Origin of the sequence: Paracidovorax valerianellae, from assembly GCF_900102625.1 — a bacterium.
GTDB classification, from domain to species: Bacteria; Pseudomonadota; Gammaproteobacteria; order Burkholderiales; family Burkholderiaceae_C; genus Paracidovorax; species Paracidovorax valerianellae.
In genome coordinates, this window is record NZ_FMZC01000003.1 from 169,807 (window position 1) to 225,433 (window position 55,627).

At 64.1% G+C, this 55,627-nt stretch carries 56 protein-coding genes and 2 tRNA genes (2 of these 58 running past the window's edge); 32 read left to right on the plus strand and 26 right to left on the minus strand.

Translation table 11 applies throughout. From position 1 onward, the window contains the following. Positions 1-549, plus strand: partial view of a 3',5'-nucleoside bisphosphate phosphatase gene (locus BLT03_RS06045; protein ID WP_092741359.1) — the 3' portion only. 315 nt of this gene lie to the left of the window's left edge; 549 of the gene's 864 nt are visible here — the last part of the coding sequence; its start codon lies off the left edge, out of view; the stop codon is at positions 547-549. 10 nt (positions 550-559) lie between these two features. Further along, positions 560-1,195, plus strand: a complete 636-nt coding sequence (locus BLT03_RS06050) for an L-threonylcarbamoyladenylate synthase (protein ID WP_092741361.1) — start codon at positions 560-562, stop codon at positions 1,193-1,195. 35 nt (positions 1,196-1,230) lie between these two features. Here the strand turns inward: BLT03_RS06050 and BLT03_RS06055 are convergent, their stop codons facing one another. Beyond that, positions 1,231-2,508 carry a methyl-accepting chemotaxis protein gene (locus tag BLT03_RS06055; RefSeq protein ID WP_092741362.1) on the minus strand — a complete coding sequence of 426 codons (1,278 nt, stop codon included), beginning with the start codon at positions 2,506-2,508 and terminating at the stop codon, positions 1,231-1,233. A gap of 185 nt (positions 2,509-2,693) precedes the next feature. Between BLT03_RS06055 and BLT03_RS06060 the strand changes: the two genes are divergently transcribed. Further along, entirely contained in the window at positions 2,694-3,362 is a 669-nt protein-coding gene (locus BLT03_RS06060) for a site-2 protease family protein (protein WP_092741364.1), read from the plus strand. An 88-nt stretch (positions 3,363-3,450) separates the two neighbouring features. Further along, positions 3,451-4,761 carry a tryptophan--tRNA ligase gene (locus BLT03_RS06065; protein ID WP_092741366.1) on the plus strand — a complete coding sequence of 437 codons (1,311 nt, stop codon included), beginning with the start codon at positions 3,451-3,453 and terminating at the stop codon, positions 4,759-4,761. 109 nt (positions 4,762-4,870) lie between these two features. Here BLT03_RS06065 and BLT03_RS06070 read toward each other — a convergent pair. Then, positions 4,871-4,960: transfer RNA gene (locus BLT03_RS06070), tRNA-Ser, on the minus strand. A gap of 50 nt (positions 4,961-5,010) precedes the next feature. Beyond that, complete coding sequence (locus tag BLT03_RS06075; protein ID WP_092741971.1) at positions 5,011-5,499, minus strand: DUF1993 domain-containing protein; 489 nt, start codon at positions 5,497-5,499, stop codon at positions 5,011-5,013. A 508-nt stretch (positions 5,500-6,007) separates the two neighbouring features. Between BLT03_RS06075 and BLT03_RS06085 the strand changes: the two genes are divergently transcribed. Together BLT03_RS06085 and BLT03_RS23800 are read left to right on the plus strand one after the other, a co-directional pair. Further along, on the plus strand, positions 6,008-6,340 hold the full coding sequence (locus BLT03_RS06085; protein WP_092741370.1) for a YegP family protein: 333 nt from the start codon (positions 6,008-6,010) through the stop codon (positions 6,338-6,340). 242 nt (positions 6,341-6,582) lie between these two features. Beyond that, positions 6,583-7,407 (plus strand): hypothetical protein, encoded by an 825-nt coding sequence (locus BLT03_RS23800; RefSeq protein ID WP_139160332.1) that lies wholly within the window; start codon positions 6,583-6,585, stop codon positions 7,405-7,407. A gap of 49 nt (positions 7,408-7,456) precedes the next feature. Here the strand turns inward: BLT03_RS23800 and BLT03_RS06095 are convergent, their stop codons facing one another. Then, on the minus strand, positions 7,457-8,308 hold the full coding sequence (locus BLT03_RS06095; RefSeq protein WP_092741374.1) for an FRG domain-containing protein: 852 nt from the start codon (positions 8,306-8,308) through the stop codon (positions 7,457-7,459). A 630-nt stretch (positions 8,309-8,938) separates the two neighbouring features. On the opposite strand from BLT03_RS06095, the gene BLT03_RS06100 reads away from it, so the two are divergent. Both BLT03_RS06100 and BLT03_RS06105 read left to right on the plus strand, forming a co-directional pair. Beyond that, positions 8,939-9,205, plus strand: a complete 267-nt coding sequence (locus BLT03_RS06100) for a hypothetical protein (RefSeq protein ID WP_139160333.1) — start codon at positions 8,939-8,941, stop codon at positions 9,203-9,205. Positions 9,206-9,384: 179 nt separating this feature from the next. Beyond that, entirely contained in the window at positions 9,385-10,764 is a 1,380-nt protein-coding gene (locus tag BLT03_RS06105; RefSeq protein ID WP_175537674.1) for an AAA family ATPase, read from the plus strand. 289 nt (positions 10,765-11,053) lie between these two features. On the opposite strand, the gene BLT03_RS06110 is transcribed toward BLT03_RS06105, so the two are convergent. Then, entirely contained in the window at positions 11,054-12,133 is a 1,080-nt protein-coding gene (locus BLT03_RS06110; RefSeq protein WP_175537675.1) for an RES family NAD+ phosphorylase, read from the minus strand. 869 nt (positions 12,134-13,002) lie between these two features. After that, complete coding sequence (locus BLT03_RS06120; protein ID WP_092741973.1) at positions 13,003-13,236, minus strand: helix-turn-helix domain-containing protein; 234 nt, start codon at positions 13,234-13,236, stop codon at positions 13,003-13,005. A gap of 119 nt (positions 13,237-13,355) precedes the next feature. Here BLT03_RS06120 and BLT03_RS06125 point away from each other — a divergent pair, with 119 nt between their 5' ends. The 6 genes from BLT03_RS06125 (at position 13,356) to BLT03_RS06145 (ending at position 18,025) form a co-directional block, all read left to right on the plus strand. Further along, a complete protein-coding gene (locus BLT03_RS06125; protein ID WP_175537676.1) occupies positions 13,356-13,853 on the plus strand; it encodes a DUF1643 domain-containing protein in 498 nt (165 codons plus the stop codon). A 39-nt stretch (positions 13,854-13,892) separates the two neighbouring features. Continuing rightward, positions 13,893-14,456 carry a hypothetical protein gene (locus tag BLT03_RS23805; protein WP_139160334.1) on the plus strand — a complete coding sequence of 188 codons (564 nt, stop codon included), beginning with the start codon at positions 13,893-13,895 and terminating at the stop codon, positions 14,454-14,456. Then, on the plus strand, positions 14,453-15,733 hold the full coding sequence (locus BLT03_RS06130; protein WP_092741386.1) for a tyrosine-type recombinase/integrase: 1,281 nt from the start codon (positions 14,453-14,455) through the stop codon (positions 15,731-15,733). Before BLT03_RS23805 ends, BLT03_RS06130 begins: the two co-directional genes overlap by 4 nt. A gap of 82 nt (positions 15,734-15,815) precedes the next feature. Continuing rightward, positions 15,816-16,433, plus strand: coding sequence for a hypothetical protein (locus tag BLT03_RS06135; RefSeq protein WP_092741388.1), 618 nt, complete (start codon positions 15,816-15,818; stop codon positions 16,431-16,433). Between the two features lie 8 nt (positions 16,434-16,441). Further along, positions 16,442-16,648 carry a hypothetical protein gene (locus tag BLT03_RS06140; protein WP_092741390.1) on the plus strand — a complete coding sequence of 69 codons (207 nt, stop codon included), beginning with the start codon at positions 16,442-16,444 and terminating at the stop codon, positions 16,646-16,648. A gap of 474 nt (positions 16,649-17,122) precedes the next feature. Further along, the gene (locus BLT03_RS06145; RefSeq protein ID WP_245711260.1) at positions 17,123-18,025 is read left to right on the plus strand and encodes a DNA-methyltransferase; all 903 of its coding nucleotides are present in this window, start codon (positions 17,123-17,125) and stop codon (positions 18,023-18,025) included. On the opposite strand, the gene BLT03_RS06150 is transcribed toward BLT03_RS06145, so the two are convergent. The 4 genes from BLT03_RS06150 to serS form a co-directional block, all read right to left on the minus strand. Next, positions 18,022-18,774: a ScaI family restriction endonuclease gene (locus BLT03_RS06150; RefSeq protein ID WP_092741394.1), complete on the minus strand. Its 753-nt coding sequence runs from the start codon at positions 18,772-18,774 to the stop codon at positions 18,022-18,024. The genes BLT03_RS06145 and BLT03_RS06150 overlap by 4 nt on opposite strands. Positions 18,775-19,040: 266 nt before the next feature. Further along, a tRNA-Ser gene (locus BLT03_RS06155) sits at positions 19,041-19,125 on the minus strand. 102 nt (positions 19,126-19,227) lie between these two features. After that, positions 19,228-19,740, minus strand: coding sequence for a DUF1993 domain-containing protein (locus tag BLT03_RS06160; RefSeq protein ID WP_092741396.1), 513 nt, complete (start codon positions 19,738-19,740; stop codon positions 19,228-19,230). 112 nt (positions 19,741-19,852) lie between these two features. After that, positions 19,853-21,163, minus strand: coding sequence for a serine--tRNA ligase (serS, locus tag BLT03_RS06165; RefSeq protein WP_092741398.1), 1,311 nt, complete (start codon positions 21,161-21,163; stop codon positions 19,853-19,855). Positions 21,164-21,253: 90 nt separating this feature from the next. On the opposite strand from serS, the gene BLT03_RS06170 reads away from it, so the two are divergent. Beyond that, positions 21,254-21,682 carry a VOC family protein gene (locus BLT03_RS06170; protein WP_245711261.1) on the plus strand — a complete coding sequence of 143 codons (429 nt, stop codon included), beginning with the start codon at positions 21,254-21,256 and terminating at the stop codon, positions 21,680-21,682. Between the two features lie 28 nt (positions 21,683-21,710). On the opposite strand, the gene BLT03_RS06175 is transcribed toward BLT03_RS06170, so the two are convergent. Next, complete coding sequence (locus tag BLT03_RS06175) at positions 21,711-22,655, minus strand: threonine/serine dehydratase (RefSeq protein ID WP_092741400.1); 945 nt, start codon at positions 22,653-22,655, stop codon at positions 21,711-21,713. A 289-nt stretch (positions 22,656-22,944) separates the two neighbouring features. Here BLT03_RS06175 and BLT03_RS06180 point away from each other — a divergent pair, with 289 nt between their 5' ends. Then, positions 22,945-23,619 (plus strand): CBS domain-containing protein, encoded by a 675-nt coding sequence (locus BLT03_RS06180; RefSeq protein ID WP_092741977.1) that lies wholly within the window; start codon positions 22,945-22,947, stop codon positions 23,617-23,619. A 118-nt stretch (positions 23,620-23,737) separates the two neighbouring features. Here BLT03_RS06180 and BLT03_RS06185 read toward each other — a convergent pair whose 3' ends face one another. The 3 genes from BLT03_RS06185 to BLT03_RS06195 form a co-directional block, all read right to left on the minus strand. Continuing rightward, positions 23,738-25,060 (minus strand): hemolysin family protein, encoded by a 1,323-nt coding sequence (locus BLT03_RS06185; protein ID WP_092741402.1) that lies wholly within the window; start codon positions 25,058-25,060, stop codon positions 23,738-23,740. A 248-nt stretch (positions 25,061-25,308) separates the two neighbouring features. Next, on the minus strand, positions 25,309-26,304 hold the full coding sequence (gene ispH / locus BLT03_RS06190; protein ID WP_092741404.1) for a 4-hydroxy-3-methylbut-2-enyl diphosphate reductase: 996 nt from the start codon (positions 26,302-26,304) through the stop codon (positions 25,309-25,311). 4 nt (positions 26,305-26,308) lie between these two features. Beyond that, positions 26,309-26,785: an FKBP-type peptidyl-prolyl cis-trans isomerase gene (locus BLT03_RS06195; RefSeq protein WP_092741406.1), complete on the minus strand. Its 477-nt coding sequence runs from the start codon at positions 26,783-26,785 to the stop codon at positions 26,309-26,311. A 93-nt stretch (positions 26,786-26,878) separates the two neighbouring features. Between BLT03_RS06195 and radC the strand changes: the two genes are divergently transcribed. The 7 genes from radC to BLT03_RS06230 all read left to right on the plus strand — a co-directional run bounded on the left by radC (position 26,879) and on the right by BLT03_RS06230 (position 31,818). Continuing rightward, the gene (gene radC / locus BLT03_RS06200; protein WP_092741979.1) at positions 26,879-27,592 is read left to right on the plus strand and encodes a RadC family protein; all 714 of its coding nucleotides are present in this window, start codon (positions 26,879-26,881) and stop codon (positions 27,590-27,592) included. 167 nt (positions 27,593-27,759) lie between these two features. Further along, a complete protein-coding gene (locus tag BLT03_RS06205; RefSeq protein ID WP_092741408.1) occupies positions 27,760-28,698 on the plus strand; it encodes a hypothetical protein in 939 nt (312 codons plus the stop codon). A gap of 18 nt (positions 28,699-28,716) precedes the next feature. Next, the gene (locus BLT03_RS06210) at positions 28,717-29,214 is read left to right on the plus strand and encodes a hypothetical protein (protein WP_092741981.1); all 498 of its coding nucleotides are present in this window, start codon (positions 28,717-28,719) and stop codon (positions 29,212-29,214) included. Between the two features lie 130 nt (positions 29,215-29,344). Next, positions 29,345-29,842 carry a DUF1240 domain-containing protein gene (locus BLT03_RS06215; RefSeq protein ID WP_092741983.1) on the plus strand — a complete coding sequence of 166 codons (498 nt, stop codon included), beginning with the start codon at positions 29,345-29,347 and terminating at the stop codon, positions 29,840-29,842. A gap of 247 nt (positions 29,843-30,089) precedes the next feature. Next, a complete protein-coding gene (locus BLT03_RS06220; RefSeq protein WP_092741410.1) occupies positions 30,090-30,578 on the plus strand; it encodes a DUF1240 domain-containing protein in 489 nt (162 codons plus the stop codon). Between the two features lie 67 nt (positions 30,579-30,645). Then, positions 30,646-31,158, plus strand: a complete 513-nt coding sequence (locus tag BLT03_RS06225; protein ID WP_092741412.1) for a hypothetical protein — start codon at positions 30,646-30,648, stop codon at positions 31,156-31,158. 84 nt (positions 31,159-31,242) lie between these two features. Then, positions 31,243-31,818, plus strand: a complete 576-nt coding sequence (locus BLT03_RS06230) for a hypothetical protein (protein ID WP_139160335.1) — start codon at positions 31,243-31,245, stop codon at positions 31,816-31,818. Between the two features lie 30 nt (positions 31,819-31,848). Here BLT03_RS06230 and BLT03_RS06235 read toward each other — a convergent pair whose 3' ends face one another. Next, the gene (locus BLT03_RS06235) at positions 31,849-32,247 is read right to left on the minus strand and encodes a YkvA family protein (protein WP_092741416.1); all 399 of its coding nucleotides are present in this window, start codon (positions 32,245-32,247) and stop codon (positions 31,849-31,851) included. A 39-nt stretch (positions 32,248-32,286) separates the two neighbouring features. On the opposite strand from BLT03_RS06235, the gene BLT03_RS06240 reads away from it, so the two are divergent. The 4 genes from BLT03_RS06240 to BLT03_RS06255 all read left to right on the plus strand — a co-directional run bounded on the left by BLT03_RS06240 (position 32,287) and on the right by BLT03_RS06255 (position 35,611). Further along, on the plus strand, positions 32,287-33,540 hold the full coding sequence (locus BLT03_RS06240) for an esterase-like activity of phytase family protein (RefSeq protein ID WP_092741418.1): 1,254 nt from the start codon (positions 32,287-32,289) through the stop codon (positions 33,538-33,540). Beyond that, on the plus strand, positions 33,537-34,397 hold the full coding sequence (locus tag BLT03_RS06245) for an AraC family transcriptional regulator (protein ID WP_217640145.1): 861 nt from the start codon (positions 33,537-33,539) through the stop codon (positions 34,395-34,397). Before BLT03_RS06240 ends, BLT03_RS06245 begins: the two co-directional genes overlap by 4 nt. 49 nt (positions 34,398-34,446) lie before the next feature. After that, positions 34,447-34,863, plus strand: coding sequence for a cupin domain-containing protein (locus BLT03_RS06250; RefSeq protein WP_092741420.1), 417 nt, complete (start codon positions 34,447-34,449; stop codon positions 34,861-34,863). Positions 34,864-34,957: 94 nt separating this feature from the next. Continuing rightward, a complete protein-coding gene (locus BLT03_RS06255; protein ID WP_092741422.1) occupies positions 34,958-35,611 on the plus strand; it encodes a Smr/MutS family protein in 654 nt (217 codons plus the stop codon). 12 nt (positions 35,612-35,623) lie between these two features. Here BLT03_RS06255 and BLT03_RS06260 read toward each other — a convergent pair whose 3' ends face one another. The 3 genes from BLT03_RS06260 to BLT03_RS06270 are packed head-to-tail and all read right to left on the minus strand — an operon-like array spanning position 35,624 to position 38,635. Further along, positions 35,624-37,204 (minus strand): sensor histidine kinase, encoded by a 1,581-nt coding sequence (locus BLT03_RS06260; RefSeq protein ID WP_245711262.1) that lies wholly within the window; start codon positions 37,202-37,204, stop codon positions 35,624-35,626. Positions 37,205-37,223: 19 nt separating this feature from the next. After that, positions 37,224-37,898 (minus strand): response regulator transcription factor, encoded by a 675-nt coding sequence (locus BLT03_RS06265; protein ID WP_092741426.1) that lies wholly within the window; start codon positions 37,896-37,898, stop codon positions 37,224-37,226. Further along, on the minus strand, positions 37,898-38,635 hold the full coding sequence (locus BLT03_RS06270) for a PepSY domain-containing protein (RefSeq protein ID WP_092741428.1): 738 nt from the start codon (positions 38,633-38,635) through the stop codon (positions 37,898-37,900). The genes BLT03_RS06265 and BLT03_RS06270 overlap by 1 nt, the downstream gene beginning before the upstream one ends. 136 nt (positions 38,636-38,771) lie before the next feature. Between BLT03_RS06270 and BLT03_RS06275 the strand changes: the two genes are divergently transcribed. Continuing rightward, complete coding sequence (locus tag BLT03_RS06275; protein WP_092741430.1) at positions 38,772-39,419, plus strand: PepSY domain-containing protein; 648 nt, start codon at positions 38,772-38,774, stop codon at positions 39,417-39,419. Positions 39,420-39,558: 139 nt separating this feature from the next. Here the strand turns inward: BLT03_RS06275 and BLT03_RS06280 are convergent, their stop codons facing one another. The 4 genes from BLT03_RS06280 to BLT03_RS06295 all read right to left on the minus strand — a co-directional run bounded on the left by BLT03_RS06280 (position 39,559) and on the right by BLT03_RS06295 (position 44,301). Further along, positions 39,559-41,625, minus strand: coding sequence for a bifunctional 2',3'-cyclic-nucleotide 2'-phosphodiesterase/3'-nucleotidase (locus BLT03_RS06280; protein ID WP_092741432.1), 2,067 nt, complete (start codon positions 41,623-41,625; stop codon positions 39,559-39,561). A 150-nt stretch (positions 41,626-41,775) separates the two neighbouring features. Next, on the minus strand, positions 41,776-42,249 hold the full coding sequence (locus tag BLT03_RS06285) for a RidA family protein (protein ID WP_092741434.1): 474 nt from the start codon (positions 42,247-42,249) through the stop codon (positions 41,776-41,778). A 151-nt stretch (positions 42,250-42,400) separates the two neighbouring features. Continuing rightward, positions 42,401-42,817: a group II truncated hemoglobin gene (locus tag BLT03_RS06290; protein ID WP_092741436.1), complete on the minus strand. Its 417-nt coding sequence runs from the start codon at positions 42,815-42,817 to the stop codon at positions 42,401-42,403. A gap of 38 nt (positions 42,818-42,855) precedes the next feature. Beyond that, complete coding sequence (locus BLT03_RS06295) at positions 42,856-44,301, minus strand: MFS transporter (protein WP_245711277.1); 1,446 nt, start codon at positions 44,299-44,301, stop codon at positions 42,856-42,858. 330 nt (positions 44,302-44,631) lie between these two features. Here BLT03_RS06295 and BLT03_RS06300 point away from each other — a divergent pair, with 330 nt between their 5' ends. Continuing rightward, positions 44,632-45,528 carry a LysR family transcriptional regulator gene (locus BLT03_RS06300; protein ID WP_092741438.1) on the plus strand — a complete coding sequence of 299 codons (897 nt, stop codon included), beginning with the start codon at positions 44,632-44,634 and terminating at the stop codon, positions 45,526-45,528. An 86-nt stretch (positions 45,529-45,614) separates the two neighbouring features. Here the strand turns inward: BLT03_RS06300 and BLT03_RS06305 are convergent, their stop codons facing one another. Beyond that, positions 45,615-48,137 carry an ABC transporter permease gene (locus BLT03_RS06305; RefSeq protein WP_092741440.1) on the minus strand — a complete coding sequence of 841 codons (2,523 nt, stop codon included), beginning with the start codon at positions 48,135-48,137 and terminating at the stop codon, positions 45,615-45,617. A gap of 140 nt (positions 48,138-48,277) precedes the next feature. Between BLT03_RS06305 and BLT03_RS06310 the strand changes: the two genes are divergently transcribed. Together BLT03_RS06310 and yjjJ are read left to right on the plus strand one after the other, a co-directional pair. Next, positions 48,278-48,796, plus strand: a complete 519-nt coding sequence (locus tag BLT03_RS06310) for a hypothetical protein (RefSeq protein ID WP_139160336.1) — start codon at positions 48,278-48,280, stop codon at positions 48,794-48,796. A gap of 71 nt (positions 48,797-48,867) precedes the next feature. After that, positions 48,868-50,226 (plus strand): type II toxin-antitoxin system HipA family toxin YjjJ, encoded by a 1,359-nt coding sequence (yjjJ, locus tag BLT03_RS06315; protein WP_092741444.1) that lies wholly within the window; start codon positions 48,868-48,870, stop codon positions 50,224-50,226. A gap of 12 nt (positions 50,227-50,238) precedes the next feature. On the opposite strand, the gene fdhD is transcribed toward yjjJ, so the two are convergent. The 3 genes from fdhD to apbC form a co-directional block, all read right to left on the minus strand. Then, the gene (gene fdhD, locus BLT03_RS06320; RefSeq protein ID WP_245711264.1) at positions 50,239-51,429 is read right to left on the minus strand and encodes a formate dehydrogenase accessory sulfurtransferase FdhD; all 1,191 of its coding nucleotides are present in this window, start codon (positions 51,427-51,429) and stop codon (positions 50,239-50,241) included. A 13-nt stretch (positions 51,430-51,442) separates the two neighbouring features. Further along, on the minus strand, positions 51,443-53,794 hold the full coding sequence (locus BLT03_RS06325; RefSeq protein ID WP_092741448.1) for an FdhF/YdeP family oxidoreductase: 2,352 nt from the start codon (positions 53,792-53,794) through the stop codon (positions 51,443-51,445). Between the two features lie 201 nt (positions 53,795-53,995). Beyond that, positions 53,996-55,087 carry an iron-sulfur cluster carrier protein ApbC gene (gene apbC, locus BLT03_RS06330; RefSeq protein ID WP_092741450.1) on the minus strand — a complete coding sequence of 364 codons (1,092 nt, stop codon included), beginning with the start codon at positions 55,085-55,087 and terminating at the stop codon, positions 53,996-53,998. Positions 55,088-55,228: 141 nt separating this feature from the next. Between apbC and BLT03_RS06335 the strand changes: the two genes are divergently transcribed. Further along, positions 55,229-55,627 carry the 5' portion of a restriction endonuclease gene (locus BLT03_RS06335; RefSeq protein ID WP_092741989.1) on the plus strand. The gene runs 177 nt beyond the window's last position, so only the first 399 of its 576 coding nucleotides appear in the window; it begins with the start codon at positions 55,229-55,231; its stop codon lies beyond the right edge, outside the window.

A 55,627-nucleotide genomic window follows, 5' to 3' on the forward strand; every position in this document is an offset into this window, starting at 1 on the left:
GCGATGGAGATGTCCCGCCAGCTGGCACAGGTCGGCATCCGCGGTGCCTACGAAGGGGCGCTGCGCTACGTAGGCAACCCTGAGTTGATCTCCCGCACGCACTTTGCGCGCTTCCTGGTCGAGACCGGCGTGTGCCGCGACACCTCGGAGGTGTTCCGCAAATACCTCACCGAAGGCAAGCCCGGCTATGTGCCGCACCGCTGGGCTGCGCTCGGCGATGCCGTGCGGTGGATCAGCGAGGCCGGCGGCATGGCCGTCATCGCCCATCCAGCCCGCTACAAGTTCAGCGCGAATGCCGAGTACGCGCTCTTCACCGAATTCATCCAGCACGGCGGGCGCGGCGTGGAGGTGGTCACGGGCAGCCATTCGGTGGCCGAATATGGCGTGTATGCCGGTATGGCCACCGAGTTCAAGCTCGCCGCGTCGCGCGGCAGCGACTTTCACAGCCCGGACGAGTCGCACACCGATCTGGGCGCCCTGCCCTCGCTGCCCGGCGCCTTGACGCCCGTTTGGGAATTGCTGGCAGACCGCATCCATACCGCCGCCTGAGGACCGCCCCGTGGCACAGTATTTCGAAGTCCATCCCGACAATCCGCAACCCCGGCTGCTCAAGCAGGGCGCCGCGCTGCTCAAGCAAGGCGCCGTTCTGGCCGTGCCCACCGATTCCAGCTATGCGCTGGTGTGCCAGCTCGACGACAAGACCGCCGTAGACCGCCTGCGCCGCATTCGGCAGGTGGACGACAAGCACCACCTCACCTTGCTATGCCGCGACCTGTCGGAGCTGGCCAACTACGCCCGCGTGGACAACCGCCAGTACCGCCTGCTCAAGCTGGCCACCCCCGGCCCGTACACGTTCATCCTGGACGCCACCAAGGAAGTGCCCCGCCGCGTGAGCCATCCGCAGCGCAAGACCATCGGCCTGCGCGTGCCGGACCGCAAGGGTCTGCAACTGCTGCTGGAGTTGCATGGCGCGCCACTCCTAGCCACCACCTTCATCGCGCCGGGTGAAACGCTGCCGCTGAACGACCCGCGCGAAATCCGCGAACGCTACGAACACCAGATCGATGCCGTCGTCGATGCTGGCGCCTGCCCGCTGGAGCCCACCACCGTGGTGGACCTGACCGACATGTACAACGGCGGCGAGCCCCGCGTGGTGCGCGAAGGCCGCGGGAGCCTGGAAGCGCTGGGGCTTTGAAGGGCCCGGATCTGTAGGGTTGGCTGCCCTGGCGTTCAGGCCTGTAGCTGCGGCACAGAAGACGAGCGCACCGGCATCGCGGTCGGGCCGGATGGCCCGGATGGCGCATCGTCATCGTCCAGCTTGAAGGCGCCCACGGCGCGCTGCAGGTCGCTGGCACGCTCCGACAGCACCGACGCCGCGCGTGCAGCGGCCTCCACCATGGCCGCGTTCTGCTGCGTGGCGCCATCCATGTGCGCGACGGATTGGTTCACATGGGCGATGCCATCGCTCTGTTCCTGCAGTGCGTGCGAAATCTCTCCGAGCAAGGCAGTGACCTGGCCCACGTCGTGCACGATCTCCTGCATCGTCTTGCCCGCCTGCCCGACCAGGCCAGTGCCGTTTTGCACCTGCTGGACCGATTCCTGGATCAGCGTCTTGATCTCGCGCGCCGCGACGGCGCTGCGCTGCGCCAGGCTCCGCACTTCGGAGGCCACCACGGCGAAGCCCCGGCCCTGCTCGCCGGCCCGTGCGGCCTCGACCGCAGCGTTCAGCGCGAGGATGTTGGTTTGAAAGGCAATGCCCTCGATCACCTGGATGATGTCCACGATCTTGTGGGAGCTGCCGCTGATCGCCTGCATGGTCTGCACGACCTCGCCCACGACGGCCCCGCCGCGCTCGGCCGTGGCGGAAGCGGCCACGGCCAGCCCACTGGCCGAGCGTGCCCGGTCGGCGTTCTGGCGCACGGTGGAAGTGAGCTGCTCCATGCTTGCAGCGGTTTCTGTCAGGGACGAGACCTGCTCCTGCGTGCGACGCGACAGATCGGAGTTGCCTGCATCGATATCGCCGGCGCACAGGGTGATGGCATCGGTGGACTGCTTGATGCGCGACACCAGCTCGGTCAGCGTGTCTTCCATGGTGCCCAGCGCCCCCAGAAGCCGCCCAAAATCGCCTTGCAGGTCGGAGCTGAACTCTTTGCTCAAATCGCCTGCGGCCACGGTTTCGGCGATCACGATGGCCTGGGCCAGCGGGCTCACGATGCCCTGGCGCAGCATCCAGAACGCGGCGATGGCCACGGCAAACACCGCCCCGCCCAGTATCAGCAGCCACATGCGCACATCGTCGAGCTGGGCCTGGGCCGCCTGAACGGCTTGCACCAGGGGCTGCCGCTGCGCATCGGCCAGTCCACCCGCCAATTGCAAGGCGGCACGGTGCGAATCCTGAGCCCGGCCGATATCGGCAAGGCCGACCAACACCAGCAAGGCCATCAACGCGGCCAGCGCACCAAACGCCAAGACCAGGCGCGTACCAATCCTCAGTCTGTCCAAGCCCATGATCGACTGTCTCCTAATGCCTGTTGTATTGGTTATTGCAGGCAGCCACTGGCGCCTGGCGGTGTGCACAGGCTTGCGTTTGCAGCATGCCGCCCCATGCTATCAACGATCTCGCCAGGCGCCCTCCGTAGTTGCGCTGATGCCCACGGAAAGACCGCGCTCCAGCGTCTGAGACAATCCAGCCCGTGGACTTCTCCAACCTCATCCAAACCGTACTCATCTACGCACTGCCGGTGCTCTTCGCCATCACGGTGCACGAGGCCGCCCACGGCTACGCGGCGCGCCACTTCGGCGACCAGACCGCATTCATGATGGGCCGCATCACGCTCAACCCGCTCAAGCACATCGACCCGGTCGGCACCATCCTGATGCCGCTGTTGCTGTACTTCGCCACATCGGGGGCCTTTCTCTTCGGTTACGCGAAGCCGGTGCCGGTGAATTTCGGCAACCTGCGCAACCCCAAGCGCGACATGATCTGGGTGGCGCTCGCGGGGCCGGCATCGAACTTCTTTCAGGCCATCCTGTGGGCGGTGTTTCTCATCGCGCTGGTCGGATTCGGCGTGCAGGAGCGCTTCTTCATGGAAATGGCGCGCGCCGGCATGCTGGTGAACCTCGTCATGTGGGCCTTCAACCTGTTTCCACTGCCGCCGCTCGATGGCGGGCGCATCCTGGTCGGACTGCTGCCCTGGAAACAGGCGCAGATGGTGTCCCGCATCGAGCCCTACGGTTTCTTCATCGTGCTGGCGCTGGTCGTTGCCGGCGTGGTGGGCGCAGTCTGGCTGCGGCCCCTCATGTCGCTTGGCTATTCGGCCATCAACCTGCTGCTCACGCCCCTGATGGCGCTGGTGCGCTGATCGGCACGCTGCAGCACTGGCAGCCGCCCAGGCAGGGTCAAACCGAACCTGCGTTCATTCCATTTCGTTTTCTGCGGACTTTGCTTCCATGACCACCACGCGCTTTCTCACCGGCATCACCACCACGGGCACGCCGCACCTGGGCAACTTCGTCGGGTCCATCCGCCCTTCCGTGGCTGCCAGCCTGCAGCCCGGCGTGCAGAGCTTTTACTTTTTGGCGGACTACCACGCACTCATCAAATGCGAAGACCCGGCGCGCATCCAGCGGTCCACGCTCGAGATCGCGGCCAGCTGGCTCGCCGCAGGCTTGAACCCCGAGCACGTGACGTTCTACCGGCAGTCCGACATTCCGGAGATCCCCGAACTCAACTGGCTGCTGAGCTGCGTGACCGGCAAGGGTGTGCTCAACCGCGCCCATGCCTACAAGGCCTCGCAAGACAAGAACACCGCTGCCGGCCGCGATGCCGATGACGGCGTGACTGCCGGCCTGTTCATGTACCCCGTGCTCATGGGCGCCGACATCCTGATGTTCAAGGCCCACAAGGTGCCGGTGGGCCGTGACCAGGTGCAGCACATCGAAATGGCGCGCGACATGGCGGCCAGCTTCAATCACCTGTACGGCGAGCACTTCGTGCTGCCCGAAGCCGCCATCGACGAGCACGTGGCCACCCTGCCCGGCCTCGACGGCCGCAAGATGAGCAAGAGCTACGACAACACGATCCCGCTCTTTTCGTCGCGCGAGCAACTGCGCAAGCTGATCGGCGGCATCCTGACCGACTCCCGCGCGCCCGGTGAGCCCAAAGACACCGAAGGCTCGGCCCTGTTCCAGATCTACCAGGCCTTCGCCACCGAAGCCGAAACGGCCGCGCTGCGCCAGCAATATGCCGAAGGCATCGCCTGGGGCGACGCCAAACAAGTGCTGTTCGAACGCGTGGACCAGGTCATCGCCCCCATGCGTGCACGCTACGAAGCGCTGATGGCCGACCCATCGCAGATCGAAGACACCCTGCTGGCCGGCGCTGAACGCGCACGGGCCATCGCCACGCCTTTCACCCGTGAACTGCGCGCCGCCGTAGGCCTGCGCAGCCTGCGCACGGCAGGTGCCGCGACGACGCCGGCGCAAGCCAAGCCCGCCAAGGCGGCGCTGCCTTCGTTCAAGCAATACCGCGAGGCAGACGGCAAGTTCTATTTCAAGCTGGTGGCTGCGGATGGCCGCGTGCTGCTGCAGAGTACTGGCTTCGACGCGCCAAGAGATGCGGGCCAGGCGATTGCTCGGCTGCAGAAGGAAACTGGGGCGCTGCAGGCGTTGAAGGCTTGTCTGGTGCCTGTGGCAGGTGTTGAAGAGGGTGAAGTGGGCGAGGCCTTGCAGGCGCTGGCTATGGCAGCAGCGGCAGACTGACGCTGAAAGGAAACGGGCCGAACTGGGCGAAAGCCTGAGGAAGCGGCCTTGATCCAATAAAAAGAGCCCACAAAAAAGCGCCCCGAAAGGCGCTTGTTTGTTTACTTACTGGCGGAGAGGGTGGGATTCGAACCCACGGTAGTGTTGCCACTACGCCTGATTTCGAGTCAGGTACATTCGACCACTCTGCCACCTCTCCTGTGTGTCGAAGCCGGAATTCTAGCAGGAAGTTGGGGCTCTCCAGGCGGCTCAGTACTTGCCCATGTAGTCGCGCTTGCCCAATTCCACGCCGTTGTGTCGCGCAATGGCATACGTGGCATTCACGTGAAAGAAGAACTGCGGCAGGCCGTAGTGCAGCAGGTAGTGCTCGCCGGCGAACTGCTTTTCGCGGGGCGTGCCGGGCTGCAGCGTGATCTGGCGCGTGGCGGCTTCGTTGAAAGACTCGGCGGGCAGGCCTTCGATGAATGCCAGCACGGCGTCGATGCGGGCTTGCAGATCGGCAAAGCCGACTCGCTCGGGATCGGGCATCGAGGGAACATCAGCGCCGGCCAGCCGTGCGGCGATGCCTTTGGCGAAATCGCAGGCCACCAGCACCTGGCGGGACAGCGGGAACATGTCAGGGAACAAGCGTGCCTGCAGCAGCGCGTCCGCATCGATCTTGCGTGCGGTCGCGTGGGTAGGTCGATGGGTAGCCAACAAGTTCTTACACCCGAAGAAGCCATTTGTAACAATAGGGATCGGGACACTATAGGTAGTGTCTTGCCATGATGTGAGACCCCATCTATAGTGTCTCCATGGGTTTTCATCCAGCAAAAGAAGACCCACCGAGAGTTACAGCTCTGGGTGGGTCTAGCAGACCACCGTTACCCGGCGAAATCTGCTCCTGAACTCACGTCCTAGGAAACGTTGAGCATAGCTGAGTCGTTCACGACAAGCTGTAAGGGTTCTTAAGCACCGGGGGCAGGCTGTTACCGAAAGGATTTTTATGACAGCAGGAAAGAAGCCCGGTACGAGTACCGGCAACAGTGGCGGCATCTTCCAAGAAGTGGGGCCCCGTGGTGGACTCCGTGACAACTTCGCGGCAGTGCCTGACCGTAAGCCTTTGCCTCCAACTACGACTCCTGGCAGTACATGGAAGCCAGTAAGCCGTACGCCGAATAGCAAGCGGTGACGTAGCCCGGTGTGGGCAGTCGTAAATCTTTTGCGATTGCCCTCACCTCATCAATGCTCAACAAAGGAATACCAGATGTCCGGAATTTTTCACCTCAAGCGCAGCGGTACTCAGTACATGTTTAATCTCAAGTCCTCCGGGAATGGGGAGACTGTCCTGACCAGTGAGCGCTACACAACCAAGCAAAACGCAGACGCTGGCATCGCATCGGTGAAAGCAAATGCTCCATACGATGGGCGCTATCAGAAGCTGACTGCCAGCAACGGCAGCCCTTACTTCACGCTCACCGCCACAAATGGCCAAGTGATCGGAACTAGCGAGTTGTACTCGTCCACCACGGCGCGTGACAACGGGATCACCTGGGTGAAGACGAATGCCCCATCTGCATCTACCGTCGATCTGACGTAATTGGCGTTCCTGAGCGCGGCTAATCTGCCGCGCTCAAGCACTCCCGCGTGCTGGCTGTCTAACAGCTACAGCCAGACCTTCCGGCGGCGCTCTCCGACTGATTCTGAGTCCCATGTCCAGCCGCCCAAGGTAGGCCCGTAGTCGTGTCTGAGTACTCCAAATAGAGCGAGCACTGTGTGGACTCAACAGCCCTAAAAAATCATGATCCAATCTTCGATTAATCTGCACCAGAGGAGAGGGTCTTGCCACGTTCCCAACGGCTGAAAGCGCAAAGAGCGGCTGAAGTTCCCAAGCCAAGATCGCTATTTACAGACGGACTGATCATTGCAGGTGCTACTGCGGCGGCCTACCTTCTAACGTTCGCCTACGAATACGGTTACTGCGCGTATTTCGGAATACCAGGCTTCTTGATCGAGCCTTCAACCGGAACAATCCTCTTCGCAGCAATGTGCATTTTAGGGGCAATTATCCTGCTCATAGAAATGAGCCACTTGCCTCGTGAATTGTTGGTAGCGATACCCTGGCCACGGCTACGGATACGGTTAATATTAATAGCACTCATGTGGATTACCCCCATGCTAACAGGTGCACCATTCCGCTGGCTTATGATGCTAAGCCTAATCACCTGGACGCTGATCCTCCTTTCGGACTACATCTTTGCGCTAATTTTTACAGATGGTTCGTTTATCCAACGTATGTCGCGGGGGGAGGCAGAAACCGCAACCTCTAAATCTGCATGGGACGGCGTCAAGAGAGCATTCGGCGCAACGGCGGTTGGTTTAGTGCTGATCATCTATATGGCATTGCTTAGGGCCTGGATAATCGGCACTACCCACGCACGCTTCCAAGACAGCTTCATCGTTCTCAAATCGGCACCGGATATTGCTGTCATAAAACGGTATGGTGATCGCTTAATTGCTATTCGTTACGAAGGCACTCCACCGAGAGCAACCGGCGAGTTCAGAGTAATCGATAAGGATCAGGCTGGAGAGTTCATAAATTTAAACAAAATCTCCATTGAGTCGGTCCGTAGGCAAATAGACAACGACTCCAAGTCCAAAAACTAGCACCAAATAATACCGTAGGATCTGAAGCGTAAGCAGCAGATCGTGAAAATCAATACAGCTCAGTCCTTAACGCCTCAAACTCCCAGCGTAAAAACCGCCCAAGCCCAACGATGTCCGGAAACAGGGATTTCGCACTTACGCCCTTCTCCTCGGACAGAAATCTCAAGATGTCTCGCTTGCGGCTGGCTCGGATGATGTGACGACCAAATGACTGACATGTACGCTCATTTCCGTGACGTAAGATAGCGAGTCTCCACAGGAGTTGGGAGTGGTCAACAGTCGCATTGTCGCTTGCCGTCAATTGCCCTCGCTGCGCTACGAGGCGCGCATTGGATGTGGGCTCGACTACAGCCAATAACGGCATCCCCCATCTCGGGTGGTACTCAGTCGGGCGCCCACCAATCGAGGCGGCAATCCGCTCCCTCACCGCCGACGTTGTTAGCTCATCTGGCGTCAAGTCAAGTAGTGAGCTATCCACAAACCAAAGCTCTGCATCCTTGCTAGCGCTGGACGCACACGCGAAGTATGCGGCCACCCAGACACTCTCGGACCAATCGAGCAAGCGGCTCGGTACCTCGTAGTGCTGCATAAGACTCAACACGTCTACATCTGATCGCGCCACAACATCATCAGCCGATGGCATATCAGCAGGCAATGTCTTTAGGTCACGATAGTGCGTCCGGAAATTCCTGATCAGTCGCCGCTCCAACAACGCTGCAGCGTCGTGGGCGCCACCTTGGGTAGCACGGGCCAATGTTGGCTGAAGGTTTGCATATGTCTCGGCTTGCCCCCTGAAGAGCATTGGCCCTTGCTCAAAATTCAGGCGCTCTAAATGCTCGGCCCAGGTCATCAGGTCTGACGGGGATGTGATCTCTGCGCGGGTGATCTCAGTAAGGTTCATGGTTGGCTCAAGCTAAGAACGGATACGTCCACCGTCTCCAGATGATGCTGCCACAAGGGGACTGTCCATCGGAGCATCGAAGACTCACCCCACCTCCGCGATCTGATCTTCGGGATGGCAGCGTAGCCAGCCATGCACGTCTCCCCCTCGCGCTACCCCTCATCCGTCGGCAAGTCGGCTGGCCCTAGCGCAAGCATTAGGACGTGTTTGACTCAGTCCCGATGAAGTTACAAATTACACAAATAGATACAAACTGTATGGAAATACAGGCGTAGTCGAAGGCCTCTACGCCGCTTCTCCATGTGGCCTGCGCAATTCCTGCTCCAGCACACAAAACTCAGGAGAAATTTCATATGGCGATAAATTCAGCCTATTTCCGACTATATCTGCCTATCTACCTGCCCAGTCCGGCGTTTCGCGACACCAAGCTGAACCTCCCTATGCGAGGTCAGCAGCAGAATTTTGTAACAGCGGAACAGTTGCACGCGTCAATGCCGTCCGTGGATTTGGAGTGCTCTGGCGCCGTCCCTCAGGTTCTCTAACCGCTCACTGAATCCAAAACCTACCTCACATCTTGCAGGTGGCAGTCGCGTGCTAAGCGACAGCCTGCACATCATCAAGGAATCAATCATGACTCAAATGGACCAATTCACCCTGAATCTGTTGACCGCCTGCATGCTTCAGCAGCAGCAAACGCTCAAAAAGATGGAGGAATCTGCGCACAGCATCACGAAACGCTTGGCCTCAATCGAAGAAATGCTGGAGTGGATTGAGCATCGCCAGCGCATTGCCGCTCAGCCTGCGAATCAACTGAGATCACGAAACGAAAAGCAGATCACGCGCGCCTCGAACCGCCAGAAATCTGCCGCGCGCAAACGCCGTCCAGCAAACGCATGAGCTGAGTAATAGAGGGGCCTCCGCCCCTTTCCGCTCGTATGTCGCAGACGTCGATCGGTGAAGCCATCACATGTCCGAGCCCGGCGTCCTGCACACACCCCAAGTCCCTATAAATCTAGAAACCCGAAATGAATACTCAGATCAATAGTCAGCCGACGAACTCCGGAGAAGACTACTCCATGGCCGCCATCCTCGAATACCAGCGCAATGTGCGCGAGCAGTTGGAAGCCGACAATCTGGCCGTTGGGCAGCCGGCCACTTGCAATGACAGAAGCCACATTGCGAAGCTGGCCGTCGCCAAAGCTTTGGGTCTCAATGCCGAGCAGATCACAACGAAAAATGAACAGACAAAAGCTTATTGCACGACGCCCAAACTGGATGCTGAACCGCAGCTCAACGCGTCAGTGGTGGCTCGTACATCTGCCTCGGCTGAAATGCCCCTGCCGCTCTTACCTCGGCCTCCTCACCAATTGCCAGAACCTACCCTGCCACTCCCGGGGGGTGTAACGCGGGGACTGCCGACCCATACCTCGCAGGACTTCCGTCACATGCCCCGGCATGTCTGGCTGGTGCGCGATGTTTTCCATGGCGGTGAGGTCGTCATCCTGTGGGGTGAATCCCAGGCGGGCAAGACTGCGCTGCTGCTCGACATGGTCGCAGCCATCGCCAATGGCTCAGACTGGGCAGGGCATCCTGTGACGCGTACCAATGTGCTCTATGTAGCACTGGAGGGGCAAATCGGAGTCCGTACGCGTGTGCAGGCGCTTGAACACGATCAAGGTATTGGCCACCTGGAGGGCGTTCACTATGTCTTCAATTCCTGCAATGTCACTAGCGAAAATGACGTCAACGAGTTGGCACTGACAGCACGAAAGCACGATGCCAAATTTATCGTGATCGACACGCTGTCAGCGTCCATCGCCGGGATGGCGGAAGAGAACAGCAACTCAGCCATGTCCGGGATGATCGCCAACGTACAGCGCCTGACTCAGATGACCGGGGCGGCGGTGTTGCTCGTGCACCACTGCGGTAATGATCCCAAACGAGGCGCCCGTGGCGCGTATGCGCTGCACGCGAACCCAGATGTGTCCATTGAAGTGGGACGTTCGGGCGAACATCGTTATTGGCGCCTGGACAAGGGCCGCGACGGCGAGCCAGCGTCAGGATGGTTCAAGATCGAGGGTGTCAGCTTCCAACCGGACCATGAGCCAGAGCCCCTGAAATCCATCGTGGTGCGACACGTCGAGGATGCAGAGGCTCCGGTTGCCATGCCATCGCCCAAAACCAAGGGACAGGAGCGGGCCGATGAGGCGCTCAAGGCCATCACATTGCACCTGCGCGCAGTAGGCATCGGTGCCAATGGAGAGCAGTCTCCGGGGGAGGCAACCGATGAAGCCATCCGCAAGATCGTCGCGGAAGTATTCAAGGACAAATGCGACAGCGGAGAAGAGGGCTATGGAAGCAACCACCGCGCAAAGAATGTGCGCGACGCGATCCAGGCCCTGCTCGATTCCGGACAACTGATCCGCGAGGGGGATAAGTTGCGTCTGCCAGACTAGCCCCTGGTCTCCCACTCCCCTCGCCCCCTCCCCTAAAGGGGGAGAGGGGGCGGGGGAGCGGGGAACTGGCTTGAAGGGCTGAATGCGGGGAGCTTTCAAGCTGGGTTCCGCACTCCGGAAAGTCATCCACTGCAAAGTGGGCAGTTGCGCCCCATCCTGAGCGTCGACAAAGACCGCCTTGATATCTTCCGGCTCCAGAGAGAACCAGGGAGCGATTAGGGGATACCTGGGTCAGGGGTTGCATTCAATGCGGTGTCCACCAAACGCCTTTTGACCTAGACGCGTGAAGTTACTGCCGACGAGCAATGCCATGTAGCAAAGTTGCCAAAGCGTTTTCTTCGTCTTTCTCGTAATCGCTTTCGTCGTAGTCCTGCCTCAATGCTGGTACAGCGCCGAGTTGGTAGGTTAACGATCGCACATCTTGGATCTCTTCGCTCGCTGTGACCATCGTGCAAACACTAGGATCAAAGCAGACAAGGTTGTAACCTGACGCCACGCTGCTGCTGAACATCAAGCCGTCATATCCTTCTGCGCGCACCGCATCGGCAATAAGTTGAGTGGTTGAGTACAGAAACCGGTGCTCGGGTTGAACTGGAACGTTCAAGACGTCGGCGACCGAAACGATGGTACGCAAATCCTCTAGTCGCTCGTCATGTAAAAAATTACGGATGTCCTGATCCGCAAAATTCGCTACAACGATGTCCCGTTCAAGGCGAAAGGCCGCCGTCGAGATGAGGTGACCGGGATGTGGACGCAGCTCGGCGACAGCGGTGTCTCTATCGGAAGCAAGGTAAAGGATGGCAGCACGGCTGCGATTGAATCTTCCCTCCGTCGCAAGAAGCATAGGCGGAGGACCAATATCCTCGCCGCTGAAAGGTAGGTAGGAAAAAGGACTTGCGGTCGGGTGTAGATCGATACTGCGCAGCCGGAAGTGGACACCGATACGGCCTCGGAAGTGCTGCTGCCCAGCCGTCAGTGTAAGTGTGATGTCGCCCTTCATCGACTGAATGAGTTTCCTTGCCGCGGGCTCAACTTCGTGCGAGTTTCGATTAAGCGAATCCTTCACCAGTGCTTCTACACGCAAGTCACGCCGAGCGCGAATACCATCCAGAATTCCACCGTCCCAATATCCGCCGCCAAGCGTGATGTCCTCGTCAGACGCCGGATACCATCCTCCCCGCTCCTCTATAGGCAAGAAGGCTTCCTCGAAAGCATCTGCGTCTACATCGGCGGGGAGATCAAAAATCGCTTTGCTCGATTTGACTATCTTCTGAAGTGAGTCACCTCCCAAATGGGTGTTGTAGTGCCACTCAGAGAAGTGAAGCCGGATCAGGGCACGTACGATGCGCGCGAGACGCTTATCGTCCACAGCAAGCGCGAGCCCTCCTTCTCGCCTACAGATAGGACACTTGGGAACCAGAACGCCGCGCGAAACGATTTCCTCCCGGAGGTGCTTATTTGCAACACAGTACTGGCAGAAAGATGATCCTTGCATAAAGAGATGCTAACCCGACGGGCGTGGCTGGCTACGTCCTAAACTCATCAAAAATGAGCATCCTTGCCTCTCCGCCTCTCTATCTTCCTTACAAATGTATCGCCCTCCCCAAGTACCCGATTTCCACTACAGAACGAGCAACGAGCAGGACAGCGGCTGCTGGCAGACTGCCATCCTGCCCCTACGGACCGGGCGGGGTGATCGCACTGCAAACAAGCCCCAGATGGATGGCGTAAAACTCAGGTCGCCAATCGGCAATGAAGGTCTCATAAAATCCGGGCATGGCAACAATGACCACCTGCACGCTCAATGGCCACTCCATTGGCATTGATGATGCAATTGACATTAAGGGCACTCGCGTAGTTATCGCGCCCGATTTTCGGTGCACAGAGTGCAACAAACCTGTTCGGCCTCATAGGTCTGGCGGCCACGCAGCAGCGCACTTCGAACACCTTGAACGCAACCCTGACTGCTCCCAAAGTCACGTCGCTCGTTAATCTACAAATCTCGGGTGTTTTGTCATTGCTAAAAGCGGCTTCTGAGCGCTAGTTGACCCACCTACCCGAGATGCAAGGCGTTGTGCCGTCCCACAATGCAACAGCATCCGAACTGACCGGGGCGCATGCAACGCGGGCAGTGAAAACGGATTCCATTGGCCCGGCAGATGACTCATGCAGCCATCTGCGGCCCAGGGCTGGCTAGTCAACCAGCAAACGAGTCGCACCAGGGCACCGGGAGCGCCACTATCGCCGACCAAGAGCCCCATCAATCAAATCTGGAAGCGGCACCTCCAGCGCCTCGGCCACGCGCAGCAGCACAGTCAATGTAGGCTGATTACGCGCCAGCTCCAGCTTGGCGATATACGTTCGATTAATACCCGCGCGATGGGCCAGTTCCTCTTGCGACAAGCGCAGTGCAGCACGCCGGGAGCGAAGCTCGTCGGCGAACGCTGCGATCAATGCCTCGTCCCTGGTCATGGGCAGGAACTGTCTGTTGCCTGACGACTCTATGCACCCGCATATGTGGTACAAAATTGGCTACCGTCTGGGCCGGAGCGGCCTGGGCAGACGCCATGAATGCCCACCTTAAAGTCCCCATGTACGACATTTACCATCCCGACCACGACGACCAGTGGCGCTATACGCTGGGCCGCTCTGGAGCCAATCCGCTGCTGGTCATCGGCCTCAATCCCAGCACTGCCACCCAAGAGAAGCTCGACCCCACTGTGACCCGTGTGGAGAAGGTGGCGCAGCAATGCGGATTCGATGGGTTTGTCATGCTGAACCTCTATCCGGTACGCGCCACCAGTCCGCAGGACTTGCCACCCAAAGCTGACGCCGTGGCCTATGAGCGCAATCTAGAGACCATCGAGAAGATCGTCGCTCAGTACGCCAAACCCACCCTCTGGGCTGCCTGGGGCGAAACGGTGGTGGATCGGCCGTATTTCCTCCGCGCGCGGGACGCACTGCATGGGAGGCTAGCGCAGTACCAACCTCAATGGCGCCGATTCGGTGAACTGACCGCCAGCGGCCATCCCCGCCACCCCAGCCGCCTCAACTACGCCTGGACGCTGGAGCCCTACGAATTGGGCTGAGCTAGGGGGTAGGTTCGCCACCCCACCGCCCTCCCCTCCATGCGCCCCATCGCAGGGGTTGCGTCTGATCTTGAGCGGCAAGAAAACTCGTCCTCTGGCTTGCCCGTCAAGACAACCTGGAAGTTCCCCAGGCCACCTCATCCCCTCTGGAAAAAGCTATTGAAAATCAATGACATAGGAGTCATTGATATGAAATCGATAGCAACAGAGCCAGCAAAATGGGGGAACGCGAGACATCGCCTTGATCCATGCGGGTTTCCAGAGGTCGCACAGGATTTTCAGCACGAACCGGCGCAACGCTCGACGATCTGCTGCATGCAGACATCGCTTCCCCATCAAGCCCATCCTCCAGCGCAAGCGGCCCCACTGCCGCTGCAGTTCATTTACCTTCACCAAACCGATGCCGGGATGATCTCCCGCTACCGGATGTGGATTGAATGGCTGTCCGAAGGGCGCACTCGTCCCGTGTCCGGCGAGTTGATCGCAACCAGCGAATCCAGCGCTCAAGAAGCACTCACATGTACCTCAGTACAGGGTTGGCAATTCTTGATCTATGAGCCACCTGGGCATCCCCGCTCTGCCTCTGCGGAGATGCAGCCATGACGCTCCGCGAACCTCGCAAAGAACTTGGAGCAGCGCAGGTCGCAGCGCTCTGGCGTCGTGGGTCCAACCATGTCGGCGGCGTTCGTGGCCTGATCCTGAACGTCACGATGTACGGCTCACGCAGTTGGGTGCTTCGCTATCAGGTGGCTGGCAAGCGGCGTGACCTGGGCCTGGGCTCGTATCCGTCCGTCACGCTGGCAGATGCACGGGAGGCGGCTCGCGCTGCCCGTGCCAAATTGGCGCAGGGCATCGACCCTATCGAGGATCGGCGCCGGGCTCGGGCCCGTCTGGTCGCTGAAATCCACACCGGCATGACCTTCGGCGAATCGGCCAAGCGCTACATCGCATCCCATGAGAAGGGCTGGAAGAACGCAAAGCATGCGCAGCAGTGGCAGCGGTCGCTCGACATGTATGCCGTGCCGGTGCTGGGCAAGGTGCCCGTGCGCGATATATCCCTGGCGATGGTGCTCAAGGTGCTGGAGCCAATCTGGTCCAGCAAGACGGAGACTGCCACTCGCCTGCGGGGCCGCGTCGAATCCATCATCGACTGGGCCATTGCACGCGGCTACCGCACTGACTCCAATCCTGCACGCTGGAAGGGCCTGCTGGACAAGCTGTTGCCTGCTCCGGGCAAGGTGAGCAAGACCACGCATTTCCAGGCCTTGCCTTATGCCCAGTTGCCGACATTCATGGAGCAGTTGCAGACCCAGGAGGGAATGGGGGCCAAGGCCTTGCTCTTCGTGGTTTTGACAGCGGCCCGCTCCGGAGAAGTCCGTGGCGCGACTTGGGCTGAAATGGATCTGGCTGCACGGGTGTGGACGATTCCTGCCGAGCGCATGAAGGCCAGCAAGGCTCATCGGGTACCTCTGTCGGATGCGTCAGTGGCCCTGCTGCAGGAAATGAAGGCCCTCGCGCTCTCGGCAGGTCGCGCATCCAGCAAATCGTATGTCTTCCCCAGCCCCAACAGCCGCGACCCCGAATTGGGCAGTCAGCTCTCGGACATGACGCTCACGGCAGTGCTGCGTCGATTGAAGGTGCAGGCAGTGCCCCATGGATTTCGATCCACGTTCCGCGACTGGTGCGCTGAGCAGACCGACTACCCCAATGAAGTTGCAGAGATGGCACTTGCCCACGCTGTCGGAAACAAGGTGGAAGCCGCCTACCGACGAGGTGATCTCTTGGTCAAAAGGCAGCAGCTCATGCAGGACTGGGCGAATTACGCCTGTGGCAGTAAGCCAAGCCCATCCACGCAGAACCAAAACGGGGATGGGGCGTGACTGCTGGGCAATCGGAGTGACCGCCGGTCATGGCGCCAACGGCGCATTACGAACACGTGATGTGAACTGAAGAAAGACAACGATGCGATTCCAGAATCCGGCCAATGGCCATATCGAAGAATTTGGGGAGGCCACATGGCTGTGGGTGTTGGTCGGCGGCCCGATCTACTTTGCCTACAAACAGATGTGGCTGCACGTAGCGCTGTCGGCAGTGCTTGCGCCCATCACAGGATTCATGTCTTGGGTGCTGCTGTATCCACTGACCATTAAATGGATCTTGCGAACCCACTACGCCAAGCTCGGGTGGATTGAAATCAAGGAGGGAGTCGCACTGGTCTCCAGTCCATCGGGTGCACGCAGCATCGATGTCCAAATACTGACCGAGCCACCGCAAAACAACTACCGGTCACTGTCGGAGGTGACGGTGAAGCTGACGCGATGGTCTCCGCTGGAGAGGAAATACACCCGCGAGGACGTGGCGCAAAGATTGCGGGAAAAGGCCATGGCCCTCGGAGGCAATGCCGTCATCAACGTGCGCTACGAACAGAGGGATCACACGATAGCGACCGCTGGGTACATCGAAGGACGGGGGCTGGCGATCATCGACGAGTCCGATACGGCGCCCTGTCCGCTCTGCGCCGAGCCGATCAAGCGCGAAGCCGTGCGCTGCAAGCACTGCGGTTCGGACATCCAAAAATAGGAGGCGCCATGCAAGATGACAACGACGGATCGAACTGGACAGACCATGCAATCGGCATTGCCGGGGTGATCTGGATCGTGCTGCTGGGAGTGATGATCTGGGGCATGCTCAAAGCCGTGTGGACCTCGCTCCAAGAGACATCATCCGGATCAACCATAGGAATGACGTGCGGGGCGGCGAGCAAGTCCGAGAGGACAGAACATGACAAACGGTAGGCTCCTGGTACAGATCGGGATAGTTGCCATGCTAGGTATGGGGGGAGCCATGGCGGGCACCTCGGAGTGCTACGCGATCAAGAACCGAGATGCGCGTAGCCAGTGCCTCGCTGCAGTGAAGGGAGACCACTCGTACTGCTACGCTGTCAAGGAACAAGATCAGCGCAGCCTATGCTTGGCTAAGACCAAGCGTCAGCACGAGCGCTGTTATCAAGTCAAAATGGCAGCTGAGCGGCAGAGATGTCTTGCTTGGTCTTCTTGGCCATTTCCTTAAAATTTAGCTATTCATGAGAGTCTCTTGCACAGCCATGAATATGCCTAACTAGAAAAAGCCTTTCTTCTGTAAATGGATATGCAAACCCTGCAGTGCCTTTGGCGCAATCAACATAGCTCATCGAGCATAGGTTTCGGATAGATCCTCGGGGCGGTACTCAGTCCGTGCCAGATGATGGCCCCAAAAAATAGGAAAATGAATTGAAGAACGAAATTGAGCTCTCCCCATCAGCATTTCAACCGGAGGCTGAGCATGCAACAAAACTAGCGCAATTGAGGTTTGAAGGCCTTATTGCTGCTATTGGCGTTCCCGAATATCGAGGTGAGCGCTATGCAATTTACAACGGAGACTGCCTTGACCTTCTGACCCGGATCCCTGAAAACTTCATTGATCTTGCATTCACCTCGCCTCCCTACAATATTGGCAAGGAATACGAGAAGGTGCTTCCAATTAGTGAGTATATTGACTGGTGCGCCGACTGGATCGATAAAATCTATAGAATTACCGCATCTAATGGGGCGTTCGTGCTCAACGTTGGATATGTAACGCTAGCTGATCGAGCGAAATCTATTCCGCTCCCGTACTTGCTTTGGGATCGCGTGCCATTCTTTCTTCAACAAGAAGTCGTCTGGAACTACGGCGCTGGTGTAGCCGCTAAGAAGTTTCTCTCCCCTCGAAATGAAAAGCTATTGTGGTATGTCAAAGACTCAGACAACTATTGCTTCAACTTGGACGATATCCGTGATCCGGATGTTGCCTATCCGAACCAAAAAAAGAACGGGAAGCTGCGTTGCAACACGATAGGGAAAAATCCTTCAGACGTATGGCAAATCGCCAAGGTGACATCTGGTGAAGGACGCGCATCAAAAGAACGCACGCCACATCCGGCGCAGTTCCCTCTTGATCTCTGTGAACGTGTGATCAAAGGCTTTTCTCCCCAAGATGGCATCGTGCTTGACCCATTCCTGGGTTCCGGCTCAACAATTGATGCGTGCCTGAGATCGAATCGCTACTCCATCGGATTTGAAGTTCGTAATGACTACTGCGATATCGCAGCAAATCGAATTGAGAATATCATTCGTCAATCCGCTTCGCTGTTTTAGTACAGATCCTGATACCGCTCACAGGCGGTTACCTGAAGCCTCTGATACTTGATAGGCAAATTTGTTGCTCGGATCAAGTTGCCAATTGTTTTGACTCCAGCAGCAGACAGTTCTCCCGCAGCTCTCGCTCCCACACCCTCGAGCAACAGTACAGAGCCCTCAAGCATGTAAGGACCGAAAATAGGCAACAGCTTGTGCTCGTAAACTTCAGATGGTAGACCAGCCATTTGACCCGTTGCCGATTTCTGAGCTTGCCAGTCGGAAGCATCGATCCATCCGAATCTCAGCAGTGTCAATGTTTGCCCATAGAAATTGACAGTGATGTAGTAGCCAGACTTGTCTTTCTTTGCAGCATCAGCATTTTCAAGCACCTGCCCGTAGCTACGGTTACCAAAAATTTTATAGCCTAGTTGGCCTGAAGCCTTCATCTCCACTGAAAGTGCCTGATCTTGGAGGCAGTGCAAATCCTTTTCTGAACCGATGCCGCCTCGCCAAGCTCCGGGTAGACGTTTCGCAAGCTCCTTCGCGAAAAGCTTCTCAAACATATAGCCTATTACTGTTGCAGGAGGATCAATCTCTGCAATCGGAAATCCGACGATAGCATCACCGACCCACGTGTTCCACAACCGGGTCCAGGAAAGCGTCGCCGCCTCCAGAATCAGATCGCGCGTAAGGGGGTGGCTTTGAACCAACTGGTGTGTTATGGCAGACCATTCATCAACTGGCCTGCCGAAATAAGGAGATACCACTTGTCGCGTCCTTCATGTTGGGCGACCTTGAGTATCTCAAACAACAACGAGCTAAGGTAGCTGGAATACCTTCAACTGGTCGGGATTGTCTACACGGCTCTCTGCAACACTACGTGCGCGAAATAGTCAGCATGCTTCGAGTTTTTGTCTTTGCCTCAAGCATTTGACAGGCTCCATTGCTTATGGACAACTTCTCGATATAGGTAGAGCAATGGGTAAAAATGCAAAACGGGCCGCTCGGGCCCGTTTCTTATGAATTCTTGAAGTGGAGGGTGGGATTCGAACCCACGGTAGTGTTGCCACTACGCCTGATTTCGAGTCAGGTACATTCGACCACTCTGCCACCTCTCCTGTGTGTCGAAGTCGGGATTCTAGCAGGAAGTTTTGGGCTTCCGGCCGCAAAACTGCTGCGGCTTCGATGCTCGTCGCTCATTCGCTACGAGCGCATCAATCTCAATACTTTCCCATGTAGTCGCGCTTGCCCAGTTCTACGCCGTTGTGCCGTGCAATTGCGTACGTGGCGTTCACGTGGAAGAAAAACTGCGGCAGGCCGTAGTGCAGAAGGTAGTGTTCGCCGGCAAACTGCTTTTCGCGGGGCGTGCCTGGCTGCAACGTGATCTGGCGCGTAGCGGCTTCTTCGAAGGAGGCGGCGGGCAGGCCATCGATGAACGCCAGCACGGCGTCCAGCCGGGCTTGCAGGTCGGCGAAACCTGGGCGCTCGTTGTCGGGCATGGACGGCACTTCCGCGCCGGCCAGGCGTGCGGCGATGCCTTTGGCGAAATCGCACGCCACCAACACTTGCCGTGCCAGCGGGAACATGTCGGGGAACAGGCGTGCCTGCAGCAACGCGTCCGGATCGATCTTGCGCGCGGTGGCGTGGGCTTCGGTCTTGGAGAGCACGTCTTTCAGCGATCCGAGCATCTGGCGGAAAACGGGGACGCTGGCGGTGTACATGAAGGCAGTCATTGCGGATCGATTCTGAAAGAAGAAGGGGCCGGCGAAGCGCCGGCGGATGACACAGGGGCGCAGGCAACACGGAGTCGGGTTGCTGCGCTCGCATTTTGACGAAGCTTGGGGTTCAGGGCGCGAGCACGGCCATTCCGCCCAGATACGGGCGAAGCGCTTCGGGCACTTCGACGCTGCCGTCGGCCTGCTGATAGTTTTCCAGCACCGCGACCAGGGTGCGGCCCACCGCAAGACCCGAGCCGTTGAGCGTGTGCAGCAATTCGTTCTTGCCTTGCGCGTTCTTGAAGCGGGCTTGCAGGCGGCGCGACTGAAAAGCTTCGCAGTTGCTGATCGAGCTGATCTCGCGATAGGTGTTCTGCGCAGGCAGCCACACTTCCAGGTCATAGGTCTTGGCGGCGCTGAAGCCCATGTCGCCGGTGCACAGGCTCATCACCCGGTAAGGCAAGCCGAGCTTTTGCAGCACGGCCTCGGCATGGGCTGTCATGGCTTCGAGGGCTTCGTAGCTTTTCTCGGGATGGACGATCTGCACCATCTCGACCTTGTCGAACTGGTGCTGGCGGATCATGCCGCGGGTGTCGCGGCCGTAGCTGCCGGCTTCGGAGCGAAAACATGGCGTGTGCGCCGTCAGCTTGATGGGCAAGTCGGCCTCGGGCACGACCACGTCGCGCACGAAATTGGTCAGTGGCACTTCGCTGGTGGGAATGAGGTACAGGGCCGCATGGTCGGGCATGGGCTCGCCGTCCTGCCCGCCCTTCTTGGCGGCGAAAAGATCGCCCTCGAACTTCGGCAATTGCCCGGTGCCGCGCAGCGAATCGGCATTGACGGCGTAGGGCACGTAGCACTCGGTATAGCCGTGCTCTTCGGTCTGGATGTCGATCATGAACTGGGCCAGCGCGCGGTGCAGGCGGGCGATCGAGCCCTTCATGACGGTGAAGCGCGAGCCCGAGAGCTTCACACCCATGTCGAAATCCAGGCCCAGCGGCGTGCCGACATCCACATGGTCCTTGGCGGCGAAGTCGAACGCGCGGGGCGTGCCCCAGCGGCGCACTTCCACGTTGCCGGCTTCGTCCGCGCCCACGGGAACGCTTTCGTGCGGCAGGTTGGGCACAGCCAGCAGCAGGGCGTGCAATTCGCCCTGGAGCTGCTCCAGCCGGGCGGCCGAGGTTTCGAGTTCGGACTTGAGCGAGCCCACTTCAGCCATCACCGCATCGGCGTTTTCGCCCTTGGCCTTGAGCTGGCCGATCTGCTTGGACAGCGTGTTGCGGCGGGCCTGCAGTTCTTCGGTGCGCGTCTGCAGGGTCTTGCGCTCGGACTCCAGGGACTGAAAGGCCTCGACGTCCAGGAAAGCCTGGGGCTTTTTGCGGGTCTCCAGCCGGGCGATGGCGGAGTCGAGATCTTTGCGAAGGAGGAGGATGTCTAGCATAGGCGGCGATTTTAGTAGGGCGTCTTACCGGGTTGGCGCGCCGCCCTTTCCGTTTTAGGATGGGCTGCACTGCCTTAAGGGAGGGTCCCCATGCACATCGAACCGTATCTATTCTTCGACGGCAACTGCGAACAGGCTCTGGACTTCTATGCCCAGTGCCTGGAAGGGCACCTCACGGCGGTGCATCGCTACGAAGGGTCGCCGCTGGAAAAGCAGCTGCCCGCGCAGTGGCGCAACAAGATCATGCACGCCACGCTGGAGGTGCCGGGCGGCCACCGGTTCATGGCCAGCGACCGCATGCCGGGGCAGCCCTTCGCGGGGCACGCGGGATTCTCGATGTCGGTCAACTGCCCTGGCGGCGCGGAGCGCGGCGAGCGCATCTTCCATAGCCTGGCCGCTGGCGGCCACATCGGCATGCCGTTCACCGTGACCTTCTGGGGCGCGCATTTCGGCACGCTGGTGGACAAGTTCGGCGTGGGCTGGATGGTCAACTGCGACGGCGCGCCGCCACCGGCCTGAGACAACGCCGCAGTTCACTCCCTGGCGATCAGGCCAGCGTGGCGGGATCGAAGTTGGCGCCGCACAAGATCAGGCCGACCGTCTCGTCAGCGCGCGGCCGATACGCGCCGCTTTGCAGCGCGGCCAGGCCCAGCGCCGCGGCCGGCTCGACCGCCAGCTTCAGCTCGCGCCACAGCCATTGCTGGGCCTGGCGGATGGATTCGTCAGACAGCAGCAGCGTTGAATGCACGTGGCGCTGCGACACCTCCCACGCGATGGCGCCGATGCGCCGCGCCCCCAGCGAATCGGCTGCGACGCCGCCCACCTCCACATCCACCGGCATGCCGGCCGCGCGTGCGCTGTGCAGCGTGGGCGCGCGTTCGGGCTCCAGCGCCACCACGTTGGCACGGCTGTCGCACCAGGCTGCCACACCGGCGATGAGCCCGCCGCCGCCCACGCTGACCAGAACGCTGTCGGGCAGCCGGTCGCCGGCCTGCTCCTGCATCTCCAGCGCCAGCGTGCCGGCACCGGCCACCACCTCGGGCTGGTCGTACGCATGGTTGAGCAGCGCACCGGTTTGCTGCTGGCGCGCCAGGCACGCCTGCAGCGCTTCGGAATAGGCAGCGCCGGTCACGACCACTTCGGCGCCCAGGGCGCGCAACCGCGCACGCTTGGCCTCGGGCGAGATTTCAGGAACGAACACTTCGCAGCGCACGCCCAGGGCACGCGCTGCAGCCGCGGTGGCGATGCCCGCATTGCCGCCCGAAGCGATGATCACGCCGCTCTCGGGCACGGGGTTGGCCAGCAGCCGGTACAGCATGCCCCGGGCCTTGAAACTGCCGCCCACCTGCAGGTGCTCCAGCTTGAGCCACACCTCAGCGCAATCCACGCCCAGCGCGCTGCCGCTCAACCGCCACAGCGGCGTGGTGCGAAGAAAGCCGGCCTGCGCGGCCAGGCGCTGGCGGGCAGTGGAGACAGCGGAGCGATCGATCATGGGAAATGTCCTCTTGGCAAAAACGATGGGGCCTGCACTCGACATGGCGTGGCGCAGGGCGTTCGGCGTGCAGCCTGCTGCGCGTCCGGGCGGCATGAATGCCCGCGCGCAAAACCGTCGAGTGTAGGCAGCCACGGGCGGGTCTGGCCGCAGGAACGCAGTCTGACTGCGCCTGGTGCCCCTGCTTGCCCCTGCTTTCCACCCACTGCCATCTGCCGATACCATGGACCGCCGATTGCGGCGTGCGCGGCTGAGTGCACGCGGTGCACCGGCCTTGCAGGAGATGGCGATGTTTTTTGTGTTCGGCCCTTCGGGGCAGATGTACCGCGGCGGGCCGGAGCAACTGGCACAGGTCTCGCCCGTGCGGCGCGTGCAGCGGCCCCAGGCCCTGCGCACTCGTGCCGCAGACCCCGAGGCGACGCCCTTTCCACCGATTGCGGCGCCCGCGCCCGATCCAGCCCCGGTGAACCTGCGCGCGCAGGAGGCCGTAAGCGCCTATGTGCAGACCGAGCAAGGCCCGCAGGTCCAGCGCCAGCCGCTGTCGCGCGTGCAGGACGTGATGACCGTGGGCGCCCTCACCGTGCCGCCGGACATTCGCGTGAACGATGCGTGGCAGACGCTGGCGGAGCACCACATCGCGCAAGCGCCGGTGGTCAACGCGCAAGGCCAGGTGGTGGGGCTCTTGCTGCGCGCCGACATGGCCCCGCTAGAACTGCTGCCCGAGCCCGGCAGCGTCAAAGATGCGATCGAGTTGGCGCGCCGCCCGGTGTCCGAGGTCATGGTGAGCCCCGTGCCCACCGTGGCCGCCGACACCGAACTGCGCCGCGTGGCCAGCGTGCTGCTGGACACCGGCCTGCCCGGTCTGCCGGTGACCGACGAAGCCGGCACGATGACGGGCTTCATCTCGCGCACCGACATCCTGCGCGCCGTGGCGGCCGACCCGCCGCTGGACCTGTGGAGTTGAGGGCCAGCCACCCGAAGCGAAAGCCTGGCCGTCCATGAAAAAACCCGCAGGGCAAAGCGCCGTGCGGGTTTGAAGCTCAAGCTTTACGGGGCCTGCAGCGCGGGCTCCGGGCCTTTCGTCATTCGGCCGAGATGGTTTCCGGCTCTGCAATCTCCACCGATGGCAGCGGGCTCGCCAGCACCTTGTCGATGGTCTTGCCGTCCATGTCCACCACCTCGAACTGCCAGCCTTCCCACTGCACGCGATCGGTCACGCGCGGGAGCTTGCCGGTCAGCAGCATGACCATGCCGCTCAGCGTGTGATAGCGGCCGCGGTCCTCTTCAGGCACGGCGTCCAGGTCCAGGCGGTCTTTGAGCTCGGGCACGGGAATGTGGCCGTCCAGCAGCCAGCTGCCGTCTTCGCGCTGCACGGCCCACGAGGTTTCGGGGTCGCGGGCGTGGAATTCGCCGGTGATGGCTTCGATCAGATCCTGCAGCGTGACGATGCCTTGCACCTCGCCGTATTCGTCGATCACGAACGCCATGTGCAGATCGGACTGGCGGAAGTTGTCGAGCAGCTCCATGCCGGTGATGGTCTCCGGCACGTACAGCGCCGTCTGCAGCGGCTGCGTGGCCAGGTCGCGGGCCTGTTCGCGCAGCGAGCGCGAGAGCCACTGGCGGGCGTTCAGCACCCCGAGCACGTTCTCCATGCCGCCGCGCACGACGGGAAAGCGCGCGTGATCGGACTCTTCGATGCGCTTCAGGTTTTCTTCGAACGAATCTTCGACGTCCAGCACCGCGACGTCGGCGCGCGGCACCATGAGCGAGCCGATCTGCCGGTCGTCCAGGCGGAACACGTTGCGCACCATCTGGTGCTCGTGCGACTCGATCACGCCGGCGCTCGTGCCTTCGGCCAGTACCGCGTGGATTTCGGCCTCGGTCACCGCGCTGGCGTTGTTCTCCTTCACGCCCAAAAGGCGCAGCAGGGCCTGCGTGGACATGGAAAGCAGCTTCACGAACGGCTTGGTGGCGATGGCCAGCCAGTTGATCGGGCGGGCCACCAGGCGGGCGATGACTTCCGGATGGCTCTGGCCCAGGCGCTTGGGCACCAGTTCGCCCACGACGATGGAGAAGTAGGTGATGAGCATCACCACCAGGCCGGTGGCGAGGTAGCTGGCGTATTTGGGTTCCAGCCCGAAGGTGCGGAGCCATTCGCCCAACGGCTGGGCCAGCGCGGCCTCGCCGACGATACCGTTCAGCACGCCGATCGACGTGATGCCGATCTGGATGGTGGAGAGGAACCGGGTGGGGTCTTCGCCCAGCTTGACGGCAGCGACTGCGCCGCTATCGCCCTCATCGATCAGCTTCTGGAGCCGGGTCTTGCGCGCTGTGACCAGCGCCAGTTCCGACATGGCAAACAAGCCATTGAGCAGGATGAGGGCGAACAGTATTGCTATTTCCATAGACGGGGAGCAGCGGGGCCCCCTCAGAGTGAATCAGCCGCAAATTGTAAGAAGTCACACAGGGCGTGGGGTCATAAAGGCCGCCAGCGTAGGGGCTTTGGGCGCCGAGCGTGGTATCGGCGCCCTGTCGCGCGCGGGACAGGGCGCCAGAGCCGGCGGGAAACGTTGGGCATCAAAAAGCCCTCCAGCGCATGATTCCCTAAGGAGTATTGCTACTAAAACAATAGCAAATCCCCTTCTGGCGAGACTCAGTGCCCGGCCGGGCCGGTCTCTGGCGTGCGCTCCGTGATCTCAAGCCCCGTGGCCGCGTCGATCCGCAGGCCCTTCGGCAGGGGAAACTTCACCGTCTCCTCGATGCCGTCCATCTTGCGCACCGACACGGCGCCCAGCGCCTTGATGCGGTCGATCACCTGCCGCACCAGGATTTCGGGCGCCGACGCGCCAGCGGTCAGGCCCACGCGGGAGACGCCCTCGAACCAGTCCGGGCGCAGCTCTTCGGCGCTGTCCACCATGTAGGCCGACGTTCCCAGCCGCGCCGCCAATTCGCGCAGGCGGTTGCTGTTGGAACTGGTGGGGCTGCCCACCACGATGACCAGATCGACCTGCGGGCTCAGCACCTTCACCGCGTCCTGCCGGTTCTGCGTGGCGTAGCAGATGTCCTGCTGCTTGGGCTCGCGCACGCTCGGAAACCGCGCACGCACCGCCGCGCTGATCTCGGCCGCGTCGTCCACCGACAGCGTGGTCTGCGTCACCACGGCCAGCTTGGCCGTCTGCCCCGGCTGCACGCGGGCCACGTCCTTGACGTCTTCCACCAAGTGAATGCCATGGTCCAGCTGGCCCATGGTGCCTTCCACTTCGGGATGGCCCTTGTGGCCGATCATGATGAATTCGTAGCCCTCCCGGGCGAGCTTGGCGACCTCCACGTGCACCTTGGTCACCAGCGGGCAGGTGGCATCGAACACGCTGAAGCCGCGCTCGGCCGCCTCGGCCTGCACCGCCTTGCTCACGCCGTGGGCCGAAAACACCAGCGTGGAGCCGGGCGGCACGTCGGCGAGGTCTTCGATGAAGATCGCGCCCTTGGACTTGAGGTCGTTCACCACATAGGTGTTGTGCACGATCTCGTGGCGCACGTAGATGGGCGCGCCGAACTTCTGCAGCGCCCGCTCCACGATCTCGATCGCACGGTCCACGCCCGCGCAAAAGCCGCGGGGCTCGGCCAGAATGATTTCCTGGGGCTTTTGCATGGCGTCAGAGCACCCCGATGAGCTGCACCTCGAAGGTGACCGGCTGCCCCGCCAGCGGGTGGTTGAAGTCGAAGCGCACCGCCCCGTCCTCGCGCACCGCCATCACCACGCCGGCGTAGCTGCCCAGCCCGTCCGGGGTGGGGAACTGCACCACGTCGCCCACCGAATAGCGCTCGTCCGGGTCGCCCAGCTCGGCCAGCAGCTTGCGCGCCACCCATTGCTGCATGTCCGGATTGCGGTCGCCGAACGCCTCGCCCGCAGGCAGGGTGAACGTGGTGCGAGTGCCTTCGGCCAGGCCGATCAGGCGCTGCTCCATGGCGGGCGACAACTCGCCAGCGCCCAGCGACAACGTGGCCGGCTTGTCGCCGAAAGTGTTGATCACATCGCCCGCCGGGCCGGCCAGCCGGTAGTGCAGGGTCAGAAAGGAACCCGCCTGCACGGTGGGGGCCGCGGAGGGGGATGTGGGGGCGAGAGTGGTCATGAGAGTCCCGATAAACTGGCCGCCATTGTAGAAACCTGCCCATCCCCTGCCCCGCGCGCGGCCATGCCGCCGCCCACCCAACCTGGCACCACCATGCTCATGAAAACGATGCCCGCCGACGCGCGGCCCCGCGAACGGTTGCTGCAACGCGGCCCTGCCGCCCTGTCGGATGCGGAACTGCTGGCGATCCTGCTGCGCACCGGGATGGCGGGCAAAGGGGTGATGGAGATGGCCGGAGAACTGCTTGCACCGGCCACCATCGATGCCGCTACGGGACGACCTGCAGGCGGTTTCGGAGGCCTCGGCGGCCTTCTTCACGCCGGCGTGGATGACCTGAAACGCATCAAGGGCCTGGGACCGGCAAAACGCACCCTTCTCGTGGCCGTGCTGGAAATGGCTCGCCGTGTATTGAATGAACAGTTGCTGGAACGCGAAACGTTCAGTTCCCCGACGGAAGTGAAGCACTACCTGCAACTGCATTTGGCGGCCAAAGACCACGAGGTGTTTGCAGTGATGTTTCTCGACTGCCACCACCGAATGATCGCGCTGGATGAAATGTTCCGCGGCACGCTCTCGCAAGCCAGCGTGTACCCGCGTGAAGTCGTGACCCGCGCACTGCACCACCGCGCCGCCGCCGTGGTGCTGGCCCACAACCACCCCAGCGGCAGCGTGCAGCCCAGCAAGTCCGACGAGGCACTCACCCACACCCTGAAGAACGCGCTGGCCCTGGTGGACGTGCGCGTGCTGGACCACGTGATCGTCGCGCCCGGCGCCGCGCTGTCGATGGCGGAAGCCGGGCTGGTGTAGCGCGGCAGTAGCCGGCGCTCGTTACTACCGGTGCAAGCCCTGAGCACTGGCGCGTGCCTGTGGCTTTTAACAATCGGTTAATAAATAAATGGCTTGATAGTTAAATTCGAGCCCATCCGCGTTTAGCATTCGTCCCCAACAAAAACACAATCTCGAGGGGGGATTGAATGAGCGCTGAATTGGCGGCCACGTTCTTCAACGTCGGCTATGGACAGACCCTGGCCCAGTCCATGGACAAGAACCAGGTGGACGTGCTGGTACTGACCCAGGGGCAGTACATGAGCATCCTGCAGGACAAGGCACGGAACAACGCGGCGCTGGAATTCAGCCTGCGCAAGATGCTGGCCCAGTCCACGTTCGGGCAGTACTGGCAGAAGACCTTCAGTCCGAATGCGAGTGAGCCGTGGGTGGGACCTGTAGCGCAGGGGGCCAACGACCTGTTGGCCATCGGCAAGACGCTGAACGCCATCGGCATGGCGGGTATCAGCACCTACATCAAAACCACGGCAACGGGCACGTACATCATCATCAAAGGGTACTCGGCCAAGCGCAGCAGTGCCCTGCAGGGCACGCGCTACTTGGCGACCCATCCCAAGATGCTGCAACTGGGACTCGGAATGAAGAGCCTGCAAGGCATTGCCAAGGGCGGCTTCATGCTGGGCGTGGTGGTGTCCACAGGGATCGAGTTAATGGACTTCATGTTCAACGACGAGAAGACCATGTATGACCTAGTGGGCGGTATTGGAGTAGAGGCGGTAAAGGGCGGCCTGGCTGGGCTGGTCGCCTACGGTCTTGCTGCAGCGGTGGGAACATTTGTCACAACGGTCGCTGTTTTTCCCCTCTTCACCATGGCAGTGGTGGCCGTTGCCGGTGGCATCGTACTGAATATGGCGGACAGCGAATACAAGATCAAAAGCAACGTCATTGCCAGCCTCAAGATGCTTCCGACACAAACGGCCCAAGGCGTTTATTACATCGATACCAAAGTCCAGTCATGGCAAGACGATCTGACTACTGCTATCGAACAGAAGAAATCAGAAATAGGCCAGACAGTTACCCATGGCATGAAGAACTGGCTTTGCCGGATCGGCTGCCTGCGCTACTAAGCAAAAAAACGATTGATCATGTTTGAAGTCAAAAAGGTTAGGAAAGCTTTGATATGGGGCCTCCCGCTCTTTATCGGGGTCGGCGCGAGTTGCTTGTGGGCGGTATCGCACGGCATCATTCCAACGCTAGAGGCCATCGTTTCACGCGCTCCAGCAGTGCGTATTGCGGTTGCTTCACAGGTCACGCCGTTTGTCGCTGTCTTCAGCCTGCTGGGGGCGTTGATCGGCAGCATGCGCGCCATTCCCATCAGTGACAGAGCTATCCATCCGTTCGAGTGCGCTTTCAAGGTCACCGTGCTTTTGGGCATGGCCGCGATGGTGTTGATTCCCGTCACCGCTGTAGTCCAGCGCTTCTACATGCCCAGCATCGGTTACTCGATATGTTCGGAACTAGAAGGTCACCCGACCATGTGGTTCACGGACTGGGTCCGCGATCCCACTTGGTGCGTCAAAGGCAAGAGCCTGGAGTGGGTGAACGAGCAGGCAGGCGCGACCGTTCCCCCAGGCACGCCATAGGTGCGACTGCTACCACACCAGTTCACTTGCTATTCATTTAATAGCTACATGCCGTCGAACTGACTGCGCTGGCAACTGATTTTTCCTGCTTCATTGCTTGAGGTTCTTGCCGCGCCTAAAAATCGAAAATATGTTTGACGTAAAAAAAGTTCGAAGGACACTCATCTGGGGCATTCCACTCAGCTTGGGCATCGCAGCCACTTGTGTTTGGCTCGTTTTTGCAGCCGTTGTGCCAATGGTTGAGGGCATTGCTTCTAACGCCATGGCCGTGAGAATCGCTCCTGCCGCGCAGCTGGCCCTTTTCGTCGCGATCTTTTGCTTGCTCAGCATCGTGGTGGGGGGAATGCGGGCCGTGCCCTGTCGCGAAGCCCTTATCAAAAGATTTGAGCGCGTCTTCAATATCGCAGCCTTTGCTGGCATCGCCGCGATCATGCTGATCCCCGTGATATCCATTGCCCAGCGGTTTTACATGCCCAGCATCGGTTATGCGATGTGTTCGGAACTGCAGGGCAACCCCACCATGTGGTTCACAGACTGGGTCCGCGATCCCACTTGGTGCGTCAGAGGCAAGAGCCTGGAGTGGGTGAACGAGCAGGCGCGTGAGGCCTTTCTTCGCACTGCGCCATAGAGACGACTGCGACAACGTCACAACATTTGCTATAAAAAAATAGCAGCATGCGTTTGCACCGACTGCGGTACCGACTGATTTTGCTATGTCTACCTGCATCGAATTGACGGACTCATTCCGTGTTTAACGACGTGAAGACCATGACCTGGCGGGGGAAAAAGTCGGCCGTGTTATCCACCATGGAGGAAGGACTGGCTCTGTCACATCACCTGCGTTCGGCATTGAGGCTGGCCAAAACATCGAACCAATGCAAGACATCCATCACATCCGCAAAACCATGCTGTGGGGCGCTCCGCTTTACTTAGCCATCACCGCCGGCTGCCTTTTTGTAGTGGTTCATGAACTGATTCCAACATTGAAGGCGATCGCTTCGAGAGCACCTGCGGTGCGAATCGCGCCCGCCGCACAGTTGGCTCCTTTCATCGCCACGTTCTGTCTTATCGGTGTCTTGCTGGGAATGATGCGTTCGGTGCCTGCAAGTGAACGACTGATTCAAAAGTTCGAGCGCGCATTCAACATCGCGGTGTGGATCGGAATGATTGCGTTGCTTTTGATTCCAGTGACTTCCGTGACGCAACGCTTTTATATGCCCAGTGTTGGTTATTCGATGTGTTCGGAGTTGCAAGGCAACCCCACCATGTGGTTCACAGATTGGGTCCGCGATCCCACTTGGTGCGTCAGAGGCAAGAGCCTGGAATGGGTGAACGAGCAGGCCCGCAATGCAGAAAAAAACTGAAGGGATGGCAGGAACATCGAAAGCAGTCTCTGGGGCGAGCGCATACCGATCTGCCAGAAATACTGAGATGAAAGCAAGCGCCGATGATGCAGCCCACATCAGGAAGACCTTGCTGTTTGCGATTCCCGCAACCGTGCTCATGTCGGGCCTGTGTGGCTACTTCACTTTCTGGGCAATCCCCGACTTGGTGAATGCGCTGCGCGAGTCCGCGCCCGTGGTTCGTATCTGGCCTGTCCTCATGCTTGCACCGGCCATGCTGCCCCTCGCACTTCTTACCCTGATTCTTCTGCCCATGAAGGGCATGCAAGTGGGCAAGCGCATCGTGGCGAGGTCCACAAGATGGATCAACGTGCTGGTCGTGCTGAATGGCGTTTCGTTGCTGCTGATGGCCTCCACCTCGACGCTGCTGCAAAGCCATTTCTTACCTCCGATGGGCTATGAGAAATGCGCCGATTTGCAGGGACAGCCCTCGCTCTGGTTCACGGACTGGGTGCGCGATCCTGCTTGGTGTGTGAAAGGCAAGAGCCTGGAGTGGGTGAACGAGCAAGCGCGTACAGCCGCTGCTCACGGCACTCCATAGAAGCGATCGCTGCACTAACCCGGTCTTTTTGCTATTAATTAAATAGCGCCATCCCATCATGCCTATTGCGCTGGAGAACGATTTATGTCCGAACCACGACCAAGCCGAAAGCGTAAGCGCAGCGTTCGCGCCACCGAGTTGACGGTGTTCGATGTCAAAAAAGTCCGCCGGGGCATGCTCTGGGGCGTCCCTTATTTCATGGCACTGATTGCAGGGTGCTACTGGATGACGACGGAACTTTTGATCTCGACCGTCGTGGACATCGCATACCGCGCACCAGCGGTGCAAATCACACCAGGTGCCCTGATCGCACCGTTCCTGGCCACGATGCTGATATTGGGCATCGTCGTGGGATGCATGCGAACCATCCCTTTGCGCGAACGCATCGTGAAACCCTTCGAATACGCCATGTTGCTGGCTTCGCTCCTGGGCGTCGCCGTCATGTGTCTGATTCCTGTCGCCGCGGTGACCCTGCATTTCTTCATGCCCAGCCGGGGCTACTACCCCTGCAACTTCCTGCAGGGCAGCCCCAACAAGTGGTCCAACGACTGGGTGCGCGACCCGGTCTGGTGCGTCAAGGGCAAAACCGTGGAGTGGGTGAACGAGCAGGCGCGTTCGGCGACCATGCCCAACGCAACCAGCGCTCCGATGCGCCCGTGAACCTGCCTGCCGGTGCCAGGATGCGACCCGTCAGTTGCGCGGCCACGACCTCCACACGTGCCACGCTGCTGCGCAAGCCAGCAGCCATAGCAGCACCACCAGCGCGGCACCCGCCTTGCTGGTCGGTTTTGCATTCTGGGACGCCATCCACCCGTCTGCCTGGCTGCGGCACTCCGCCAACACCTCTGCCGGCAAAAGCTTGATGGTCAACCAGATGAGGCCGGGCAACAGCAGCACATCATCGACATAGCCAAGCACTGGAATGAAGTCTGGAATGAGGTCGATGGGGCTGAGCGCATACGCCACGACGAAGAGCCCGAGGGCCTTGGCATACCAAGGAGTGCGCGGGTGCTTGCCCGCGAACCAGAGCGTGACGCCATCGCGCTTGATGCGCCTGGCCCAGGTCTTCAAACGGTGGCTGACTCCCATGGCCCGAGCATGCCACGGGCGGCGCCTACACTGCGCGCCATGCCAGACGCCTGCCCGCCATCGCCCTGCAAAAGCCACCGCCCCTGGCGGTGGTGCGGGGCCAGTCTTGCCGCATCGGTTGTGGTGCTGACGGCGTGCTCGGGGGTCGCGCCGCCAGGCCCGCAGCTTTCGTCCACCGGCCTCGCCACGCCACCCGCCCTTCGCCTGATCGGCACCGCCGCCATCGCCGCCGGCACCGAGGTGCTGGGCACGACGTTCGGCGGTATCTCGGGCATCGACTACGACCCGGCGCAGGGCCGCTGGCTGCTCATCAGCGACGACCGATCGGCCCTGCAGCCGGCCCGCGTGTACACCGCCACCCTGCGCTACACCGCCACGCACCTGGAGACACCCACGATCACCGGCACCGCGCCGCTGCGCCAGGCCAGCGGCGCGCCCTACCCTTCGCCACGGCAAGCGAAGCCCGGCGTGGATGTGCCCGACGCCGAAGCGGTGCGCTGGCTGCCGGGCGGGCAGACCTTTCTCTGGACCAGCGAAGGCGACTTCGCGCGCGGCTTCGGCCCGCAGTGGCGCGAAAGCCAGGCCGATGGCGCCTGGGTGCGCGAACTGCCCCTGCCGGCTGCGTTCGGGCAGGTGCCCGGCTTGCGGCGCGGCCCGCGCGCCAATGCCACGCTGGAGGGGCTGGCGCTGTCGCCGGATGGCGGCACGGCCTGGCTGGCCATGGAAACCGCATGGATTCAGGATGGCCCGCGTCCCACGCCGACAGCGCCGGGCGGGCCGGTGCGCATCACGGCGATGGATGTGGCCAGCGGCCGGCCCCTGCGGCAGATCGCCTATGTGCCGGGCGCGGTGCCGCGCGCGCGGCGCATCCCATGGGGCCCGCAACTCAACGGCGTGAGCGAGGTGCTCGCCGACGGGCCGCACCATCTGCTGGTGCTGGAGCGTGGCTACAGCGCGGGCGCCGGCTTTTCCGCGCGGCTATACCGCATCGACACGCGCGCAGGCAGCGACACGCTGGCGCTGGACGCGCTCCAGACCGAAGGCGCACGCACCCACACCACCGTGCCCAAAACCCTGGTGGCCGATCTGGACCATTTGGGCGCGGGCGCGCTGGACAACCTGGAGGGCATGGCCTGGGGCCCGCCGCTGGCCGGGGGCGGGCGGGTGATCGTGTTCGTGAGCGACGACAACTTCAATCCCGCGCAGGCCACGCAGTTCATCGCGGCGGAATACCGTGACACTGCCGCGGTGCCGTCGGCTCCGTCGGCACCGCCCGAGCGAGCCGCGCCATGACCACCGACAGACTGCCCACGCGCCGGGACTGGGTCGTGCAGGCCGGCGACGGCGAGCACATGCCCTGCATCGAAGCGTATTTCCAGGGCCACGGGTATGCGCCGCACCGGCACGATACGTATGCCATCGGCCGCACGCTGGCAGGCGTGCAGAGCTTTCGCTACCAGCGCGCGGGGCGCCACAGCCTGCCGGGGCAGAGCATCGTGCTGCACCCGGACGAGCTGCACGACGGCCACGCCGGCACGGGCGAAGGCTTTCGCTACCGCATGGTGTACCTGCCGCCCACGCTGCTGCAGCCCATGCTGGGCGGGCGGCCGCTGCCGTTCATAGCCGGCGGCATCAGCGACGACCCGCGGCTGGCGGCGCCCATCCAGGCGCTGCTGCAGCGCATGGACGGCCCGCTCGATCCGCTGCAGGAGCAGGATGCGCTGTTCGACCTGGCACAGGGCCTGTGCGCGGCAGCCGGCCTGCCAGGCGGCCGGCGGGTGTGCGACCTGCCCGCCGCCGAGCGCGCGCGCCAGTTCCTGCACGATCACCTGCACGCCGCTCAGCCAGTGACGCTGGCCGATCTGGAGCGCGCCAGCGGCCAGGACCGCTGGCGCCTGTCGCGCGACTTTCGGGCGCTGTACGGCACCAGCCCCTACCGCTACCTGACGCTGCGGCGACTGGATCTGGCGCGCACGCTCATGCGCCAGGGCCTGGGCGCGGCGCAGGCGGCCGATGCAGCGGGCTTTTTCGACCAGAGCCACATGACGCGGCGGTTCACCCAGGCCTTCGGGGTGCCGCCGGCGCGCTGGGTGCGCATGCAGACCGGCCCTGCGGCAGCGTGCACGATCGTGCAAGACGCGGCGGCTTGATCGGCCTAACCTGGGCGCTTTCCCACGGTTCAGAAAAGAAAGCCCCTGCATGCCATCCACCGCTACCCCCACCACCCTTGCCCCCACGCCATCGGCCCGCATTGGCCATGCGCCCATCAACTTCGCGCACAAGTTCTCGCAGATCGATGCGCTGTGGCAGCCCCGTGTGGTCGCCGAGATGAATGACTACCAGTTCAAGCTGGCCCGCATCGAGGGCGAGTTCATCTGGCACCGCCATGCGGACACCGACGAGGCGTTCATCGTGGTGCAGGGGCGGCTGCGCATCGAGCTGCGCGACGGCGACGTGGAACTGAATGCCGGCGAAATGTTCGTGGTGCCCCGCGACACCGAGCACCGGCCTTGCGCGTTGGGCGAGGTCTGGCTGATGCTGGTGGAGCCGCGCGGCGTGGTGAACACGGGCGACAGCGGGGGCGAGCGCACGGCACCGAACGATCGGTGGCTGTAGCAGCGCCGGCGCCAGGCGCAGCATGGCCCGCGGCGCCCCCGGGGCTCTGCCGGGTGCGCGGCGGGTGCTTGGGCACTTGGGGTACAACCGGCGCATGAAAGTGAAGTCCTTCCAGGATCTCCAGCCGATGCGCCAGGCCCTGGCAGAGGCGGCCGAGCGCGAGGCGCGGCTGCTGCGCGAGCGGCAGGAGGCCGCGCGCCGTGCGCGGGCCGAGCTGATGCTGTTCGAGAACGCCGTCGGCCCTGTGCAGAGCCTGCGCGGCCAGCACGACCGTCGCTGGCACCTGCCCCAGCCGCCCGAGCCGCTGCCCGTGCAGCGCGAGCTGGACGAAGAGCGCGTGCTGATGGAATCCATCAGCGACGAGTTCGACGTGACGACGCTGCTGGATGTGGACGACCAGATGAGCTACCGGCGCAGCGGCATCGGCCCCGAGGTGACGCGCCGGCTGCGCGCGGGCCACTGGAGCATTCAGCGCCAGCTCGACCTGCACGGCCTGCGCACCGACGAGGCGCGCGAGGCGCTGGGCGAGTTCATCCGACTGGCGCACCGCACCGGCCTGCGCTGCGTGCGCGTGGTGCATGGCAAGGGGCTAGGGTCGCCCGGCAAGACACCGGTGCTCAAAGGACGCGTGCAAAGCTGGCTGGTGCAAAAGAAAGAGGTGCTGGCCTTCGTGCAGGCCCGGCCCGCCGAAGGCGGCGCGGGTGCGCTGGTGGTGCTGCTGCAGCCGGTGCAGCGGCGGGCGCACTGAGCCGCTTTTGGTTCAGGCACTCCGGTGGCGCTGCCCCGGCGCCATTCCCGACGTCGTTCCCGACGTCGTTCCCGGCACCAGTCCCCGCATCTCCACCCGCACCGCCAGGCCCTTGAGGCCGTCGCTCTTGCCCAGGTGCAGGCCGCCCCGGTAGGCCTGAACGATCTGGCTCGCGATGGCCAGCCCCAGGCCGCTGCCCTGCACCGATTCATCGAACCGCAGGCCGCGCTGCCCGGCGGCCTGCAGTTGCTCGGCCGTCATGCCGGGGCCGTCGTCTTCGATGTCCAGGCGCAGGCTCGCGTGCTCGGCGCCCTCCTCCACCGCCATGCCCACCGCCAGGGTCAGCCGCACGTGCGATGCGGCCCATTTGCCGGCGTTGTCCAGCAGATTGCCCAGCACCTCTTCCAGGTCGGCGCGCTCGCCGCGCCACCGCAGCGGGCCCGGGGCGTGGTCCTGCAGGGTCCAGTCCAGCGTTTGTGCGGCATGCAGGCGCCGCATCATGTGCAGGACCTGCGACGCGCATTCCCGCACGTCCACCGCCTGGCCCGTGGCGCCGGGATGGGCGTGCAGCGCGTCGCTCAAGGTGCGGCCCTGGTAGCGATCGACCAGCTGGGCCATCGCATCGACCTGCTGCTGCACTTCAGCGCTGGGCACGTGGGGCTGGGCGCTGGCCTGCGCGCTCAGCAGGGCCAGGGGTTTCTTGAGGGCGTGGTTCAGGTCCACGGCGTGGGCGCGGGCGCGGGCCACCACATGCGCGTTGTGTGCGAGCAGGCTGGCCAGTTCGTTCTGCAAGGGCTGCAGGTCGCGCCCGGTGGGTGCGGCTAAATGTTCGGCCAGGTGCTCCGCCACGTTGGGGCCCTGGCCCTGCGGGGCCCGCAGGGCGGCCAGCAGTGCCTCCAGCCGCCGCAGCGGCGCAAGGCCCACGCGCACCTGCAGCCACGCCAGGCCGCCGGCCAGCAGCATCAGCATCAGTCCGGCCAGCACCAGGGTGCGGTCGATCTGCCGCAGGCTGCCCTGCAACTGCGCGGCGGGCCCGTACACGGTGAGATTCACCGGCGCGGGCGGCTGGCCCAGGGTGATCGGCACGGTCAGCGCCAGCAGGGGCTCCTGCAGCGGCCCGGTGGCCAGGTGCAGCACTTCGGAGCCGCGCACGGGCTCCGGCTCGATGGGCAGGCGGTCCATGTCCCACAGCGACCGCGAGCGCAGCACTTCGCCGCCCGCGGCCGCACGCCAGTACCAGCCGGCGTAGATGGCGCTGAATTCGTCCGCCCCGCCGGAGGCTTCGCGCAGCTCGCCCACCGGGCCTTGCTGCAGCCGCGCGCCCACGCGCTGGGCCTTTTCGCGCAGCACCTGCTCGAAGCCGCCCAGCAGGCTCTGCTCCATCTGCCCGCGCAGCCACAGCCCTCCCGCAGCCACCAGCAGCAGCATGGGGACCAGCGCCAGCACCGCGATGCGCGTTGCCATGGGCCACTGGGCGAGCGCCAGCGCCCAGGCGGAAAAGCCCCGGGCCGGTGGCGCGGCCGGGGCCGGTGTGGGCGATGGAGCGTTGGCCGATGAAGCGCCGCCGCTCGGGCCGGGTTCGCCGGGCGTCATTGCGGGCCGGTGCGGCGCATCACTCCGCCACCTCGGGAAAAACCAGCCGAAAGCCCTGGCCGCGCTCGGTCACCAGTTGCGGCGCCCCGCCGAGCTTTCGTCGGATGCGGCCGATCAGCACATCCAGCGTGTTCGAGTCGGGGTCGAGATCGCGCGCGTACACGTGCTCGCTGATGTCGGTGCGCGTGAGCAGCTTGCCCGGGTGGTGCATGAAGTACGCGAGGATCTTGTGCTCCTGCGCGGTGAGCTGCAGGCCCTGCCCCTGCAGCGAGAAGCGGCCCTGCACCACGTCGTATTCCAGCGGCCCGGCCCGCAGCACGGCGGCGGCCGAGCCGGCGGTGCGGCGCAGCATGGCGCGAAGGCGCAGCACCACCTCGTCCATCAGGAACGGCTTGGTCAGGTAGTCGTCGGCGCCTGCATTGAAGCCCGCGACCTTGTCGCTCCAGCGGTTGCGGGCGGTGAGCACCAGCACGGGCCAGCCGCGGCCCGCCTCGCGCCAGTCCCGCAGCACGCTCAGGCCGTCTTTCAGCGGCAGCCCCAGGTCCAGCACGGCGGCGCTGTAGGCCTCGGCACTGCCGGCGAAGGAGGCGGCCTCGCCGTCATGCTCGACGTCCACGGCGAACCCTGCGGCTTCCAGCGCCGTGCGCAGTTGCGCGGCCAGCGCTGCATCGTCTTCCACGACCAGGATGCGCATCAGTCGTCCGCCTTTCGCCGGATCACTTCGAGGGTGACGGCATCCACTTCCAGTTCCAGCTTGAAGCCGTTGGGCTGCTGCAGCTCCACGCTGTAGTAGGCGCGGCGCCGGTGGTCGGTTTCCAGTTCCACTTCCAGCACCAGCCCCGAAAAGCGCGGCTGCAGCGATTCGAGCACCGCGTCCATGGACTTGGTCGCCGCCGGCGCGGCAGCGGCCTGCGGCGGGTGAAGCACCTCGCCGGTGTTCACATCCACCAACAACTTCAACTCGCCAGCGGGCCGGTCCGACAGCTTGACCTCGTACACGGCCTTGCCTTGCGCGTCGCGCTCGAACTCGGCATTCACCACGCGCGAGCCGTAGCGCTGCTCCAGCTGCCGGATGTACTTCGCCATCTGCGCCAGCGTGACGGGCTGCGTGGGGCCGTCGCGCTCTTGCGCCACCACGGAGCCGGTCGCCGCGTCCACCAGCACTTCGCGCTTGTTGCCCCGCGCATCGATGACGGTGATCTCGTAGCGCAGCTCGCCCTTTCGCCCGCGCTTGCTTTCGACATCGATGACGCGGCCCGCGTACTGGCGGCTGATGTCCGCAATGATGCTGTTCAGGGGTTTGAGCTGGCCGTTGAGCACGCCGCGCCGCGCGGCGTCCTGCTCGGCCGCTGGTGCCTGCACGCACGCCAGCGCCACCGCCAGGCAGGCGGCGGCCCGCAGCGGTGAGAGGCCCAGGGTCCGGTTTTTCATCGCGGGATTATTGCCGGCGCGGTTAAACGGCCCGTGAACGGGCGCTTCATGGAAGGTTTAGGAACGGTTGCGCACACTGCCCCCAGTTCTTGCAAATCACCGCAACCACCACCGCAACCCCGAAAGGAAAAGCACCATGAAAAAGACCGCCGTGACCCTGGCCATCGCCGCTGCTGCCGCCGTATCCGCCATCCCTTCCATGGCATGGGCGCTCACCGCCCAGGAAGCCGCCAACGTGATCACGCAGCACCAGTACGTGGCGCCGCAAGACCTGCAAAAGCAGTACGGCTACTGGAGCGCCGACGCGGTCGCCCTCGACGGCCTGCGCGTGGACGTGCTGGTCAATGACGCGGACGGCAGCCTCACCACCGTGCGCAAGAGCGACATCGGCGGCGCGCTGCCCAGCGTGGACCAGGTAGCGCAGGCGCTGCGCGCCAAGGGCTTCAACTTCGTGTACGACGTGGAACTGGACGACGGCTTCTGGGAAGCCAAGGCACGCCAGTCCGCCACCCAGGGCGACAAGGTGGAGTTCGTGCTGCACCCCGTCACGCTGGAAGTGCTGAGCCAGGTGGGCCGCAGCGGCGGCACCGTCAACAACCAGCCGGTGCTGAGCGCCGACCAGGTGATGCAGGCCCTGCAGCAGGCCGGCTACACCCGCGTGCACGGCCTTGAGTACGAAGACGGTTACTGGGAAGCCGAGGCCACCAACATGGCCAACCTGAACATGGAACTGCGCGTGGAGCCCACCACCGGCAAGGTGCTGAGCGAACGGCTGGACGACTGACGTTGCAGGCGGGCTGCAGCCTGAGCCCTTCGCAAAGCATCAGGCCCTGGCATGCATCGCATCCAGGGCCTGAAGTCTTTTGCGCAGCAGCCTGCGGGGCCTGCCGCTGCGCCGGGGACGCCGCGTTACCGAACGCGGGTTATTTGGAGAGGTCCAGCCGGTACTTGGACGTGCCCTTGCCCGAGCCGTCGTCCGCCGCCATCAGCGTGATGCTCGTCAGGCCCGCGGCCTGCGCCACCGGCAGCGCGTTGGCGCCGGAGCTGAACACCACCGGGCCGGCCGTGGCCACCTTGGTGAAGCGCCAGCTCTTGGCCGCGCCGTTGGCTGCGCGGGTCACGTTGGCGTTCTTGCGGATGTAGTCGATCACCACATCGCGGTTGGCGTCCGGCGAGGCCCAGATGGTGCCCGAGCCATCCAGCTTGTCGATGAAGCTCTTGCCGCTGGTGGCGCGGTAGTTGTTCGTGGCGATCACGAACTCCTGCGCCGGGTTGATGGGCTGGCCCTTGTACGACAGGTTCTTGATGCGGCGGCCCACCGGCTGGGTCACGTCGATCTCGTACTGCACGTCGGCCGTGGTGAACATGTCGAAGTTGTAGCCGGGGAAGGTGCTGACGAGCTGCTGCTCGGCGGTCTTGGCCGGATCGATCTGGTTGAAGCGCTTGGCAGCGGCTTCGAGCCAGCCCTGGATGTCGGCGCCGTTCACCTTCACCGCGTACACGGTGTTGGGGTACAGGTACAGGTCAGCGGCGCTGTAGATCGCCAGCGGGCCGGTGGCCACGTCGGTGTAGTCGGCCCCGCCCTGGAAGCCCGACTTGAACGGCGCGCTCACCGACAGCACGGGCAGCTGCGCGTACTGCGGCAGGTTGGCGGCCACATAGGCCGCCACGTAGTCGCGCTGGGCCTGGTTCACGATCTGGATCGCGCCCGGGTCGCCCACGTCGGCGAAGAGCGTGCTCATGCGGAAGTCGGTGCTGCCGATGGGCGTCTTCACGTAGTTGATGGCGGCCTGGTGCTGCGTTTCGATCAGCGGCGCCACGCTCGGGTCGGCGTCCACGTACACCGTGGCGCCCGAGGCGTTCTTGCCCTGGATGTTGCGCAGCTCGCTCTTGGTGGCGGTCTTATCCACCGCCCAGGCCTTGCCGTCCCATTTGAGGGCCAGCTGGATCACGCCCAGCGACTTGCCCCACGAGCTGGCCATCACGGCGGGCACGCCGTTGATGGTGCCGGCCTTGTTGTCCACGCCGGCCTGGGTGTAGGCAGGCGCTGCGGCGGTGTCGGGGAACACGCTGTGCTGGTGGCCCATGACCATGGCGTCGATGCCCGCCACCTTGGACAGGTACAGGCCCGGGTTCTCCATGGTGGCCGAGTAGGTGCCCGAATCGAGCCCGCCGTGCAGCAGCGCCACGACGATGTCGGCGCCCTTGGCGCGCATTTCCGGCACGTATTTCTGCGCGGATTCGACGGCGCCTTCGGTGTACACCTTGCCGTCGAGGTAGCGCTTGTCCCAGTTCATGATGCCGGGCGTGGTGAAGCCGATCACGCCCACCTTGATGGGCAGCTTGACCTCTTTGCCGTCCGCGCCCTTGGAGACCAGCGTGCGCTCCAGGATCGTGTAGGGCTGCACCAGCGGCTTCTTGGTCTTGTTGCTGTACACGTTGGCCAGCACGGCGGGGTAGCCGGCGCCGGCGCACTTCTGTGCGGCATCGACGCCATCGACTTCCATGCCGCCGCCCAGCACCTGATTGAGGAACGGCAGGCCGTAGTTGAATTCGTGGTTGCCCAGCGTGCCGGCATCGAAGCCGAGGGCGCCCATGGCCTTGTACATCGACAGCTGCTGCGTGCAGGGAATGGCCTTCACCACCGCCTCGTAGTCGGCCAGCGCCGTGCCCTGGATGGTGTCGCCGTTATCGACCAGCAGCGTGTTGGCGAACTCCTTGCGCGCCTGGCGCACCAGCGTGGCCGTGCGCTCGAAGCCGTAGCTCTTGTCTTCGGCGAGCTTGAAGTAGTCGTAGCTGCGCACGTTGAAGTGCAGGTCGGTCGTCTCCAGCACGGCCAGCGTGGCGGTGGCGCCGGCGTTGGTGTTGCTGTCGCCGTCGCTGCCTCCGCAGGCAGCCAGCAGGGCGGCGGCCGCGATCGCGGTGAGGGCAGTGAGCGTGGTCCGGCGGGTGGCCGGCGAGAGGTCTTGGTGTCGGAGGATGTCCAGCATGCAATGGCCTGGGTGGTGGGGTAAAGGCGTGAGTGTCACCAACCTGTTTGACACTGGCGTGACGCTGCCTTGCCATGCCCTCCATGCCCTCCATGCCCCGCCATACCCCGCCATCCCCCGCTCGCGCGGCGGCGCCGCACGGGCCTCGCGTCAGTCTGCGATGGCGATCAGGTCCACTTCCACCGAAGCGTTCTTGGGCAATTGCAGCACGCCGACGGAAGTGCGCGTGTGCGCCCCGGCCGTCTGGCCCAGCACGTGAAAGAGCACTTGCGAGGCCGCATCGGCCACCTCGCTTTGCTGCGTGAAGTCGGGCGCGGACTGCACGTACACGGTGATGCGCGGCACGGCGCGCACCGCGTCCAGCGTGCCCAGGCTGCGCTGCAGCAGGGCCAGCGCACGCATCACGCACACCTTGGCGGCGTGCTGCGCGCGCTCCAGCGGCACCTGCGCGCCCACCGCGCCGGTCACCACCACGGTGTCGCCCACGCGGGGGATCTGCCCGCTCAGGTAGAGGTGCCGGCCATCGCGCACCAGCGGAACGTAGTTGCCGCCGATCTTGATCTCGCCATCGAACCGGTGGCCCAGGGCCTGGGCTGTTTCATCGAACCGTGCATCGCAAGACATCGCAATTTCCTTCGGGGAGGGGGTGAATCTGTCAAAAGGGAGCGCAGGTGCCGCCGATGGCTTTCAAGCAAAAAAGGCCTCCAGCGCAATCAATCCGCCGGTGGTTAGCTATCGAATTAATAGCAAACGAATTGACCGATGCGCGGGCCGGTCAGCCGCCGCGGTTGCGCATCCAGTCAGCGGTGCCCATGAAGCTCTCGCGCAGGCGGGTGCGCAGGTCGGCGGGCACGCCGGTTTCGCCCATGGCCTGGTCCATGCACTCGACCCACTGGTCGCGCTCCTGGATGCCGATCGAAAACGGCATGTGCCGCGCGCGCAGGCGCGGGTGGCCGAATCGGCTCTGGTAGTGGTCCGGCCCGCCGAGCCAGCCGCACAGGAACCAGAACAGCTTCTGCCGCGCTTCGCCCAGCGTGCTGCCGTGCGCTGCGCGCAGTTCGGCATAGGCGGGATCCAGGTCCATCAGGTCATAAAAGCGCTCGACCAGGGCGAGCACCCGGTCTTCGCCGCCGATCCGCTCGAAGGGGGTGGCGGGGGCGCCGGGCGTGGGTTGGGGTTCTTGGGTGGTCATGGGATGGGGCTGCGCCCGAACACTCGGTGCGCAAAAAGCTAGCCCTCGATTGTAGAAACGGCCGCCCCCCGCGCCGCGCCCAGGCGCAGGCAGGCGAACACCGCCACCGCCGTGAACACCGTCACCCCCGCCAGCACGCGGAGCAGGGTGCTGAAGGCGCGGCCGTAGGCCTGCAGCACGTCGGCCTGCGACAGCCCCGGCAAAAGGCGCAGGGCATGGGGCAGATCGCCAGCGACGAGGTACTGGCCCGCACGCAGCGCATCGGCACCCGGCACCTGCGGCCATTGCAGCGCCACCAGCGCCACGAGCCCGGCCCCCACCAGGGCCAGCGCCAGCCCCTCACCCGCCACGCGCACGGTGTTGAAGATGCCCGTCGCCATGCCGGCGCGCTCGGGCGGCACCACGCTCACGGCCAGGCCGTCCATCAGGCCCCACGGCAGGCCGATGCCCACGCCGATCAGCGCGAGGGGCCCCACCAGCACCGCTGCGGGCGAACCCGGCGGGCAATCGCTCAGCCACCACAGCCCCACCGCGCACACGGCCAGCCCGCCAGCGGACAACGCGGCCGGCGACCACCACCGCGCCAGCCAGCCGGCCGCCAGCGGCACGAACAGCATGGCGCCCGACAGCGCCAGCATCAACTGGCCGGTGGCCAGCGCGCTCAACCCCTCCACACCGATGAAGCGCACCGGCAGCAGCACGAGCAGCACCACGAAGGCATAGGCAGGCGCCGCCGCCAGCAGTTGCACGCCCACGAAACGCGGGTAGCGGAACAGCGACAGGTCCAGCATGGGGTGGCGCACACGGCGCTCGGTGCGCACGAAGACGCCCGCCATCGCCACCGAGCCCGCCAGCGCCGCCAGCACGGGCAGGCTGGCCCAGCCGCTCTCGGGCGCCTGCAGCACGCCCAGCGTCAACAGTGCCAGCGCCGCCGTGAAGCTGGCCGCGCCCGGCAGGTCCAGCCCGGCCGCGGCAGGGTCGCGCGAATCGCGCAGAAAGCGCGCGCCTGCAACGCCCGCGACCATTGCCACACCGGCCACGCACAGCACCACCGCGCGCCAGCCGCCGTGCCCCAGCAGCCAGCCGGCCAGCAACGGCCCGAACGCCAGCCCCACGCCGAAGGCCGTGCCCACCCAGCTGAAGGCACGCAGGCGCGCCGGGCCCTGGATGGCCTGCGCCAGCGCCGAAGTGCCCCCGGCCAGGGCCGCCGCAGCGCCTACACCCTGCACCGCACGCCACAGGTTGAACGCCACGATGCTGCCGGCGCTCGCCAGCCCCACCGCACTGACCGCGACCACGCCCACTCCGCACAGGAAGACGCGCTTGCGGCCCCAGGCATCGGCCAGCGCGCCGCAGGCCATCAACGTGGCGCCGAAGCTCAGCATGAAGGCGTTGGTGACCCACGCCATCTGCACGGGGCTGCCGCCCAGCGCATCGCGCAGCGCGGGCAGGGCCACGGCCGGGCCGGTGAAGCTCAAGGGCATGGCCAGCGCAGCCAGGCACACGGCCAGGAGTTGCAGCGCCACATGGGGCGTGCTGGAGACGGATGCATAAGAGACGGGCGCGCAGGCAACCGCAGCGGACCCGGAGCGCGCCGGGTCCAGGGGAGGACAGGTGGAAGACATCGTGAGAACAACCGCTTTCAGGCAGAGGGGCAGCGCCGGCAACCGATTGCCGCCAGCAGGCATGAACGATAAAAGCGATGCAATGCGATGAAAATAGGCGCAGCGGTCGGCAGACTGGCAACTTCAAGTTGCCAATCGGCGGCCTTTAGCCACTCGGCATCCCCACTCCTTTTCTCCAGGCCTCACCCCATGGACAGCTTCAGCGGACTCGAATCGTTTGTGCGCGCCGCCGATCTATCGAGCTTTGCGCAGGCCGGGCGCGCGCTCGGCATTTCGGCGTCGGCCGTGGGCAAGAACATCGCCCGGCTGGAGCAGCAGCTGGGCCTGCGGCTGTTCCAGCGCACGACGCGGCAGGTGCGCCTCACGCAGGAAGGCGCGCTGTTTCACGAGCGTTGCCGCCGCATCCTGGACGAGCTGCAGGACGCCCGCGCGATGATGCAGGCAGCCGTGCAGGCGCCGCGCGGGCGCCTGCGGGTGAGCCTGCCGGTGATCGGCTACCGGTTTCTGCTGCCCGTGCTGCCGGAGTTCAAGGCCCTGTACCCCGATGTGGAGCTGGAACTGGACTTCAACGACCGCATCACCGAGGTGGTGGAAGAAGGCCTGGACGTGGTCATCCGCAGCGGCGACCTGCCCGACTCCGGCCTGGTGGCGCGGCGCCTGGGGCCGTTCCGGTTCGTGCTGGTCGCGTCGCCGCAGTACCTCGCGCGGCGCGGCACGCCCCGGGTGCCGGCCGATCTGGCGCAGCACGCCTGCCTGATCTTTCGATTCCCCAGCGGCGGCAAGCTGCACGACTGGGTGCTGCCCGGCCTGCCGGCCGCCCTGCCCACCGAACTCGTGTGCAACAACATGGAGGCCATGCGGGGCGCGGCCATCGCCGGCATGGGCATCGCCTACATGCCCGACTTCCTGGCGCACGACGCCATCGAGCGGGGCGAACTGCAGCAGGTGCTGGCCACGCACCTGGTGCACACCGGGCAATTCTCGGCGCTGTGGCCGTCGAGCCGGCAGCTATCGCCCAAGGTGCGGGCGTTCGTGGACTTCATCGGCGAGCGGCTGTTCCAGGAAGGCACCGCCGACAGCGTTTGAGCCAAAAAGCCCTCCAGCGCATATTCCCCTAGGGCACCCAGCTATCAAAAAATGAGCAATCTCTCCGACCGTGCTGACGGCTGTCCTTACTCCGCCGCGCGGCGCAACGTCTCCACCACCGGACGGCGCAGCACATCGCGCAGGCCCCACCAGCCCGCGGCCAGCGCCAGCACCGCGCCGGCCACCGCACCGATCAGCGGCACCCACGGCGTGGCCGTCCAGGCGAAGTCGAACACGTAGCGCGCCAGCGCCCAGCCCACGGCCACGGCGACAACGCTCGCCAGGAACCCGGCCAGCAGCCCGACCCCTGCCAGCTCAGCCCGCTGCACCTGGCGCAGCAGGCTGGCGCGTGCGCCCACGGCCCGCATGATGGCGAACTCGCGCGCACGTTCCTCGCGCGTGGCCGTCACGGCGGCGAACAGCACCACCAGCCCGGCCGCCAGCGTGAAGCCGAAGAGAAACTCCACCGCGCGGATCACCTGCGCGAGCACGCCCTGCACCTGCGCCAGCGTGGCGCTCATGTCCACGTTGGTGATGTTGGGAAACGCCCGCACCAGCGCGTTGTCGAAGCCCGGCGTGGCCGGTGCGCGGTAGGCGGCCAGGTACGTCACCGGCAGCTCGGGCGGCAACTGGCCCACCGTGTACATCACGAAGAAGTTGGCACGCAGCGAGCCCCAGTCCACCTTGCGCAGGCTGGTAATGCGCGCCTCGCTCACCACGCCGCCGATGTCAAAGCGCAGCGTGTCGCCCAGCTTCAGGCCCAGCGTTTCGGCGATGCCGTCCTCCACGCTCACCGAGTCCTTTTCGCCCGGCGTCCAGCGGCCGGCCACCACAGGGTTGTGGGTGGGCGCCTGCTCGGCGTTCGACAGGTTGAACTCGCGGTCCACCAGGCGCTTGGCGCGGTCTTCGGTGTAATCGGCCGGGCCCACTTCGCGCCCGTTGATCGCCACCAGCCGGCCGCGGATCATGGGGTACCAGTCGTATTGCGACACGCCGCCGTCGCGCAGCGCTTTCTGAAAAGCCTCCGACTGATCGGGCATGACGTTGATCACGAAGCGGTTGGGCGCATCGGCCGGCGTGGAGCGCTGCCAGCTGCTGATGAGGTCGGTGCGCAGCAGCACCAGCAGCACCAGCGCGAGCAGCCCCACGGCCAGGCTGCTGACCTGCACCACCGCATACACCGGCCGCGCCGAAATCTGCCGCGTGGCCAGCACCAGCCAGCGTGGGGCCGTTGCCTCGTTCACGCTGCGGCGCAGCAGCTTCACCGCGCCCCAGGCCAGCCCGGCGAACAGCGCCACCGCGCCTGCGAAACCGCCCACGGCGATCAGACCCAGCTTGAGGTCGCTGCTGACCGCCAGCAGCAGCGCGGCAAAGCCCGCCACGCCCACGCCCAGCACCGCGAGCGAAGCCGGCTTCAGGCCGCCCAGGTCGCGGCGGATCACCCGCAGCGGCGGCACCTGCGACAGCTGCAGCACCGGCGGCAGGCCGAAGGCGAACATCAGCGTGAGGCCCATGCCCAGGCCGAACGCCACCGGCCACAGGCTGGGCGCCGGCAACGCCGTCTCCACCAGCCCGGCCAGCAGCAGCACGAACACATGGTGCACGGCATACCCCAGCAGCACGCCCAGCGCGCTGGCGAACAGGCCGATCATCGCGAACTCGACCACATAGCCGCCCGCAATCGTGCGCTGGCTCTGGCCCAGCACGCGCAGCAGCGCCGCCGCATCGAGGTGCTCGTTGGCGAAGCCGCGTGCGGCCAGCGCCACGGCCACGGCCGACAGCAGCGCTGCGAGCAGCGCCACCAGGTTGAGAAATTTCTGCGCCCGGTCCAGCGTCTGGCGCATCTCGGGGCGGCCACTGTCCAGCGACTCCACGCGCACGCCGTGCACCTCGGGCGCCTTCACCGCCTCGGCGGCCCAATCGCCGAACTGCTTGACCGCCCCCGCCTCGCCCGCCACGGCAAACCGGTAGGTGAGCCGGCTCGCGGGCTGCACCAGGCCGGTGGCCGGCAGATCGAGCGCATTGACCATCACGCGCGGCGCAAAGCTCATGAAGCCCGCGCCCCGGTCCGGCTCGATGGCGATGATGCGGGCGATGCGCAACTGGGCATCGCCCAGCAGCAGCGAGTCCCCCATCTGCAGGCCGAGCGAGGCGAGCACCGGGGCATCCACCCACACCTCGCCCTGCGCCGGAATGTCGCGCGTGGCCCGCGCGGGCGCGCCCGGCGCATCGGCCACCTGCAGGCTGCCACGCAACGGATAACCCGGCTCCACGCTTTTGAGCGCCACCAGCCGGCTCGCGCCGCCCTGTGCGTCACTCGCACGGCCCATGGTGGGAAAACCGAGCGTGGTCACCGCGGACAGGCCCGAAGCCTTGGCCCGCTCGACGAACGCCGCCGGCGTGGGGTTGTCGCTCGCCACCACCACGTCGCCGCCCAGCAGTTGCAACGCATCGCGCTGCAGCCCGCCCTGCAGCCGGTCGGCGAAAAACCCCACCGAAGTGAGAGCCGCCACGGCCAGCGTGACCGCCACGATCAAAAGACGCAGCTCGCCAGCCCGCAGATCACGCCACAGCGTGCGCCAGCCGATTCGGAAGAAGGACAGGTTCATGGGGGGCGACGTTATCGCAAATGGGTTGGGCTTCGGGTGGGAAGGGGCTCAGGGTGTGAACACGCCTTATGATCCGCGCCACCTAAACGTGACTAATCCGCAAATTTCGGGGAATCATCAAAAAATCCAAAGGGAGTTTTATGGGTTGGAACGAAACTGCCTTGGGCTTCAGCCGTGCCGTTGGTGATCGACGTGCAGGCGATTTCCTGATTTTCTCTAACGTCCATTGGGAAAAGTTGGGCGCCCCATCACTTGGTTTTTCAAAGTTCACTGAGATGAAAGACCTCACTTCTATCGACGGACCTCTCGGTCCGCAGCCTCGGCGCTGGCGCCAGCACGCTTCTCGACTCGGTGTTTTCTTCGGTGTCTTCGCGGCTATCGTGGCGGCAATACTTTTCTTGTTCACCAGAATCTTCGACAGTGCAAGGCTGGTGCACACCGATGTTTGCGGCAATGGAATCTCTCGACTCAGCGTCTACAAGTACAGCGGTGGCGCGGGGTATGTCGAATTGACGGACAGAAACGGCAAAGTGTTCGGTCAATCCGATTTCCCGGAGGGTGCTTATCTCGATCCGGAGTGGTCGGACGATTGCCTTGCGGTCACTGTGGGAACCGACACGGATCGCGTGAAACTCGGGGCAGCGCGTCAAGGGCGATAAACCAAGTCGTATAGGCGCGATTTTTCATTTATCTATTCATAAAATCATTCAAACCGGATACGCTGAGAGATATGCAATCCGCAGCCGAGCGCCACTCCGCACAAATTCAGAAGAGGCTTCTTCAGGGCCCGAAAACAGCCAATTTCCTTATGGAATCATTGGTTGCCAGCCAGCCCACGGTATCGCGTGCCCTCAAGTTGCTGGGTGATGAAGTGGTGCAGATCGGCGCTGCAAGATCTATTCAATATGCACTCCGGGATGCGGCCCGGGCGCAGCTGCAGGCCCTTGTGTACCGCGTCTCTGCCGAGGGGCAGCTGCAAACGCTGGGCACATTGATTCCGGTGGCCCCCGAGGGCTTCGTGATGGTGCAAGCCGATGGCAAGCGCGTCCACAGCGATGGATTGCCCTGGTGGATCTTCGACATGCGCCCCCAGGGTTATCTGGGGCGTGCCTACAACCAGCGCCACGGGGCACGTCTCGGGCTCCCTGAACGGTTGAGCGATTGGGGAGACACCCATGTGCTGCGCGCCCTGCTGCTTCAAGGAGACGACCTGCCGGGCAACCTTCTTTTGGGTGTGGCGGCGCGCGAGCACTTCGTGAATGCGCCAGCCCCGGTGCCCATCCCGACGGCTCAGAGACCCCAGGCCTACGTGGAACTGGCGGCAGCCGCAACGCGCGGCGAACTGCAGGGATCGTCCGCAGCGGGTGAGCAGCCGAAATTCACCGCCTATGTGCAACCGGAATCCGGGCCGCCCGTGCACACCATCGTCAAGTTCTCCGCCTCGCTGCCGACCTTGGTGAGCGAGCGCTGGCGCGATCTACTGCTGGCGGAGCACATCGCGCTGCAGGTGCTGGGAGATGCGGGAATCCCTGCATCGCACACCCATGTCATCGACCATGGCACGCAGCGGTTCCTCGAAGTGCAGCGTTTCGATCGGGTGGGGGCCCTGGGTCGCCGCGCGCTGCACTCTCTGGCGGCGCTGGACGCGGAATTCGTGGGCCACGGTGGCCGATGGCCCGACATCGCGCAGGCATTGGCGCGCGAGCGGATCATCGTGCCCGAAGCCTTGGAGGGGGCCTGCCTGCTCTGGGCTTTCGGCATCCTGATCGGCAATACCGACATGCACAGCGGAAATCTTTCGTTCATGTCGGAGCAGGGCCGCCCCTACTCACTCGCACCCGCTTACGACATGACGCCCATGGCCTTCGCACCGACGGCCGGCGGGGATCTTCCGCAGCGCACGCTGGAGCTGAGCGTGGGCCAGCAAGTGCCTGCCCGGGCCTGGTTCCGCGCCCTGCCCCTGGCCCAGGATTTCGTGCAGCGTCTGGAGAAGGCCGAAGGCCTCAGCGGTGGATTCGGACCTTGCCTTGCCGCTCTGCAGTCACATGTCGCCCTGGCGGCTGATCGGATCGGTCGGCTGGCCCCGTGACCCTTTTTCGCCCTACCCTTGCGCGCCTCCGTACCGCACCGCTCGCGGCGGCCGGCACAGCCCCCACAGCGTGATGCCGGCCTGCTGCGCCAGGTCGATGGCCAGCGAGGTCGGGGCCGATACGGCGGCCAGCAGGGGAATGTCGAGCCGGGCGCACTTGCGCACCAGTTCATAGCTGGCGCGGCTGGACATGACGACGAAGCCGTCCTCCCCCAGCCGGCCTTGCGCCGCGAGCTGACCGATGAGCTTGTCGAGGGCGTTGTGGCGGCCGACGTCTTCGAGGAGGTCGGTGAGTTCGCCTTCGGGCGTGGCCCAGCCGGCGGCGTGCACGGCGCCGGCGGCGGCATTGAGCGATTGCAGCGCGGGCATCGCGGCCACCGCGCGCAGGACGGCTTCGGCCGGCAGTTCGGTGGCCCAGGCGCGCGGCGTGACGCGTTCGGGCACCAGGTCCAGCGCCTGCAGGCTGTCGATGCCGCACACGCCGCAGCCGGTGCGGCCCGCGAGCGAACGGCGCTTGTCCTTCAGGCGCGCGAAGCAGCGGGCGGCGATGTCCATCTGCACTTCGCAGGCGGCCGCTGCGGCGCCGACCGGGCTGCTGGTGGATGCGTCCAGCGTGCGCACTTCGATGCCGTGGCAATCGGCCGGGTGGTCGATGAGCCCTTCGCTCAAGGCGAAACCCAGGGCGAAGGCGTGCAGGTCGGCGGGTGTGGCCATCATCACGGCGTGCGAGAGGCCGTTGAAGACCAGCGCGACCGGCACTTCGGCAGCCACTGCATCGTCTTCCCATGCGGCGGTTGATCCGGGCGCGGGAGGATGGCGCTGTACACGTCGAGTGGCCAGCGGTACGGGCAGCGGGTCGCCTTCATCATCCAGGCCGCCGGTGGCATCCACTGGCGGCACGCCGGGGGCGCTTTGCAGGTAGCGTCGCCCGGCATCGGTCAGCCATGCCAGCCAACGGGTGCCGTCCTTCTCGTCCTGCGCCACACGCACCCAGCCGGGGCCCGGTTGCCCACCCAGCGCCGCGCCGCTCAGAAGGTGCAGGCCGCGCAACACGGTGCTGCCAGGCAGGCCGAGGTGCTTGGCCAGGCGCGGAAGAGAAACACCGCTCGGGTCGTCCAGCGCTGCCAGGGCGCTGAGCAAAGCGGGTGCAAGCCCGCCGCCGTCCATCGCCGTCGCCGTCGTTATCGCCCTCGCCATCGTCATCGCGTGCGCTGCGTCAAATGGCCGCCACGGGAGCGGTTTCAGGCTCGGCTGCCGAATCGGCAGCGCCCGGCGCTCCGGCGCCGGCCGCATGCGGCACCAGCACCACCGGGATCGACTTGGAGGTGGGCGTGCCCGCGTTCAGCGCGACCGATGACAGCGGCACGAGCGGATTGGTTTCGGGGTAGTAGGCGGCCAGGTCGCCGCGGGGAATGTCGTAGCCGACGAGCTTGAATCGGTCGGCACGGCGCTCCTGGCCGTCGCTCCACACGGTGTGGATGTCCACCCAATCGCCCTCCTTCATGCCCAGCGCGCGGATGTCTTCGGGGTGGATGAACACCACCCGGCGCTGGCCGAACACGCCGCGGTAGCGGTCGTCATGGCCGTAGATGGTGGTGTTGTACTGGTCGTGCGAACGGGTGGTGAGCAGCGTGAACACGACGGTGTCGCCCCGTTTGGCACGGGCCTGGTGCGAGGGCGTGTCCACCGGCACGGAGTGGGCGACGAAGTGGGCTTTGCCATCGTCGGTGGTCCACACCCTTTCGCTGGCCGTGTTGCGCAGGCGAAAGCCGCCGGGCACGGCCACGCGCTGGTTGAAGTCCTTGAAGTCGGCGAACACGGCTTCGATCCGGTCGCGGATGCGCGCATAGTCTTCGATGAGCCACAGCCACCGCGTGCGGCTGCGCTCCCCGATGGTGGCGGCGGCCAGCCGCGCGACGATGGCGGGCTCGGACAGCAACTGGTCCGAGGCCGGCGGGTTGATGCCCATCGACAGGTGCACCATGCTCATCGAGTCTTCCACCGTCACGCCCTGCGGGCCTCCGGCCTGCACGTCGATCTCGGTGCGGCCCAGGCAGGGAAGGATGAGCGCCTCGCGCCCGTGCACGACGTGGCTGCGGTTGAGCTTGGTGGTGACGTGCACCGTCAGGTCGCAGCGGCGCAGCGCCTTCCAGGTCTCGTACGTGTCGGGCGTGGCGGCGGCGAAGTTGCCGCCCAGCGCGAAGAAGACGCGGCCCTTGCCGTCCAGCATGGCCTGGATCGCCTCCACGGTGTCGACGCCATGCGCGCGTGGGGGCTCGAAGCCGAACACTTCCTGCAGCTTGTCCAGCAGCGCGGTGGAGGGCTTTTCCCAGATGCCCATGGTGCGGTCGCCCTGCACGTTGCTGTGGCCGCGCACGGGGCACGGGCCCGCGCCGGGCCGGCCGATGTTGCCGCGCAGCAGCAGCCAGTTGACGATCATCTGGATGGTGGCCACCGAATGCCGGTGCTGGGTGATGCCCATGCCCCAGCAGGCGATCACCCGCCGGGCGTTTCGGTACACCTCGGCCGCGGCGCGGATCTGCGCCTCGGAAAGGCCCGATTCTTCTTCCAGCAGCGGCCACGACTCTGCGCGCAGGTCGGCCAGCAGGGCTTCGATGCCGGTGGTGTGCTCGGCGATGAAGGCGTGGTCGAGCACACCACCGTCGCGGTCCTCCGCCTCGATCAGGTGCTTCATCATTCCTTTGACGAGCGCGAGGTCGCCGCCCACGCGCAGCTGGAAGTAATGCGTGCTGATGGGCGTGGAGCCGAGCGTGGCCATTTCCATCTTGTTCTGCGGGTCTTGAAAGCGCTCCAGGCCGCGCTCGCGCAGCGGATTGAAGCTGACGATCTGCGCGCCGCGCTTGTGGGCCGCGCGCAGCTCGCCCAGCATGCGGGGGTGGTTGGTGCCGGGGTTCTGCCCGAAGATGAAGATGGCGTCGGCCTCTTCGAAGTCCTGCAGCGTGACCGTGCCCTTGCCCACGCCGATCTGCGGATTCATGGCACTGCCGCTGGGCTCGTGGCACATGTTGGAGCAGTCCGGGAAATTGTTGGTGCCGTATTCGCGCACGATCAACTGGTACAGGAACGCGGCTTCGTTGCTGGCGCGGCCCGAGGTGTAGAAGATGGCCTGGTTCGGGTCGGGCAGCGCGTTCAGGTGCCGCGCGATGAGCGCGAAGGCGTCGTCCCAGGCGATGGGTACGTAGTGGTCGCTGGCCGCGTCGTACACCATGGGGTGGGTGAGCCGGCCCTGGTCTTCGAGCCAGAAGTCGCTCTGCTCGGCCAGGTCAGCCACCGAGTGCTGCGCAAAGAGCTCCGGCCCCGCACGCCGGCCCGTGGCCTCGGCGGCGACGGCCTTGGCGCCGTTCTCGCAGAACTCGAAGGTGGAGGCATGGTTGCGGTCGGGCCAGGCGCAGCCGGGGCAGTCGAACCCGTCGGGCTGGTTGGCCGACAGCAGGGTCTTGGCCCCTTTGAGGGGAATGTCCTGGTACTGAAGGGCCTTGCCCACGGAGCGCAGCGCGCCCCAGCCGCCGGCCGGGCCTTTGTAGAACTCGATTTTCTGGTCGGACATCGTGTCTCCTGAACGGGTGCGGCCGGGTTGGACGCCGCCACGCCTTCGGCGTTCCCCGGCGGCCATGCTAAGGCGTTTTGCACGGGCTACGTGTCGTCCCGCGCCGCGGCATGCGCCTTCTTCGCTGTGCCCTGTCTCTACCCAACCCAAGGCCCCCGCTTGGGCCCTGTGGGGGCCTGCCAGCGGCTCCCTGCCCGACGCTCAGGTGGTCCTGCTGATGGAGATGGTGGGGAATTTGGACGAGAAGTCCTTGGCCTGCTGCGCCACCTTCACCGCGATGTCGCGCGCCATCTTCTTGTAGAGGCGGGCCACCTCTCCATCGGGGTCGGCGACCACGGTGGGGGCGCCGTTATCGGCCTGCAGGCGGATCTGCATGTCCAGCGGCAGCGCGCCCAGGTAATCCATGCCGTATTCGGCCGCCATGCGCTGGCCGCCGCCTTCGCCGAAGATGTGCTCGGCGTGGCCGCACTGGCTGCACACGTGCACCGCCATGTTCTCGACGATGCCCAGGATGGGCACGCCCACCTTCTCGAACATCTTGATGCCCTTCTTGGCATCGAGCAGGGCGATGTCCTGCGGCGTGGTGACGATCACCGCGCCCGTCATCGGCACGCGCTGGCTCAGGGTCAGCTGGATGTCGCCGGTGCCGGGCGGCATGTCCACGATGAGGTAATCGAGGTCCTGCCAGTTCGTCTGGCGCAGCAGTTGCTCCAGCGCCTGCGTGGCCATGGGGCCGCGCCAGATCATGGCCTGGTCGGCATCGACCAGAAAGCCGATCGACATCACCTGCACGCCATGGTTGCGCAGGGGCTCCATGGTCTTGCCGTCGGCGCTTTCGGGTTTGCCGGCGATGCCCAGCATCATGGGCTGGCTGGGTCCGTAGATGTCGGCGTCCAGCACGCCCACGCTGGCACCTTCGGCGGCGAGGGCCAGGGCCAGGTTGGCGGCCGTGGTGCTCTTGCCCACGCCGCCCTTGCCCGACGCCACGGCGATGATGTTCTTGACCTGGGGCAGCAGTTGCACGCCGCGCTGCACCGCATGGGCCACCACCTGGCTGGTGATGCGCACGGTGACCTGCTCCACCCCGGGCACGGCCTTGGCCGCCGCGATGCACTGGCGCTCCAGCTCGGGCACCAGGCTCTTGGCGGGGTAGCCCAGTTCCACGTCGAACGCCACATCGCCGCCCGTGATGCGCACATTGCGCACCGCGCGCGCGCTGACGAAATCCTTGCCCGTGTGCGGATCGCTTACGCTTGCGAGCGCCGCCAAAAGCGCCTGTTCTGTGACTGCCATGCCAATAACTCCTAAGGGGGCCGGTAGTCTATTCCCTGATCCGGCAACCCCGCAGGGGCGGGGACAATGCGCCGTCCCGCGACGCTCGACCGTACGCACGCAATCAACCGCTTCAGCACAAGGATTCCCGTGAAATTCAAGATGGCCCCCAACTCCCTGTTCGCGATCCTGCTGCGCTCGCCGTGGTGGGTCAGCTGGTCGGTGGCCGGGTTGATCGCGCTGGTGTGCGGGGCCTTGCTGCCCTCGCACATCGCACCGTATGCCGCGGTGGGCGCGATGCCGATCTTCGGCGTGGGCTGCCTGGCCGCATGGCGTCAGTGGCGCGCCCCCAGCAGCGCCAAGGTGCAAGCCGTGCTCGCACAGGCGGCCGACATGCCCTGGCGCACCTTCGCCAACGCGCTGGAACGCGCCTGGCAGGCCGAGGGCTATGCCGTGCGCCGCCTGACCGGCCTGCAGGCGGACCTCTGCCTGGAAAAGGCCGGGCAGGTGACGCTGGTCAGCGCCCGCCGCTGGAAAGCCGCCACCCATGGCGTCGAACCC

Coding starts and splice junctions, on each gene's coding strand:
- BLT03_RS06325 (WP_092741448.1), bottom strand. CDS start 53,794: ATGTCCGACCAGAAAATCGAGTTCTACAAAGGCCCGGCCGGCGGCTGG.
- BLT03_RS06280 (WP_092741432.1), bottom strand. CDS start 41,625: ATGCTGGACATCCTCCGACACCAAGACCTCTCGCCGGCCACCCGCCGG.
- BLT03_RS06135 (WP_092741388.1), top strand. CDS start 15,816: ATGCGATTCCAGAATCCGGCCAATGGCCATATCGAAGAATTTGGGGAG.
- BLT03_RS06175 (WP_092741400.1), bottom strand. CDS start 22,655: ATGATCGATCGCTCCGCTGTCTCCACTGCCCGCCAGCGCCTGGCCGCG.
- BLT03_RS06230 (WP_139160335.1), top strand. CDS start 31,243: ATGTCCGAACCACGACCAAGCCGAAAGCGTAAGCGCAGCGTTCGCGCC.
- BLT03_RS06275 (WP_092741430.1), top strand. CDS start 38,772: ATGAAAAAGACCGCCGTGACCCTGGCCATCGCCGCTGCTGCCGCCGTA.
- BLT03_RS06265 (WP_092741426.1), bottom strand. CDS start 37,898: ATGCGCATCCTGGTCGTGGAAGACGATGCAGCGCTGGCCGCGCAACTG.
- BLT03_RS06300 (WP_092741438.1), top strand. CDS start 44,632: ATGGACAGCTTCAGCGGACTCGAATCGTTTGTGCGCGCCGCCGATCTA.
- BLT03_RS06255 (WP_092741422.1), top strand. CDS start 34,958: ATGAAAGTGAAGTCCTTCCAGGATCTCCAGCCGATGCGCCAGGCCCTG.
- BLT03_RS06180 (WP_092741977.1), top strand. CDS start 22,945: ATGTTTTTTGTGTTCGGCCCTTCGGGGCAGATGTACCGCGGCGGGCCG.
- yjjJ (WP_092741444.1), top strand. CDS start 48,868: ATGCAATCCGCAGCCGAGCGCCACTCCGCACAAATTCAGAAGAGGCTT.
- BLT03_RS06185 (WP_092741402.1), bottom strand. CDS start 25,060: ATGGAAATAGCAATACTGTTCGCCCTCATCCTGCTCAATGGCTTGTTT.
- fdhD (WP_245711264.1), bottom strand. CDS start 51,429: ATGACGATGGCGAGGGCGATAACGACGGCGACGGCGATGGACGGCGGC.
- BLT03_RS06240 (WP_092741418.1), top strand. CDS start 32,287: ATGCCAGACGCCTGCCCGCCATCGCCCTGCAAAAGCCACCGCCCCTGG.
- BLT03_RS06290 (WP_092741436.1), bottom strand. CDS start 42,817: ATGACCACCCAAGAACCCCAACCCACGCCCGGCGCCCCCGCCACCCCC.
- BLT03_RS06130 (WP_092741386.1), top strand. CDS start 14,453: ATGACGCTCCGCGAACCTCGCAAAGAACTTGGAGCAGCGCAGGTCGCA.
- BLT03_RS06310 (WP_139160336.1), top strand. CDS start 48,278: ATGGGTTGGAACGAAACTGCCTTGGGCTTCAGCCGTGCCGTTGGTGAT.
- BLT03_RS06100 (WP_139160333.1), top strand. CDS start 8,939: ATGACTCAAATGGACCAATTCACCCTGAATCTGTTGACCGCCTGCATG.
- BLT03_RS06170 (WP_245711261.1), top strand. CDS start 21,254: ATGCACATCGAACCGTATCTATTCTTCGACGGCAACTGCGAACAGGCT.
- BLT03_RS06140 (WP_092741390.1), top strand. CDS start 16,442: ATGCAAGATGACAACGACGGATCGAACTGGACAGACCATGCAATCGGC.
- BLT03_RS06210 (WP_092741981.1), top strand. CDS start 28,717: ATGTTTGAAGTCAAAAAGGTTAGGAAAGCTTTGATATGGGGCCTCCCG.
- BLT03_RS23805 (WP_139160334.1), top strand. CDS start 13,893: ATGCGCCCCATCGCAGGGGTTGCGTCTGATCTTGAGCGGCAAGAAAAC.
- BLT03_RS06250 (WP_092741420.1), top strand. CDS start 34,447: ATGCCATCCACCGCTACCCCCACCACCCTTGCCCCCACGCCATCGGCC.
- BLT03_RS06235 (WP_092741416.1), bottom strand. CDS start 32,247: ATGGGAGTCAGCCACCGTTTGAAGACCTGGGCCAGGCGCATCAAGCGC.
- BLT03_RS06215 (WP_092741983.1), top strand. CDS start 29,345: ATGTTTGACGTAAAAAAAGTTCGAAGGACACTCATCTGGGGCATTCCA.
- radC (WP_092741979.1), top strand. CDS start 26,879: ATGCTCATGAAAACGATGCCCGCCGACGCGCGGCCCCGCGAACGGTTG.
- BLT03_RS06195 (WP_092741406.1), bottom strand. CDS start 26,785: ATGACCACTCTCGCCCCCACATCCCCCTCCGCGGCCCCCACCGTGCAG.
- BLT03_RS06105 (WP_175537674.1), top strand. CDS start 9,385: ATGGCCGCCATCCTCGAATACCAGCGCAATGTGCGCGAGCAGTTGGAA.
- BLT03_RS06205 (WP_092741408.1), top strand. CDS start 27,760: ATGAGCGCTGAATTGGCGGCCACGTTCTTCAACGTCGGCTATGGACAG.
- BLT03_RS06285 (WP_092741434.1), bottom strand. CDS start 42,249: ATGTCTTGCGATGCACGGTTCGATGAAACAGCCCAGGCCCTGGGCCAC.
- BLT03_RS06295 (WP_245711277.1), bottom strand. CDS start 44,301: ATGCCCTTGAGCTTCACCGGCCCGGCCGTGGCCCTGCCCGCGCTGCGC.
- BLT03_RS06085 (WP_092741370.1), top strand. CDS start 6,008: ATGTCCGGAATTTTTCACCTCAAGCGCAGCGGTACTCAGTACATGTTT.
- BLT03_RS06065 (WP_092741366.1), top strand. CDS start 3,451: ATGACCACCACGCGCTTTCTCACCGGCATCACCACCACGGGCACGCCG.
- apbC (WP_092741450.1), bottom strand. CDS start 55,087: ATGGCAGTCACAGAACAGGCGCTTTTGGCGGCGCTCGCAAGCGTAAGC.
- BLT03_RS06125 (WP_175537676.1), top strand. CDS start 13,356: ATGTACGACATTTACCATCCCGACCACGACGACCAGTGGCGCTATACG.
- BLT03_RS06270 (WP_092741428.1), bottom strand. CDS start 38,635: ATGAAAAACCGGACCCTGGGCCTCTCACCGCTGCGGGCCGCCGCCTGC.
- BLT03_RS06245 (WP_217640145.1), top strand. CDS start 33,537: ATGACCACCGACAGACTGCCCACGCGCCGGGACTGGGTCGTGCAGGCC.
- BLT03_RS06095 (WP_092741374.1), bottom strand. CDS start 8,308: ATGAACCTTACTGAGATCACCCGCGCAGAGATCACATCCCCGTCAGAC.
- BLT03_RS06160 (WP_092741396.1), bottom strand. CDS start 19,740: ATGACTGCCTTCATGTACACCGCCAGCGTCCCCGTTTTCCGCCAGATG.
- BLT03_RS06120 (WP_092741973.1), bottom strand. CDS start 13,236: ATGACCAGGGACGAGGCATTGATCGCAGCGTTCGCCGACGAGCTTCGC.
- BLT03_RS06055 (WP_092741362.1), bottom strand. CDS start 2,508: ATGGGCTTGGACAGACTGAGGATTGGTACGCGCCTGGTCTTGGCGTTT.
- BLT03_RS06305 (WP_092741440.1), bottom strand. CDS start 48,137: ATGAACCTGTCCTTCTTCCGAATCGGCTGGCGCACGCTGTGGCGTGAT.
- ispH (WP_092741404.1), bottom strand. CDS start 26,304: ATGCAAAAGCCCCAGGAAATCATTCTGGCCGAGCCCCGCGGCTTTTGC.
- serS (WP_092741398.1), bottom strand. CDS start 21,163: ATGCTAGACATCCTCCTCCTTCGCAAAGATCTCGACTCCGCCATCGCC.
- BLT03_RS06220 (WP_092741410.1), top strand. CDS start 30,090: ATGCAAGACATCCATCACATCCGCAAAACCATGCTGTGGGGCGCTCCG.
- BLT03_RS06225 (WP_092741412.1), top strand. CDS start 30,646: ATGAAAGCAAGCGCCGATGATGCAGCCCACATCAGGAAGACCTTGCTG.
- BLT03_RS06260 (WP_245711262.1), bottom strand. CDS start 37,204: ATGACGCCCGGCGAACCCGGCCCGAGCGGCGGCGCTTCATCGGCCAAC.